The organism is Chloracidobacterium sp. (assembly GCA_016715795.1).
Lineage (GTDB): Bacteria > Acidobacteriota > Blastocatellia > Pyrinomonadales > Pyrinomonadaceae > OLB17.
Genome location: JADJXP010000001.1, coordinates 920,053 through 976,974 on the forward strand (window position 1 = coordinate 920,053; position 56,922 = coordinate 976,974).

Consider the following 56,922-nt stretch of genomic DNA (forward strand, 5'->3'; position numbering starts at 1 on the left):
GTATCTGGAGGTTTTATGAGGGTGCACATCACGCTGAAAGTCTTATTTCTATTCATCCTTCTGACCGTCCCCGCGACAGTCTCGCTCGCTCAGAAACAATTTGTCGTTCAGGTCGAGGATCAGCAAGGAAAGGCCGTCAAAGGGGCGACAGTTTCGGTTGATTGCGGGGACGGCATAGCCCGAAAGGGCGTCACCAACTTGAAAGGCGAGGCCAGCGTGGCGTTTTCGAGGGCTGACAAGTGCACTATTTCGATCAGCGGCCCTGACCTCGTGCCGCAATCGGATCGGGTAGCAATGGCCGATTATCCGACTGGGATCGTACTGCCGGCGCTGCGCCGAAGCGTTGCGGCAAAAACTACCGGTTGCCCTCCCGAGCGGACGCTAAGAAACGGTGCGTGTGCCACAGCAGTTCAAGCCCGCGCCGAGGCCGAAGTCTATTGCCGGTCTGTCGTGCGTGACGGCATAGCCGTAAACGACCCGTCGGTCGGCTATCGATGCGGATGCGCGGCCGGCAGAGCGGTCTTCAACGAAGGTGGTGATTCTCGTTGCGAAACCATACGCAACATTCGGCTCATGGCGGCGAACGAATGCCGAAATCGCGACCGAGATCTCATCGCTTCGCCAGTAGATTCCGAGGGGCGTTACGAATGCCGCTGTCCCGACGGTAAGCAGTGGCGCGATGCGACACGCGACGCCAATGGTGGGTGTGTGGCAACCGCTGCTCTGGATGAGAGAGCCAATTATTGTGAAAGTCAGCTGTCCGGAAGTATCTGGACGAAAGACCGAATGGGCAGGCTCGGGTGCTTTTGCCCGCCTGGGACTGAGTCCTCGGGCGGCAAGTGCCTCGCATCGGGCGAGCCCGGACAGAATTGCCCGCCCGGTCGAACCCGCCGAGACGGAACTTGCGCGACGGAGGCGGAATTTGAGGCCGAGTTTAACCGCTTGTGTTCGAGGTCCGTCCGCGGCGGCATCGCCGTTCCGGACGAGGATGGCAAGATCGTCGCCGAGTACGCACGCGGCTACAAGTTCGGCGAGCGATTACTGCGTCCCGCCCGCGTTCAGGTCGGCCGAGGCTAGGACGTATCGAGCGTTCGATTGACCTTTTGTCTTTTCGGCTGTATAGTTCGCCTGTCTACTAATACGATCTCAATTTCGACCATCGCTATCATAAAAGAAGGAGACGGCTGTATGAGAAACATCTTGGCTCTTGGCTTGATTTCGGCGCAATTCGCGTACGTGAGCGCCCGACCTCGCTTGCGCGCGGAACGAAGGATGATGCTGCTCGCGAAGAGAGCGCTCATCACATGCCTTCCTTTACTACTGTATCTCGTGCTGTTTGGTTTTTCTTCCGAGACCACCGCACAGACGACCATAGTAATTTATAAAGCGCCCAACGAGCTGGTAAAGAACGTCACAGTTGATCTCAAATGTGGTGGAGAAACGCGGCGAGGGACTGCCGATTCAAGCGGTCTGTTCAAGGTCGATCCGCCCACCGGGGGGCAGTGCGATATACGGATAACCGGGGGCACTCTAACGGATGAAGTCCGCTTCTTCGACTACCCGATCTCGGAAGGGGCTGAGAATCGGATTAATATTAGGCTCGCAAATAAGTTTGCCAAAGAAATGCGGTCGGGCGGCGGGACCGGTAAATCTCTTCTGATCATGGAGAAGGGGGGAAATAAACCGATTCGCGGAGCAGAAATAGTCGTGGATTGTGCTGGCGATTCTCCGTACGGATTTTCGGATGCCAGCGGCCGCTTCTATTTTGACAGTAAGGCGAGTGGTTTTTGCACTTACAACGTCCGACATCCCGATTTTGAAGCCGCGGACGGAGGGATCGATATAGCGAAAAATCCCCGCACCAGTATCTTTAACGTTTTCCTTGAAAAGAGGAGGCTGGCGGGGGCGTTTACAGTGACTGTATTGGACGCGGACAGCCGACAGCCTATCGCCGGAGTGGATGTTGAGATCTCGTCGGGCGCTGATAGTTGGGCTCGAACCACTGACGCGAGCGGCGTAGCGAGCGTCAGCAGACTGATCCTGCCCACGAACTACCGCGTCACCGCCCGGCACCGCAACTATGACGACGCGAGCACAGAGGTAAACGTCGCCGTCGGAGCGGGGCGCGCTGCCACAGCGAATCTGGTGATGCGCCGAAAAGCTCACATCAAGACGCTGACGGTCGTGGTCACCGAGGATGAGACCGGTAGACCGATCAACGAAGCAACGGTCCGCCTGGTCGGTTCGTGGTTTTCGGGTTATTCGGGCACTACCGGCCCGGATGGTGTCGCAAAAATAGTCGTTGACCGGGCCGGGCGTTTTTCGGCGGAAGTGACACGGGACAACTATCTTCCAGCCAAAACGGTGTTTAGCGTTGAACCGGGAGCTAACGAGGCCGATCTGCTTTTCAATGTGTCGATGTTGAAGAAGCGCGTGAATGCCGGCGGCTTTCCGATAAAGGTCAAGGTGGTCTCCGACGAAACAAACGAACCGCTTAGTGGGGCAAGTGTGAGGACCGAAAGCGGCGATGCTGTCCTTACCGGAGAAGATGGATGGGCTACGGCTCAACTACCGGGTTTTGTCGGTGATCGTACCCTTTTTTTCGTATCAAAACCCGGATACGAGGAAATTAGCCGGGAATTTACCGTGCCCAGGATTTCATCCGTGACCGTCGCGCCTGAGTTTACGGTCACCCTAAAGAAAAAGGCTGCGGATGCGATCAAACTCTTGGTCGAGGTATCGGATAGAGACACTGGAAAGACCCTTGCCGGCGCAACAGTGAGCCTTGATGGGTTCAGCTCGGCGACAACCGGAGCCAATGGTATCGCGGAGTTTAGCCTGCCGTTCGACCGGATCAAAGGGCTAACAGCGATTCAAGCCAAGGCTACGCTTAGCGGGTATAACGACGGTCCAAGCTCGGTTAGCACCGAACTGCTACAGCCAAGGTCAGATCCGCGTTACTATTCGATAGCTCTACGCAAAAAGCCCACAAATTCCAGAAACAGTCCTTATGGGCCGGGCGGGGTTTGGAAACTGCGCAAGGACTATCCGATGATGGGGGACGATCTGAAGGCGGTGAGTGGAAACCCGAATAATTCGGCATCGCCGGGGACTTTCAGCTTTGAGCACACGAGCGGCATCGTTACTAAGTTCTCATTTGATACTCCTCCCGAGGTTTTGTCCTGGGGCGCGACCTTAAGACTTTCGATAACCGGGACCAGCTTGACCCCCGCCGACGCCAGCGAGCAGACGATGGCAAAGATCGAGGTTGGCCCTTCGCCGAGGCTGCGGAGCAAGTGGGTTGGGCCGTCGGGGAAAAACATCAGACATGATAGTTCAGTGGCGACGTCCGATACGGTCACGTTTGTCTTTGATCCAAAGGAGGGGACAGTTTTCAACATATATTTTTGTGTTGTGCACAGACCGACCACTTGCTTTATATACAGCTACGAACCTTACCCGGACTGGGCGCCGTTTGCGTCGCCGCGATAGTCTTGCGATGAGTTTGGGGTAAGGTTCCCACCGCAGCGAGTCTAGATTGCCTCTCGCGCGAAATGATACAATGCATTTGCGGGCGGGCGCTGAGTGCGTCCGCCGACTGTCGGGTTTTATTTTATGGCAGACATAGACGCATATAAGGACAAATTCAGCGAAAGCGGGCAGCGCGTTTTAGAGACCGCTCTGAGCGAATCCAGAAAACGCGAACAGAACTATGTCTCCATCGAGCACATTTTACACGCGATTGCGTTTGAAGAGGACGACCTCTTTTCCGCGACGATGCGCGACCTGTCGGTCGACCCGCGTTCGGTCAAGATGCTGATCGAAAAGCGTATGGAGGACGGCCGCCAGCATTCGGGCAAAGGTTTTCGCATCGCACCAGAGACGACTGAACTGTTCAAACGGGCGATGGACCGGGCACGTTCGCAGGGGCGGCGTGTGATCGATTCGGGCGACATCTTTTACGTTCTTTCAAACGACGAGCGGAGCGTCCTAAATGATGTTCTGCAAAACCTCGGTGTCCCGTCCGAGGAGGTCGCCCAGATTGCCCGAACCCGCATCAAGAAACGCGAAAAGGAGGAGGAACGCGTCCGGCAGAAATACGAACTGCCGTCTTTCCTGCGGCACTTTGGCATATCGCTCAATAAGCTAGCCCGCCAGGACAGGATCCCGCCGACCATCGGCCGCGAGAAAGAGATCCATCAGATGATTGAGATCCTCTCGCACCGTGAGCGGTCAAACTCGCCCATGCTCGTCGGCGAGCCGGGCGTCGGCAAGACCGCCGTCGTCGAGGGGCTTGCACGGCTGATCGAGTTGGAGCCTGAAAAAGTTCCCGCCCGCCTCAGAAACACGCATATCGTCCAGCTTCAGATGGGCGGAATTGTCGCCGGCACGATGCTTCGTGGAATGTTTGAGGAACGCATCAAAGGCATCATCGACGAGGTCAAGGAAAAGGATCACATCGTCCTCTTTATCGACGAGGCGCACTCTATCATCGGTGCCGGTGCCGCGATGGGCACCACGTCAGACGCCGCAAACATGTTCAAGTCGTCGCTGGCCCGAGGCGAGCTTCGCATCATCGGAGCGACGACGATGACCGAGTATAAGGAATACATTGGCGAGGATGAGGCTTTGGCCCGCCGCTTCCGGCTCGTAAAGGTCGCCGAACCGTCGATCGACGAAACGCGAGAGATATTGATGGGCCTCAAGCCGCGTCTTGAGAAGAATTATTCGGTCAGCATCTCGGACGAGGCGATCGACACGGCGCTCGAAATGTCGCCGAAATACATCCGCAACCTCCACCTGCCGGACAAGGCCATCGGTTGGCTCGACACGGCATCGGTCAAGGTCGAGATCAACGAGCCCGAGGCGATGATCGTCCGGCCCGAGCACATCATCGACGTCATCAGCCAGGAATCGCGCATCCCGAAGGACATGATCTATCGCGACACGAGCGACAGGTTCGCGGCGATGGAAGCCGACCTCGGTAAACGCGTCATTGGCCAAAAAGAGGCCGTCACGGCCGTCGCCGAGCGGCTGCGTCTCAACAAAGGCCCGCTCAAGGAGAATCACTACGCGCCCGATGGCGTACTCCTTTTCCTCGGCCCGACGGGCGTCGGCAAGACCGAGCTTGCAAAGGCCGTAGCCGAATTTATGTTTGGCGACGAGTCAAAGATGATCCGCATCGACATGAGCGAATATGGTGACGGCACCGTCGGCATCGAAAAGCTCATCGGCATGCCCCGCGGCATCGTTGGCTCGGAGCGCGGCGGCATCCTGACCGAACAGTTGCGAGACAATCCATACACGGTCCTACTACTCGACGAGGTCGAAAAGGCGTCGCCGTATCTGATGAACATCTTCCTCCAGGCCTTTGACGAGGGCTGGATCACGGACGGACGCGGCAAGAAGGTTTACCTCTCGGACGCGATCGTCATTATGACCTCAAACCTCGGCAGCGAATCATTCAAACGATACGAAAAGCCACTCGGTTTTGGCCAAAAGACGCTCGGTGAGGTCAAGCAGATCAAGGGCGAGGTGATGAAGGCCGCCGAAACGCGCTTCACACCTGAGTTTCGCAACCGCATCGACGAGATCATCGTGTTTTCGCCGCTCACGCTCGATGAGGTCCGCGAGATCGCAAAGCTCTATCTCACCAAGCTGCAACGCAACATGGAACGCCAGGGTAAACTCGTCGAGATCACCGAATCAGCTCTCGACCTGCTCACCGAGAAAGGCTATTCGCCCGCATACGGTGCCCGCTTCCTAAAACGCCACATCGACCAAAAGGTTAAGCTGCCCATCACCAACGAATGGAAGGCCGCGATGAAATTCACCGTCGATGTGCAAGACGGCGAGCTCACGGTCACGCCGGGCGACGCATTCAGCCTCAACTGAGGCTTTCCGTGGCATTAGGAAGTTCCGCAAGGTGCTGTGAAACGCCCGCCTTGGCCCATATCGTCTTTTCCTCGAGGCAGCAGCTTAGGACCTGCCAGTTGCGGTCGAGGTCAGGATTCTCTTTTTGCGGATGGTGAATGTGGTAAGCGATCGCGTTAAATTTCAATCTTTTGCCGGACAGGCCTTGGTGATGAAACCGTGCCGCGAGGTCTGTATCCTCAAGGCCCCACCCGTTGAACTCCTCGTTATATCCGTTGATGCTTAAGAAGTCTTCTTTCCAAAAGGAGATATTGCAGCCCAGAACTTTCCATTTCAGGAAGGGCCGCGGCCGCCCGACGATGTCCGACAATAGGTCGCTGTGCAACGCCCGAAACGTCCTCGCGATGCCCGGAGAGAAAAGTGAGAAATCCGTCTGCCTCTTTGAAAAGAGGATCGGTAGGAATTTCTCAAGGATACGGACTCTCGTGCCGTATAGGTATGTGCCATGTCGAGCCGAGCGGAGATGGTCTCTAATAAAGCTACGATGAAGAATTATGTCACCATCGATCTGAATGATGTATGGGCCGCTTGCCCGAGCGATGGCCTTATTCCTAATGGTGGCCGCGCGGAACCCGTTATCTTCGTGCCATATGTGTGTGAGCGGTACGGGCGATCGTTCAGCGAAAGCCTGGACGACTGCTTTGGTCTCGGGTGTGGATCCGTCATCTGCGACGAGTATCTCATCAGGCAGCGTTCGTTGTCGGAAAACACTTTTGAGTACTAACTCCAAGGCTTGGGGCCAGTTATAGGTACTTATGACGAGTGAGCATTCCATCTCTGTTGCAAGAGATTATAACCCAAAGCCAACATGCTCTATCCGTGGACTACGTTCGTACAGATACCGATCCATTTCTTGCATCAAACGGCTTTGGTGATAAAATCATCAAAGCCTTTTTTGCGGAGGCGAAGCGAATGGAAATGCATCGCGCGAAAATTCACGGAAACACCATTGAGTGGAGCGGAGACGAACCTGAGAAGGTAAAGGTCAGTGATAGCGTTGACGTCTATGTCACGTTTGTTGAGGATGCCCCCGTTCAATCGGAACCAAACGGCAAACTGGCGGTTGAGATACTCAAGCGGATCGCCGATCGCGGCGGCATTCCGTCGATTCCCGATCCCGTCTCCTGGCAACGCGAGATCCGCAAAGATCGACCTCTTCCCGGCCGTGAATGATACTGCTCGACAGTAACATCATCATATACCTAACCGATCCTGAGAATTCGGCTCTGCAGGAATACGTTTCGGGTCAGACGGTCGGGGCGTCGATAATCAGCCTCGTCGAGGTGCTGGGATTTCACGGCATTACGGACGCGGACAAGAGTACGTTTGAGGAATTCTTCGAGATTTGCACAGTGCATTTCTTGTCCGCCGAGATAGCGGAGCGAGCCGTCCGTCTGCGACAGACCAGAAAGATCGGATTGGGAGATTCCATTGTTGCGGCGACCGCCCTCGAACAAGGTCTGCCGTTGGCGACGAACAATATAAAAGATTTCCAATGGATAGAATCGCTCGAATTGATCGATCCGCTTACCGCTTGATCGCGGCTGTTGGCGGTGTACTGCTTCTTGCTTTCGGCGTCATCGGACAAACAACGCCCAAGCCGCCGCAGACCGACAAGGCCGAGGCTATTATCCGCAAGGCGGTAGACTACCTCGGTGGCGATAAGTACCTACAGGTCAAGACAACTGTCGGCAAGGGGCAGTTTACGCAGATACTCGACGGGCGAGCTTCGTCGTTTCAGACGTTTCTTGACATCATCGTGTTTCCTGAGAAGGAACGCACCGAGTTCAAGGGCGGTGGGACGCATACGGTGCAGGTCAACACGGGCGACACGGACTGGATCTTTGATGACGAGAACGAGATCATAAAGGTGCAGACCGAGAAACAGGTTGCGAACTTCAAGACCGGCATGCGCGTAAGCCTCGACAACGTCTTGCGCGGCTACTGGCGGGGTCAGGCCGAACTCAGCTACGTCGGCCGCCGGGCCGCCAGCTTGGGCAAACGCAACGAGGTCATCAAGCTAACGTACAAGGACGGCTTCACCGTCGAGTTCGAATTCTCATCCGACGACGGCACCCCGCAAAAAGCCGTCTACAAACGCAAGTCCGCCGAGGGCGACGACATCCCCGAAGAAGACCGCTACGCCCAATTCATCGAATCCGCCGGCCTCCGCCACCCAAACATCATCGACCACTTCACCGACAACGTCCACACCTCACGCATCAACTACGAATCAATCGATTACAACCGCCAAATCCCCGACACCGCCTTTGCCAAACCCGCCACTCCGAAAGAGGCGAAGAAAGCTGTAAAGTATTGAGGTCATACGATTCGACTGAGGTTCATTTCGTCACTCCCCTAGCATGTGAATACAGTTGGAACGCGCAGGCCGGCGGCCTGGGATTCAACGGTGAGTTACAATGTAGGAAATGGAGATCTATTTTGAGCTGGTCACGGATGCGGCGGGGTTGAAGAAGGCTTGTGATGAGCTGAAGAGTGCTCCGGCGTTGGGGTTTGACGTTGAGACGACTGAGCTTGACCCGTATAGGGGCGAGCTGCGGCTGATCCAGCTTAGCGACGGGAAGAAGACGGTGGTCGTGGACCTCCGGGGCTTCGGTGGAAGTCAGAATTCAGAATTTAGAAGTCAGCTAAAAGACAAATCGGAACTTGGGCCGCTCAGGGAACTGCTTTCGTCGGAGAAGCAGGCGAAGATCGCTCATAATGCGAAATTCGATACGAAATGGGTGCGGCATCATTTAGGGGTCGAGGTCGGCGGGATCTATGACACTTACTTGGCGAGCATCCTGATCGCGGCGGGCGAGGGTGACCGGCGGCACGGGCTGGCGGATGTGGTGCAGTTCTTTCTAGGGCGGACTCTGGATAAGACCGAACAAGTTTCGGACTGGTCGGCGAATGAGCTTTCGCGGTCGCAATTGGAATACGCCGCCCGCGACGCCGCGATCATGCCCGAGGTCAAGGCCAAGCTCGACGAGCGGATCGAGTCGGACGGCCTCGCTGCAGTGATGGAGATCGAGAACCAGTGCGTCATGCCGATTGCCGAGATGGAGTTGAACGGCTTTTTTCTCGACCGCGAGCGGTGGCGTGAGCAGCTCGACAAGGTATCGGCGATACAGCAACGGACGGGTTCGGAATTGCAGCATATGTTGGCGGCGGGCGTCGCGCAGGCATCGCTGTTTGGTGCGCCGCAGATCAATCTTGATTCGATCGATCAGGTGACGGACGCGCTGGTGAACCTTGGGGTACCGATGCCCGCGACGACACGTGCCTGGCAATTGCAGCCGCTTGCTGAGCAGTATCCGCAGGTTGCAAAACTGCTCGAGTATCGCGCTGCAGCCAAGGCGACGTCGAGCTTTGGCGAGAACATTTTGGAATTCATCGAGCCGTCCACAGGTCGTGTTCACGCGGATTTTCGCCAGATCGGGGCACCGACGGGCCGCTTTGCGTGCTCAAAACCAAACCTGCAGCAGATACCGCACGAGGCTGAGTATCGCCGATGCTTTACGGCACCTGACGGGCGGCGGCTGGTGATCGCAGACTATTCGCAGATCGAGTTGCGGATACTGGCGGACTTTAGCGAGGACGAGAATTTTATCAACGCTTTTGTGTCGGGACAGGACTTTCACGCAGCGACGGCTGCACAGGTGTTTGGTATAAAGACCGAGGACGTGTCGACCGAGCAGCGTTCGTTTGCCAAGCGGCTGAACTTCGGTGTCGTTTACGGCATCGGCGCTCAGCGGTTCGCGATGATGACCGGCCTCACCGAACGTCAGGCCGAGGAGACACTGCGGCGATACTTTGCGACGTATCCGCGGATGGACGCGTGGCTGCGTGACGCCGCAAAGAAAGTGTTGACGGACAATGCTGCACGGACAGCCTCGGGCCGCCTGGCAAGGATCTCGTTTGACCCGACGCAGCGTTCGTCGGTTGGTGCGGCCCAGCGTTATGCCAAGAACATGCCGATCCAAGGAACGTCGGCGGACATTCTTAAACGCGCCTTGCGGCTATTACATGACGACATCCGCGATACATCGGCCCGGCTCGTTAACATCGTTCACGACGAGATCGTTGTCGAATGCGACGCAGCGGACGCCGATGAGACGGCGGCGACGTTGAGTTCCGCGATGACGCGAGCGGGTGAAGGATTCGTCAAACGCGTTCCCATCAAGGTCGACGCCCACGTTGCCGATGAGTGGTCGAAGTAGAATTGCCCACGAAAAGCACGAAAGGCGCGAAACAGGATATTCCTTAATTCGTGCCTTTCGTGTATCTCGTGGACTAGGTTCTCATGCCGTTGCTTCTGCTTTGGGCTGGATGTAGAGGATTCGCGTGCAGCTTTCGCAGGTGATGATCTCGTCGCCTTTCTTGACGTTGAGCTGGACCTGCGGCCTGAGCGACATAAAGCAGGCCGAGCACGAGCCGTTGACGACCTCGGCAACGGCAATACCGTCGCGGCTGCGCTGTGCGAGACGGTTATATACCGACGCCAGCCGGTCAGGCAGTTGGGCGAACGCCGTTACACGATGGCCCGTAAGGCTTTCAAATTCTGCCCGGTCAGCAGCCAGAGCAGTATCAAACTCGCCAAGCGCCGCATCGCGCTTGCCGTCAAGCGAATTGATCTCGTCGGCGCGCTCAGCGAGTTCCTTTTCGACACTCTCAAGCTCGTCCATGCCCTCGACGATCTGCGTCTCAAACGCCGCGATCTGCTTTTGCAGCGCGTCGGTCTCACGCATCGCGGTCTCGTATTCCTTTGAGTTCTGGGCGTGCTGCAGGTTGCGCCCGGCGCGCTCCAAATAGGTCTTGTTTTCGGCTATTTGCTTCTCAAGGTCGGCTCGCTTGGTATTTATCGAATCGCGTCGGTTCTGCACGTCGCGAATAGAAGAGGCGTGCTGTTCAAACTCTTGTTCGATCTCGGCACGCCTCGCTTCTGCGGTCTCAAGTAATTTTTTTAGTCGACGGAGGTTTGTGTCCGTCCGCTGCAGGTCTATCAGTTTATCGAGTTCGGCTATCACTGGTGTTACTCCCGTAAACTAATAGAATATCGCAGGTCCGACGCGCCGCAAAGCCTAATGGCCGAGGAAAATTTCAACATGTCGGCGAACCGTTTCAAGGTTGATCACAGTTTCGGCGTGGTCGAGCCATTGCGGCAGGTCGTCGCCGTGAACAAGTCGATATTCGGCGTCGGCCTTTGGCATTCCGAAGTGCGAAACCCGAGCAAAGGCGAGGGCCCCGCCGCGCATGATGCCGTCGGACGGCACACGTGCCCAACCGGCTGCGACCGACAGGCATCTCACCCCTTGGCGAAGTTCGACGTGAGAGCCGACCATGCGCGACGTTCCGCGTTGAAAGCCGTGCGGCTCTTCGCGAGTGATGGCGAGATTGGTGTGACGGGCCTGTTCGGCCGCTGCGAGCGAGACGAAGGCATCGATCAGCCATGCAACGCCTCGGCTGCGGATGGCGTCATTTGTCGCTCTCAGTCGCAGGTATGCGGCCACGGCGTGACGGCCGAGATCGCTGGCCTTCTCACCGGCTTCCGTCAGCATATGCGACCAGATCAGGTCGAGTTCGTGCATACCGCGAGAATAGCGGTAACGGCCAGGTGATAGCAATTTCGTGGTATGATTTTCAGGCCGCACGCATCATTTATGAGATCTCTGGCCCTCGCTTTGCTCATCTTCCTGTTTGTCTTCCCCACCGCCGCACAACCGGGCCGGAAGCCAAAGCCGACAGCCAAACCGTCAGCTACGCCGGTAAAGAAGCTCAACGAGAGCACTGAATGGGAAAAGGCGTCGGCGGTTGTCGGCGATGCCGATCGCGTGGCCGCACTGAAGAAGTTCGTAACGGCCTTTCCAAAATCGACACGTCTTGGAGAGGCAGCGGTCCTGATAGCGACCGCTGAGGCTTCGCTCGGGAACGAGCGGTTGGCTGCGGGTGACGTTGACGGGGCCGTGGGATATTTCAAGGCGGCGGCGAGCGACGCAGCCGCCCCGATGCCTGAACAATTGTTTAACGATACGCTGATCAAATTTCCGGCGAATCTCTATTTTCGCGGTGCGCGACAAGAGGCGATCGACATAGCAAAGACCCTCGAAACCAAAGCGAGTGATAATGCCGTTCAACTGCTGTCCCTGGCGGCATTTTATATCAGCATCGAGAACGGTTCTGAGGGAAAACGCCTTGCCGAGGCGGTGATCAAGATCGATCCCGGCTCGGCCGCCGCTTACCAGACGCTTGGACTCGCGAACCGGATTGATTTCCTCCTCGATGATTCGGCAGCAGCGTATGCAAAGGCCGTCGAGATCGAACCGGATTCTCTGGCCGCAAAGCGTGGCCTCGCCGAGATGAAACGCTCGCTTGGAATGTCAGATGAGGCGGCCGCTCTTTATCGCGAGATCCTCGAAAAGGACGCCACGAACGTGCCGGCTCAGACGGGCCTGATCCTGTCGCTGTTTGATGCCGGCAAGCGTACAGACGCTGAGGGCGAGCTCGCCAAGGCGCTCGAGGCGGTCCCGGATAATGTGATGCTGCTCGCCGGTGCGGCCTATTGGTATGCCGCGCACGACGCGGCCGACAAGGCGGTCGAGTATGCACGCCGCGCGGTCGATACAGATCCGCGCTTCATCTGGTCGCACATCGCTCTGGGCCGCGGCCTGATGGCGCAAGGAAAACTGCCCGAGGCCGAACGAACTCTCCTGGCGGCACGGCGATACGGCAATTTTCCGACGCTCGAATACGAGATCGCATCGGTACGCGTTGCGGCAGGCTATTATCGTGAGGCGGCTGAGGGGCTGGCGACGGTCTTTTCTGTCAAGGACGGTGTTGTGAAAACACATTTGGGCGGCCGTGTAACACGTGAGTCGGCGAACATCACAGAGTTGATCGGTTATGAACGCCGTGCGAGCATTTCCGCACCGACAGCTGCAGACAATCCTGCGAACGCTGCCCGGGTGACCGCCCTTCTTGGGCTTAAGCAGCTGATTGACGCGCCGGAGCCGAATTCGGAGCTGCTTGCCAAGGCCGCAGATGATTTTATCAAGGGTGACGACCGGATGAAGGTCCATCGCCAGATATTTGCGGCCACGCAATTGCTCGACAAGAAAACGGCCTTTCAAAAGGTTATAGAGATCGCGGCCGCCGCCGTGCCGAATGTCAGTGCCGGGCTCGATGACCCGAATGCGTCTCTGGCGGTGACCGCCGGGGAACTATATGAACCACGGGCGATCGCGGCGGCACGGGGCGACTATGTCAATGTACCCGTGATCCCACGGATGACGCTGTCTGCGATCATTCGCGGCCAGATCGAAGAGATCGCCGGCTGGGCCAGCTTTAACCTGGACGATATGGACCAAGCCGTCCTGCGGCTGCGAAGGTCGGTCGCGGTGCTGCCGGCAGACAGCGCCTGGTGGCGATCGAGCTCGTGGCGGCTTGCGACCGCGCTGGCAAAAACAGGCAGCGAGGGCGAGGCGCTGGACCTTTTCATTAAGAGCTATAAGAGCAGCGGGCCCAGCGCATTCAGGTACACGGCCATCGAAACGCTCTACAAGAAAGTAAAGGGTTCGGCTGACGGCCTCGACGCCCTGATCGGTCCAGATCCGGCGAGGCCCGCAAACGCGGTCGCACAAGTTTCGTCGTCGCCAACGCCCGAACCTACCATGACGCCGCTTGCCGCCGAGACGCCGGCAGTAGAACCGATGCCTACCGCGCGTGAGATACCATCCATCGTTCCTGTCGCAACGCCTGAGCCTTCGCCTGTGGTGGCCGAGCCCCTGCCGACGCCCTCAATAGAGCCGACACCGACAGTCGATGTCGAGCCGACGCCCGTTGCGACACCGGAGGCAACACCGGTCAGGTTGACGACCCCGGATTTGATCCCGAATGCAGTCCCGGTTGCGACGCCAACGCCCGAAGCTTCACCGATACCGGCGGCGCCGGCTGAGGTCTTCCCGTCGGTCGTCATATTGATCCCCCAGCCAGGTGCGTCGACGCCATTACCCACGCCACAACCGACAGCAGTTCCTGACGCTACACCGGAGGCGACTCCTGAGCCGTCGCCGACACTGACGCCGGAGGGTTCGCCGTCTCCAACACCTCAGGAATCAACATCAACGCCTGAAACTGCACCAGCAGAGCCAACTCCGGCCCCGAGTCCGTCAGTCGTCGCCGAACCTACGCCGACCCCGACGGCATCACCAACGCCGGATGGACAACCCAAAGCGAATCAGGAACCTGTCGTCCGCTCCCGATTTGCCGATGTTGGCGGCCCTGTCGCTACTCGCATTAAACCGTGCAAGATCACATTCAGCGAGGAGGCGATCAACCTGCAGACCGGAGGCGGTGATCTTGCCGTGATCGTCGGCCGTGAGGATGATGCCGAGGTTGGCGGTATCAGTGCTGTCTCGTCAAGTCCGGCTGACATCTCGGTCCGTCGACAACAGATCGCAGGTATGAAGACTCGGGCTCTCTTTGTGGTGCGGCCGTTGAGCGAGCGTGTGGGTTTGTATCAGATCACATTTGAGATGGCTTGCGCGAAAAGGGACCTGATCGTCAACCTTCGTTAGGCACGCCTTCGGCGATGATGCCCGGCGGCGACAAGGGTCGTAGCCACGGCACAGAGCGCGAGGAAGAAGAAGGCGTTGGATGGCGTTCGAAGCGGAAAATCGAAGAAGCTGTGCACCAGTACGCCGAAGCATCCCGCCAAGGCCCCGATAGCGGCTTCGCGCCGAAACCCTGACGATCCGCCAATGACTGACCAGCCTTTTGTGAGGAGCAGACAGATGAATACTGCGAGGCACGCGAAGCCCGCGATGCCCGCTTCAGCGAGCATCTGGAGATACTCGTTGTGGGCCTGCTCGACGCGAAACATGCCGTTCCATGTGTCGTATCGCGTGAATGCGACGCCGAATGCGTCCAGCCCGGCTCCGATCAGCGGGTTTGCGGCGAATATCTTTAGTGCGATCGCCCAGAAATGGAGCCGGCCGCTTGAGATATCACCGGTGAGTTCGCCGGCACCGACTCCTCTCAGCAGTGAATCGCCGCCTCCGACAAACACCACGACACCCAGCGTCAACAACACGAACGCGATAGCCGAGAGAGACAGAACGACACGTGTACCACGCCCCGTCTCGCGTGTCTTTCCTCTGGCCTTGTAGCTCGCAATGAACGCGAAGATCGTAACGGACAGTAGTCCCAGCAGTCCGCCCCGCGAGCCTGTCAGGACGACGGCGGAGCTCATCAAGACAAGAGCGAACGCAAGCAATGCCTTACGGTTTCGAGCCACATGCCGCCCAAACAGCATCCCCAGAGTGACTCCGGCGGTCATTTCCATAAACGCCGCGAAATGGTGCTGGTTGACAAACGGGCCGAATGGTATCGCCTGTGGCGTGGCCCTCATGCCGTAGATGGCGTCAGGATCCGACAGCCGCTGAATAATGCCGAAGAAGGCGAGCGCGGCGCCGAACACGATCACGAGCAATACGATCTTTCGCATTCTCGCTTCGGTATTGACAAAGACCAGGCATGCGGCGAAGAAGACGAGATAGACGATCAGCCTGGTCAGGAACATCCTAGTCGCAAAGGCATCCATTGACAGGGATCGAACGACGCTGACGCCGTCGAGATCGTAGTGGCCGAACGGCAGGATCTGAATGCTCCCGATAAGAGCGAGAGCGGCAAGCGGAAGCTGGAGAGCACTCCCATTGACGATAAGTCCGCCACTTCGCCACGACTCGGCAAGCCAGAGCAACGTGACTGAAAGAACGAAGAGCGTGACGAGAATCCACGTGGCATTATCAACGCCGCCGAACAGCAGTGTCGCAAAGATGGGAACAGCACAGATCAGGCCAAAGGCCACCTTGCTGAGCCGCGAGGCATCTTCGCCGATGACTATCGGCTCGGTTGAGATGAGTTTTCTCTCGTTGAGGTCTTCCATCTTGACTACAATTGTTTCAGCGAGAAGCCATCTACCGAGAGCTTTCCGCTGGCCGGGCAAGCGGGCCCGGTGCACCCGTCTCGATTGAGCCTGATCACGATGCCGTCGCAGTTTGGCGGCACGTCGACACGCATGTTCAGCGTTGCCCAATCTTCCGATGGCGTCATCGGTTCCGTCGATGCGACCACGGTCAGGTCGCAGGCACTCGCAGCCTCAAACTTGAGGTTTGCTGCTGATTTGACGTCGGAGCGATAATGCAGGACCAGCTCGTATGTGCGTCCGGGTTCGACCGCAACGGTCTGCGAAACAGGTCGAAATGCTGCCGTCTCGAACGAATTAAAGAGCAGGAACAGGTTCTTGTTCCCGGCGAATGCCTGTCCTTCAGCGATGCCGATGACGGGTTGTGCGCCATCTGCGATCTGCCACTCGAAGATGCCCGCGTCGCGGACCCTGACGTCAGATTCGAAGCCTGCGTTGGTGATATGACCGATCGCCGGCCGGTCGTCTACGGGCCACAGATCGGCGGCAACCCTCGCGGCTAGCCCGAACCGCTTGGCCGTTGCCAGTTGGTCGCGAAGAGTTGAGCCGAGCTTCGCAAATGTCGTCGAACGGCTCTCGGCCGGGATCGTCGTCCACAGATCGACGGCCTCATCAAAGCGTTTGAGTGACATTAGCGCATCGACGAGTGCTGCGTTCATCGTTTCGCTGTCGCCCAGTGACCGGCGGGCGGCGTAGATGTCGCCATCCAGCATCTGGATCGCCGTAATGGCAGTCGGCCGAGCATATTCTGTATTTCCGGCCGATGCCTTGGCCAGATATACAAGTCCGTCGCCGAGGCGTCCCTGGCGGATGAGAGCATTTCCGTATGCCCATTGCACCGCGGCATAGGACGGCGCTAACCGAAGCGCTCGGTCAAGGGCTGAGATCATCCCTCCTCGATCGCCACTCAGCCCGCGAACTCGGCCGACGTTGAGCCAGACAACGTAGTCGTTTGGTGAAAGCGATGCAGCGGCCTCGTATTCACTCAGAGCGCGGCCGACGTCGGCGAGGTCAAATGAGCGTTCAAAGGCCGCACCCGCCGCAGAATGTGTAAACGGGTCGTCCGGCGATGTTGTCGAAAGCCAATCGGCGATGATGCGCGCTTCCGGCCTGCCGGCCTCTAACTGCGAGGCGAGCATATTCGCAAAATTCCACTTTAGCGAGAGCCAGGCGGTACCGAGGCAGGCCAAACCGATCGCGATCACCGCGAGCCGTGTGCTTCGGGAGCCGAGTTTAAGAATCAATAGTGACAATTCGGTTTAGAGTACCTCAAGCGATTCGATCCTGATGGCGGCCCGCCGCAGCGTGATGCCTGTGCCACGAAACTCTTCACGGAGCCGCTTTAGCCGGTCGGGCGGCATATTGCGGATCGAGACGAATACTTCCTCGATGTCCTTCTCGCCGCACAGTTCGGCTAGCGGCCCATTGCCGTCAAATACGCGCAGGCCATGGAGCATCTTGTCGATCTTTTGTGGGTCGTCGTCGATAAAGCCGACCGCAAGAGCGTTCCATTCAGGATTGTTGTTCAGCTCGCGAAGTAGCATCTCACCACCATCGCCCGCTCCATAGATCAGTACCTTCCGGCCGCCGTCAGCCAGCGGTGCGGGCAGCATTTGCCTGATCACGCGAAATGCAAGCCGGCTGCCGACGATCGCCAACAGCAGCAGGACGCCGTCGAGAAAAAAGACCGTTCGCGAGAAACCGTCAAATCTATAAACCAGCAGCACCGCAAAGATGCTGAGCACCGAGCCCAGCATGACGCCTTTTGTTATCGTGATCAGGTCGCCGATGCTCGTGTATCGCCACAGGCCGCGATATACGCCAACGATCAGGAGCGCGGCCAACTTGACGAGTATCACAAGCGGAAGCGTTTTTAGAAAGAGCGGCCAATTGGTTGAGAACTCGAACATCCGCAGCATCGCGAATGATGTGTAATACGCCAGCGTGATCAGAAAGGCGTCGAGAAATACCTCGAATATACGGCGTTTGTGCGATACATTTACGAGGAACGAAAAGACCGCGTTATCGGCCGCCGCCCGTTGTTCATCATCGCCCTCATAAACCTTGACGCGAGAGAGGTATACACCGAGAATGACCAGCACCACGATGAAAAATCCGATGAGTGCAAAGCTCTTGACTGCCTCGATCCGGCCCACGAACACGGCCAGAGCACCCGACGCGATAGCGAATGCGTAGAGCATCAGCACGGCGTTGCGCTCGCTCAGGCCCAAGGCGACCAGGCGATGCGAGGTGTGGTCGCGGCCGCCCTGCGATGCCTTGCGGCCCCAGAGCTTTCTGAGGACCGTGACAAATGTCGTATCAAATATCGGCACGAACAGCACCAGCACCGGCACGGCAAGAATGGCCACGATCCCTCGTGAACGGCCGCCAACCTGATTGAGCAGAACCGACCCGGACAGCAAGAATCCGATAAACATAGACCCGCAATCACCCATAAAGACCGATGCGGGGTTGAAGTTAAAGACGAGGAAACCGAGCAATGCACCGATCAACGAGCTGACGAGCAATAATTCGCCGGTGAGGCCATTTGCGGCGAAACTAAGGGCCAGCGAGAATGCTGCTATAATCGCAATTCCGGTCGCAAGGCCATCCATGTTGTCGAGCAGATTGATCGCATTGGTGATGCCGACGACCCAAAAGACCGTCAGCCAAATATCGACGATCTCGTAGCCGGTAAGCGGCAGTTTGAGGCCCGCCAGAATAAGGATGCCGGCGCCGATTAGCTGGCCGATGAGCTTCTGGTAGGGCCGTATATTGATCACGTCGTCGAGGAGACCGACCAGAAAGAGAAAGGTGCTCCCGCCGACGACCGCCAGCGATTCGCTCGTCGGCGTTACTAATGCCAAATAGACTGTCGTAGTTGCGCCAAAAATACCGATGCCGCCGAGCATCGCCGTCGGCCGTTTATGCCAGCGATCGCTCTTTGGCCTCGCAACGTAACCGTATCGGCGCGCAAATGAGCGCACGCTGAAGGTCAACGCCGCCGACAGCAGCGCGGCAATTGCACCGGCAAATATCGGGTTTGTGGCAAGCCCGTTCATATCGCGAGACCGCTAGATGATGACCTTGCGATTATCGCAAAAATACACCGCTCTTGTCTGCGCGGCCGCGAAAATGCGCTTATGCTAATGCTAAACAGGGCGGGAACATCATATGAACATATGCGAGGCGATCGCTGAGGCGGGCAAGGTGTTAGACGCCGCGGGCGTAGCCGAAGGGCGGCGTGAGGCTGCCTCGCTCCTTGCTTTCGTGCTTGGTTGTGATAAGGCGCATCTGTTCGCTCATCCGGAACAAGCTCTCGCGGACGATGAAGCTGAGGCGTTTCGCCAAGCGGTCGGGCGTCGGGCAGTGCGCGAGCCGATGCAATACATTACGGGCCGGCAGGAATTTTGGCGGCTGGAGTTTCTGGTAAGGCCTGGCGTGCTGATACCCCGGCCGGAGACGGAAATCCTCGTTGAGGAAGCGGTGCGATTGCTGGCGACGGGCGAACATCCGCGATTTTGCGAGGTTGGTACGGGGTCGGGATGTATTGCGGTCTCGATCTTACATAGTGTGCCGGAGGCGACGGCGATCGTCACAGAGATATCGGCCGCTGCGCTCGATGTCGCATCAGAGAATGCCCGGAGACACGGTGTTGCCGGACGACTCGAACTTCGTGAGGCAGACACGCTGGACGGAGTCGAGGGCACGTTTGACCTCGTGGTATCAAATCCGCCATACGTCCCTGACGATCACATCGCAGGCTTGCAGGCTGAGGTTCGCGATTTTGAGCCGCTTATTGCGTTGTCGGGCGGCGAGGAAGGGCTCGACACGATTATTCAGGTGATCAGCACGTGCCCGCCGCTGCTCATTCCCGGCGGCCATCTGCTGATGGAGATCGGCTTTGACCAATCGGAGCCGGTTCGCGGCCTGTTGTCCGGCGAGATCTGGAGAGACGTCGAATTTTTGCCCGACCTTCAGGGCATCCCGCGCATCCTAAGAGCTAGGCTTGTGTAGATCGGGAATCGCTTGCTTTCTTGCACTGAGTAGGTTTACTATTAGGCGTATATTTGCAGCAGCATTTTTGATATCGTTCTTCCGGAGCAAGAATAGGGCCGAGACGGGACTCGGACTTGCATGACATTATCCGAGGCGGTCCCGCGGATGATTGGAGGTTAGAGTATGATAAACGGCTTGGTAGCGGTGGTTTCATTGATCGCCGCGGGCTTTTGTTTCTACAAGTTTCAGACGACGCCGGATGCGAGCACGATCTACATCATCGGCGGCGTTATCTTCGGTCTGCTGACGGTCGTATTCGGCGTAATGTTCCTTTCGGGCCGTGTCAACAAGTCCGAAGACATTCATATCACCGAATAGCGCCGCTCACCTCGGTTCACGATCGAGCATTCGGCTTTCGGGTCGTGATGCGCTCCCTTTTCTCTTCGTGGCAACGGTCGCGTCTTTGAACGCCGCGGCTGTTTCTTGTTATTCGCTACGGACTTCGGTAAGATAAATGTTGAAAAAAATGTAATGATTCGCGTTGCATTTTTTTGGATATGCCAAAGATCGCCGACATACAGGAAACGCCGAACCCGAACGCCGTCAAGTTCATTCTGAGAGAGCCGGTGTCGTGGGGAACATCACATTCCTTTAAGACGGCCGAGGATGGTGCGGCAGATAAGCTGGCGAAGTCGCTCTTTGACGTTGGCGATGTGGTCTCTGTCTTTTATATGGACAAGATGATCACGGTCGAGAAGACCGACGAGGCTGAGTGGGACGAGATTCTGCCTGAGATAGCCGTGCCGATCCGTGCGGCGGAAGCGGTCAAGCCGTCAAACGGCAATGGCCGCGGCGCCGCGTCCTCTATCGGCGGAGCTATCGCCGCCGCCGCGAGCGACGATCCCAAACTCCGCGAGATCGAAGCCCTGCTGGATGAGCGTATTCGCCCATACCTCGCCGGCGACGGCGGATGGCTTGAGATCGTTGAGTTGGCCGGTGACACGCTTCGTATCCGCTACGAAGGCGCCTGCGGCAGCTGCCCCAGCTCGCTGACGGGCACTCTGATGGCGATCGAGAACATGATCCGCGAAGAGATCGACCCAGAACTGACGGTCATCGCGGAGTAGATCGACCGAATCCAAGAAATTCTTGACTTTCCCACGTTGCATTAGGGATAATTCACAATGACGGCGGTTTGTGCCGACCGCGGTCAATTCCTGCTGGTTATTTCTGCCCAGTCCGACTACCCTGAAAACAATTCGGCATCTTTATCCGACGGAGGAGAACATTTGTGAATACCGAAGAACTCGAACAAAGTCTCAAGGCTGAATTCGAGAATTATATGAAGACAGCTCTTGCCGGAATGCGGCAGGAGGCGTCCGAATTCCAGTCGAGGCTGCAGGGGCAGTTTGATGAGACTTTTAGAGGGTTTGCCGAGCGTTTTGAAGCGTCGGCTGGGCTTGACGCGGCTTTCGCATCGTCAGTTTCCGAGCACCTTCGGCTGGCACGCGACGAAGGGGCACGTATCGCTGCGGACGCTATGGTCGAGGCGGAACAGTTGGCCGGTAACACGGCTGCGGCGGCGGAACCGGCTCGGTATGACGCGATCCTCAATGCGGTCAACGATATCAGCTCACAAGATTCTCAGTCGGCGATCCTAAGGTCACTGGTCAATCAGTCGGAACAATTTGCCGCTCGCGGAGCTTTTTTCATTATAAAGAACGATCATCTTGTCGGGTGGAAGGTCTTTGGGGCTGACGCTACGACTGAAGATGCCGTTCGCGAGGTCCATTTTCCAGCATCTGCTGACACTCTACTCGGCGACGCGGTCAACACCTCACAGACCGCGACAGGCGGACGTTCCGGCGACGGTGTTTTTTTGGATCCATTGAACTTCGGCCATCCTGACGGAATGCTTGCCGTTCCGCTGGTGGTTCGCGGACGAGCCGTCGCGGTCTTGTATGCGGACGGTGGTGGAACAAACCGTGAGGCCCTCGAAACATTGGTTCGCGTCGCCGGGTTGACGGTCGAACTCAGGGCCGCGGGACATTCGATGACCGAGAACGAGGCTTTGCCTACAACATTTGAGGCCTCGCCGGCGACCGAACCGGCGTTTGCTCCGGTAGCCGAATCCATTCCCGCGGTTGAGCCGCACTTTGCTGAAACGATCAGCGACATGCCGACGGTCTCGATCGAGACGGAGCCTGAACGACAGCCGTCTGCTGATTTCTCCTTTGCGAGTGAATCGATACCGTTCGAGGACGCTGGGACTCCGGCGGCGACGGTCGAGGCATTTGACCCGCCTCCGTTCAACACTGTTCCCGAGCATCAGCCTGAGCCGGAACCGGCAGCAGCTTCGACGGCTGGCTCAATGGTATTTGAATCGGGCGGCTCGATCGAACCGGCTGTTCCGGCAGCGTCACCTTTCGAGGCTCCGGTTGCTGAGGTCCAGGCAGCTCCGGTTGCGGTGCAGACAGCATACGAGACCGCGATCGAACCGGTCGCCGTTATTGGTGCGCCGCCGGCCGCGGGCTCGAGGTTAAGCGACCGTCCGGTCGATCTTCCGATCGATGTGCCCGAATCCGAGCGCCGGATCCACAATGATGCTCGCCGTTTTGCCCGCCTTCTGGTGTCTGAGATCAAGCTCTACAACGAGAAGAAGGTGCTTGAAGGCCGCCAGGCCCACGACCTCTACGATCGACTCCGCGAGGCGATCGACCGCTCGCGCGAGATGTATGACAAGCGCGTCCAACCGCCGGTTGCAGCAAAATTTGACTATTTTCACTACGAATTGGTCAACTCACTTGCCGAAGGCAATGTCGAGCGTCTGGGTGGCGGTTATCCCGGGGCGAGTGTCTAAGAGTATTTAGCCCACGAATCACACGAAAGACGCGAAAAGGATATCTTCTTTCTCGCGTCTTTCGTGTATTTCTTTGGCAAGTGTTCTTACGGTTGGCGTTCGGACGGGAAGACCGGCCGCGTGGCGTCGGGTTTGTCAGGCGACGTGTGGCGATGCGTGATCTTCCACTCCTTGCCGACAAGCTTGAAGATGAGCGTCATTCGGCCGGATGCACTCTCGCTGGTGCCGTCGTTATCCTGGGTTTGTTTCCATTTGCACGTGAGCACGGCGGCGGTCTTACCGAGCATCTCGACGCGCAAGCCCGTGATGTCGAGCGTTACATTCGAGATGTGCGCGTAGGCCGAGGTGACGTTTGAATTCACATTGTCCCAGCCGTTTGTTGCCGTGCCGTTGTTGTTGTAGATCAGCAGCCGCTCACTCTTTTGATAAACAGACATTACCTGTTCTGCGTCCACACGCTTGATACCGTCAACCAGCTGGTCAAAAGCATCACGAACACCGCGCGCGGGATCAGGCCTGCCGGCCGCGGCCTTTTGCGCCGAAATGTTGAATGTAAAGGCGAGAATGATGGCTGCGATGAAGGAAATCGGTCTCATATTTAATGCTCCTGTTCTATGGCTTAAATCTAGCAAATTGACGGTCAAAATTGCACTATTTCGTATCGGTAATAGGTATTAGATGCACTATTTAGTAAGCGCGGACGGCCGAAGAGCGAACTGTTGAGCCCTATTTTCCGAAGACGGGTAATCTCGGCAGTTAGGGAACGCAATTTGCTGTAAATATCGACAAATGGTAGGGATCGTACGTTCTCCGATGCTCATGAAAAAAGGCGAACGAGGCCCAAACGGAGGTTCAATGCGTTTTTCCTTTGGCATATTCAAGTTTTCTGTCGTGGTTGCCTTTGTTTCGGCTATCGCGATCTCGGCTTTTGGCGCGACTGCGGCGCAGACGATCAATTTGCCCGCGGACGGCAATGTCGTCGTGGACGATGATCAGGCACCTGATGTAACGGCCCGCGTGGCCCGGATCAGTTTGCTCGAAGGCTCGGCAAAGGTGCGGCATTCGGGGACGGAAGAATGGGAGACGGTAGTGCTCAATCTGCCTGTTGTCGAGGGCGATGAGATCGTCACCGATGCCGGGTCGCGGCTCGAGATACAGTTTGACCGGTTCAAGTATCTGCGGCTGGCGGACGAGTCGTATCTGAAGGTGGTAGGCCTTAAGGATGAGGGGATCGCTCTCAGTTTGCCGCTCGGCACGCTGAGCGTAAGGATCACGTCGTTCGACAAGGAGCGATCTTTCTTTGAAATCGACGCTCCAAAGACCACGATCGCCGTTCAGGATGAAGGGACCTATCGCATTGATTCCGGCAAGCTCGATGATGCCGAGGTCCGCGTTACGGCGACTAATGGCGGCATGGCCCGCGTGTATTCGGATAACGCCGGTTTTCTGGTAAAAAGCGGCCGCAGCGCGCGTATCTATACGGGCGGCGTCAATGCCGGCGAGTGGGAAATGGCGGATGCGTCCCGATCATTTGACGGTTTCGATTCGTGGGCGGACGAGCGAGATCGCGTTTTGGCAAAACGCCTCGACGACGCTTATTACGACAAGTATTACGACAGCGATATCTACGGAGCCGAGGACCTTGACGGCTATGGCGACTGGGTCTATGCGAGCAATTACGGCTATGTGTGGCGGCCGCATCAATCCTCGCTCAACAGATGGTCCGATTGGTCGCCGTATCGCTACGGCCACTGGCGCTGGATACCGCCGTATGGCTGGACGTGGATCAACGATGAATCATGGGGATGGGCAACGTATCATCACGGCCGCTGGTTCTTTGATAACGGCTTCTGGTACTGGTCGCCTTATGGCTATTACCGGCCGGCGCGAAGCTGGTGGTATCCCGCATTGGTTGTGATCAATGTCTTTAACAACAACGTGTGCTGGTATCCGCTGCCCTATTACTACACGTACTACAACTACAATTGCGGCTGGCGCCGACGCTGCGGTGGCGGCCATAACAACGTGCCGCACAACAATCCGCCGAATTACACGACCGGCGGCATCAAACAGATACATCCTGTTCAGGCAACAGGCGGCATCAAGCAGATCCCGCCAAAGTCGGTGCACATACCGCCGAGCAGCGTCGTCGCTATGTCGATGGATGACTTGGGCGGAACAAAGGGCATCAAGAGGGCACCGCTCTCGGTGGCAAACACATTCATCGACAGATCGCCCGACGACGTCCAGCCGCCGGCGCTTCCGGCGTACTCGCCTGTGAAAGCATCGCCGACGATCGCGGTCAAATCACCAAAACTGATCACTTCGATGCCGACCCTGATCAAGACGGGAGCCGGGCCGAGAAAGGCTGACGTGCCGATGGACAATGAGCTGCGAACAACCAAGATGTTCAACGGCCGACAGCCAACTATCGACGGCGGCGGCATGAGCGGCACGGGCGGGACGAAGCCGATCTTAGCGGGCCCACAGCCGCCACGCCAGACCGGTGCGATCATTCGACAGCCAAGTGTTAAGCAGAGCACCGCCGGCGATCCGCCCGTGAAGAACGCGCCGGTCTTCGCGCCGCCGGTCAAACAGGCGCCTATCAAACAATATCCGATCCGTCAGCCCAACGTGCAGGCCGATGAACCGGTAAGGCAGCCGACATATTCTCCGCCGGTTAGGCAGCCGATAATTCGCAGCAATCCGCCGCCCGTCAAGCAGCCACCGCGGAGCATGCCGACCGTGCGAGATGATCCGCCACCGGTAAAGCATTCACCGCCGCCGAAAAGCCCGCCGGTGAAGCAGCCGTCAGTGATCAACCGAAAGGCTGCGCAGGACGGCTGATCGTAGGAACCTATTTTTGCAGAAAAATTGATCTGTCGGCAGCGGACGGATCACCTACAAAGGCGAAGCGAATGTTGCCGATATATTTATTGGCAACGGCCGTGACGTCCTCGGCTGTGACGTTGCGGACGCCTTCGAGAAGGTCGAATGATCTGCGCCAGCCGCCGCCGATGAGCTCGTAGCGGGCAAGCGTTGCCGCCTGGGCGGCATTGGTCTCCTGCTCAAGGTAATGGCTCGTCAGATAGAAACCGGCGATGCCCTCGAGTTCGGTCTCGGATATCGGCTCGGCCTTTAGGCGTGCGATCTCGCCGAGCATCACACGGATGGCCTGATTAGCATCGACTGCGGTGACGTAGATGCCGCCGATGTTGACGCCCTGCTCGCGCAGAAATGCGTCGGGCGCGTATGACAGCGAGCGGCGATTGCGAACCTCTTCAAAAACGCGGCTCTTTAGGATCTCGGTAGCTACGGTCATCGCAAACATATCGGTCGATGACAGCGGCGGCGCCGAAAAGATGCCCTGGATATAATTCGTCGGAATGCTCCGCCTGACGGTATCGAGTGTCGGTTTTGAGAAATCGAGCGACGGCAGCTTGGCGGGGCGATAGTCGCCCTTGGGCAGCTTGCCGAATGACGCCGTAACGAGCGAGCGGACCTTTACAGCATCCAGGTCGCCGACGACCACCAACAGCAGCCGCGAGGTTTGCATCAGCTCGCGATGGCGACGCTTGAGATCGTCGATCGAGAATGAGGAGACATTGGCGACCGTCCCCGAAGGGTCGTTTGCGTAGGGATGCCCGGCATAGAGTGTTCGCTCGGTGAGATTCTGAAGAGCGGCATCAGGATCAAGTTCGGAGTTTTTGAGCGACGTAAGGATAAGCTGTCGGTTGCGTTCGACGTCGTCCGGGCCGAATGCCGGCGTGAGCATCACATCAGTAAAGATCGCCCAGACACGATCAAAACTCTGCCTCGTCGATGCCAAGGCGACTACGCTGAAATCCCTCGTGACACCGGCCGAGATAGAACTACCTGTCCGGGCGATCTCACGGCGGACCATCTGCCGCGGGAATTGCCGTCCGGCCTCGATCGCGGAATTGAGCATCAGGTTGTCGATGCCGGCAGTTTTTTCGTCGATGGTGGTCGAACCTCCTCGGATAAAGAGCCCGGCAGCAACGGTCGGCGCTGCCGCGCGACGCTTGACGATGACCTTTAGCCCATTGACCTCAAACGCGGTAACAAGGGCAGACTGTTTCGCGGCATAGTCGGACGTTTGCCCGAAACTGATCCCTGCGAACAGGAATAGAACAATAACGGCCCGGCGTATTTTTATCGTCGTGAGTACGTTCATTTTTTGAATTTATTTGGCTGTGCCGATCAGGTCTTGCTCGGTCAGGTTTGCCTGGGTCTTGACCGCGGGCGGCACCATGGCGATGCCAACGTGCGGCTTGTCGAGAATGTAATTTCGCACGTAACGGTCGATGTCGGCGCGGGTAACGGCGTTGAGGTTCTTTTGATAGCCGCGGAAATAATCGACGCCCGTCGTAGACCACCAGAAACCCAGCGTGTGTGCGTATTCACTAAGCTTTTCGCGGTCAAAGAGGTCGCTCGATGCGAGGATCGTCTTTGAAGCGTCGAGCTCAGCATTCGAGTAATACGTTGGCGATGAGAACTGCGCGATCTCGGAATAGACGGCCTTCAACGCGGCCTTCGCCTTGTCCGGCGTCGTTTGAATGACGACACTGATGGGGCCAACATTCCGCTGTGTGTAATAATTGACGCCCACGCCCAAGACTAGTCCCGAGTCGACGAGATCCCGCTGAAACCGCGAATCAGGTTGCCCTAAAATGTATGAGAAAACGTCCGCAGCATACGTCGCTGCATTGTCCTTGCCGATCGATGGTCCGTGCCAGCCGAGCATGATCAGGATCACATCATCGCCGCTCTCGGCATCAGTTCGTTGGTCGATGATCAGCCCCTCGCTCCGCGGCAGCGGTGGATGCTCGACGAGCGGGAACTCCTTGAAGGGATCGACCGCGCGGCGTTCCCACGAGCCAAAGACCTTTTCCGCCATCGCAAAGACCTGGTCCGGCTTAGCATCGCCCGTCACGATCAGCGCAGAATTATTAGGCACGTAATAGCGCGACTGGATGAGCCTCATCTTGGCCGTCGTTGCCGATGCTACGGTTTCGCGCGTGCCGCCCGGGCGCTTTCGCGAGGGATATTTGTAAAAAAGTTTGTCCTGAAATGCGCTGTTTAGGTCGAAGAATGGGTTTGCCTCGTTCCGGTCGATCTCGCCGAGGACGACGAGCTTTTCGCGTTCGAACTCGGCCTCGTCAAAGACCGGAAACCGCGCGGAATCATTGATGTAGCGAAACGCCTCTTCGAGATACGTGCTCGTCGTGCGGACAAAATAATTGACCACCTCCTCGCGCGTAGAGCCGTTATACGCAATGCCGAGTTCGTAAAAGCGGTTGAGATAATCGGTGTTGCCGATCTTTCGCTGCATCGATGCGATATCGCCGCACCGTGGGCCGGCCATACCGCGTTCGCACTGGGCCAAAATTACGGCCTCGTTCGTGCGAAAGAACATATGCTCGAAAAGATGTGAGAGTCCGTTGAACTCGGGCGGCTCGGTGAATGAGCCGTTGCGAACGTCCAATTCGACCGTGATCAGCGGGAGGCTCGGATCGGGCAGCACTATGACCTCGAGGCCGTTCGCGAGCGTCTTTGTCACGATCGGCACCTCGGCCGCAAGCTGCTGCGTGGCGTTGACCGCGGGCTTTACCGGTTTCGGCTTTCCCTTTTGAGCAAATACGGCATTCGCCGACACCGCAACGATCAGGAGCGCACTAAAGAAGGTTCTTCTCATAGACGAAATTTGTTAATCGCGGCCTCAATCCAATAATCTAGCATACGAGGAGCAACTACATTATGGAACGCGACAATATGATGCACGGCGCCCGCGCGGCGTTGAACACTATCCCCGAAGCACGAGCTTGGGCGGAACAGTATCTAAAGGAAAAGACCAGGTTAGAAAACGGATCGATGTCTCAGGAAGAGTTCGAGACGTATTGGAAATATCACAAACCCGAGATAATGCACACTGGTGCGGCAGAGGCAATGCAGGCCTATAGGGAGGCGGGCAAGTCAGAACCGCCTGCGTAAGCGGGCGGCCAGTTGCTCTCGCGACGGCCAAGGCAAGGAGATTAGTCAAACTCCGGCAACGGCCCGCCCTGACCATGCACAACGTAATTGACCGCGGCGACGACGTGCTCCTCGATCCATAGGTAACGTCTGCTCCCCTTGTCAACCCAAGGACTATGGTCATACCCCACTCACCGGCCGAACGAAGCGCTTTCGTTGAATACGCCTTAAAATCATTCAGCATCCGTTCGGATCGTCGTCCGGAAGTAACGACATGCGCGTGATTAGTTCGCACGGCGAGCGCATGCAGGGCCCATTCGCGATAACGGCAAACCTCACGGATGGTTGCCTCGACTAGTTGGCGGCTCGCCGCATTGAGAATGAACGGTGGCGACTTCAATCTCGCCTGATGCATCTGGTTGCGTTTATCGCTCACAACTGCTCGCGGTCCGCCGAAATCGTTGTGATATTTGTCTATGGAACCGCGTTCGTCACCGGCAAGCCACGTTCCGTAAGTTCGAAAAGTGATGAGATAGGCGATCGGTTCGTCGGTGTCATTCCATTTGGCCATGCAATCAAGAAGAAGAGCCGCTCGCATGCGCGGGCGGCTCGGTTCTATTCCCGGAACTGGCCGCCCGCTTACGCAGGCGGTTCTGACTGCGGCCTAAACCCCTGGCATGGCCTTCTTAAGCGGCTTGAGTATCAGGAACAACACCACCGCCATGAATAGAGCCATGCAGGCGAGGACGAGGAAGAAGCTCGACTGGAGCCAGATGTCCCAAAAGACGCCGATCTGCGTCAGCTTGTTGCCGATCGCAGTTGCGACGAACCAGCCGCCCATCAGCAGGCCACGTTTGCTGATCGGTGCTACCTTTGACACGAGCGAAAGGCCCATGGGCGACAGCATGAGCTCGCCGAGAGTCACGACCATGTAGGCGAATATCAGCCAGAAGGGCGAGACGCGAAAGAGGTAGGCGTTCTGCAAGATCGCCGACTTGTTAGCGTCACCGGCACCCGGTGAGGCAGCATTGACAGCGGCAATCAGTTGCTGTTCGCCGGACGTCGTGGCTTTCGTCGTCTCGTCGAGCTTAGTGGCGAACTTAACGCCGAATATCGAGTGCTTGCCGTCATCTGCCTTCGCATTCTGGATCTTGTCGAGAACTTCTTTTGCTACACCGGCATTGCTGAGGTTAGTGAGAACTCGCTCGTTGATACGAAACTCACCCTTCGAGAGCATGTCGGCGGTCTTTGTCATGTTCTCGCCGATCGTCGCGCCATACCAGAGCACGAGGAACGAGAGGCCGGTGAGCGTCATGCCGATTGCCATCTTTGTCGGGGTCGAAGGCTCTTTGCCGCGACGGTCGAGAAAGCCCCAGAATGCGACGAGCGGGAATGTAAGGATCAAAATCCAGATCGCGTTGATCGAGTTTGAGATCGTTCCCGTAACGTTCCACGCCGTGTTGTCGTCGGCAAAATACGTGAGCGTCGAGCCGTTTTGATGAAACACCATCCAGAAGACGATCACGATCGCGAATACGACACAAAGTGCGACAATGCGTTTCCACTCTGGAACTGCGGTTATCGTGCCGGTCTTGGCATCCAGGTGAACAGTTCCTGAATCCTGATGACTCACGCCGTGCGGAGGCGCGTCGGTGGCGGTGGCCGTTGCGTCTGCTGGCTGATCATCGACATGCTCGACAGCTTGAATAACATGCTCACCCACGCGAAGAGCCTTTTTATCTGCGCTCATGACCAGACTCTTCCACTTCCACAACACAAACACGGAGATAACCATTCCGAACGCGGCAACGGCGAACGCGGCGTGGAAGCCGAAATAGTGTTTGACGATCTCCATCACGATCGGCGCTAGCGCGGCGCCGACGTTGATGCCCATGTAAAAGATGTTGTAAGCGCGATCCTTGAGGTGACTGCCCTCGGGATAGAGGTTGCCGACCATCGTCGACACGTTCGGTTTGAAGAACCCGTTACCGATGACGAGGAAGGTGAGCGCGAGATACACCGCCCAGATCGCCGGAATGGAGAGCGTCGCGTGACCGGCCATGAAGAAGAACCCGCCGATCATCACCGCCTTGCGATAGCCCGTAAATCTGTCCGCGATAAATCCGCCGACGAGCGGGCTCAGGTAAACGAACATCAAGTATGTCGAATACAGCCACGTCGCTTCAGCCGCGGTCCAGCCAAAGCCCTCATTCGGGTCGCGTAGGTAAAGCGTGAACAACGCCAGCATCGAGTAGAACGAGAATCGTTCCCACATCTCGGTGGCAAAGAGGACTGCCAATCCCTTAGGGTGTCGTTCCTGCATATGTGGAACACCGCCGTTGATCGTTTCTGCGTTTGCGCTCATCGATTCGATTTCCTCTGGTTTGAATTTACGGAAGAGTTAGGCAAATATAACAAATAATGTGTCTTACGAAAAGAAGTCTTATGCGTAAAAGAGCGATCTGTGTCAGCCTTGCCCTGATGTGTTTGATGTTCATATCTGTCTCGGCGTCTGCTCAAACATCGAGAAAGAGTGTGTCGGCCGCTGAAGTCAATGGGACCTACCGGATGAACTTTCGCGGAAAATTCCGCAAAATGTCGAACGAACTCAAGATACTCGCGCTGGGCAACAACAAACTGCGCGTCGCGTTTGACCTGATCTATCCGTACACGCTCAGAAACGGAGAGATATCGGTAAATATGGGCGGCCTCGATACGACGGGAACGATAATCGGCGATGTCGCTAACATATATCCCGAAGGGCTCCAGCAATGCGATATCACGATCAAATTCGTGAGGCCGGGAACTATCAAGGTGACGCAGGATGGCACGGACGCCGACTGCGGTTTTGGGCATAACGTCACATCCGATGGAACATACCTGAAGGTCAGCAGCAGAAAGCCCAAATTCGAACCTATTGACTAAATATGCTTCTCGCCATCCTCGCAGTTTGGTTCGGTTATAAAAAGGCCCGCGATACTGGCCGGAACGGTGTTCTCTGGGGCGCGATCTGCGGAGGCACGTTTATCGGCGTGCAGTTTCTGGTCGCCGTGGTGATCGGCCTGACGATCGGCATCGGGACTGAGCTTTGGGGCTGGAGTGAAACGCTCTATGACGACCTTGAGTGGGTCATCACGATCGTGGCGATAGCCGCAAGCGTCATTGCACTCTGGCTGATTTTCAAATTCCTCGACCGACTCCCTGCTGACGAATCAGCTCAGACCCCACCTCCGCCACCGATATTTGAAAGCGGCGAAGAACGTCCCGACGACTGACCTAGTCAGGTGATACGCAGAGAAGCAATTTGCTTGTCAACATTTGCCGCGCTTCTCTATACTTGAGTTGGATGGTGATGTTGTTTTGAAAACTGAACTTGAGCGTGAGAGCGTGTCAGCCGAAGGGTTTCGGTTTGCGTTGGTCGTGAGCCGTTGGAACCGCGAGTTCACATCGCGGCTCGAGAGCGGTGCGAACGAGGCACTTGTGGGGGCCGATGCGGTCGAGACGTTTTACGTGCCCGGGGCTTTCGAACTGCCGGTGGCGTGTCTGAAGGCCGCACGGACCGGGCGATTTGACGCGATCATTGCCCTTGGCGTCGTCATTCGGGGCGACACGCCGCATTTCGACTATGTCGCGGGACAGGCAGCGGCGGGCATATTGCAGGCATCTTTGGATTCCGGAATTCCGGTGATGTTTGGCGTTATCACCGCAGACAGCGTCGAGCAAGTAGTCGAACGTACCGGTGAAAAGGTTGATAACAAGGGTTATGAAGCCGCCGTCTCAGCAGTCGAGATGGTGAACTTATTTCGCTCGATGGACGAGCAGGACGGCAGGCAGGCAAGGGGTTTTTCGCATGTCGGTTGAAAAGCAGGAGAAATCGGGCAGTAACCGGCACAAGGCCCGCGAATGTGCCCTCCAGATGCTTTTCTCGGTTGACATGGTCCGTGGCGATCGCTCGGTGCTCTCGAAAAACTATTGGTCCGAGCTGGGCGACGAGGCCATCGACGAACGGACACGTGAATTCGCAGATTCGCTCGTCTGCGGCACCCTCGACAACCTCACGACGATCGATGACCGCATCCGCACTCGTGCCGAGCACTGGCGAATCGAGCGAATGGCTATTGTCGACCGCAACGTGCTCCGGCTAGCCGTGTACGAGTTTCTCTACGCCGACACGCCGAATACAGTTGCGATCAATGAGGCGTTGGAGCTGGCGCGCAGGTTTTCCAATTTTGAAGCGACGCAGTTTATCAACGGCATCCTCGACGCCATCCGTCACGACATCGAGGCGGCCGACAACGAATCTAAGGCCGACGCCGCTGTTGGCGACCAGTAAAATTATTCGCGCATTCGTGGCCATTTTCTTCCGTGGGCTTGTTCTTCTTCTTGTACTGGCTGGTCTTGCCTCGTCACAGGAATTTCCCGACAAGATACGCGGCTACAAGGTCTATGTGGCGAGCGCTGCAGATCAGCCGCCGGTTGTTCGCCTGGCCACACCGGTCATAAGTATCGACGGCCTGCTCAGTGTAGCGGTCGAGGCGGGCGTCGAGTTTACCAGTCCAGAACACAGCGGGCGAGTTGAATTTCTAACTTTTCAAGATATTCGCGTTAACGGGATAAGGGTCGATGTAGGAGAATATCGCCACGGTTTCAAATTCAGAAAGGGCCGGGCTGTTCCGTTGCCGGCCCCGATCCGCGGTCGTATCGGCATCGGCGCCGCCGCTCGAACGGCCTATCGAGAACTCACCGATTCTCATCCCGATTGGCGAGTTACCGGCACCGTGTTTGTATTCGGCAGGTTCAAGCGGTTTGGTTTCTCGTTCAAACGCGTCGTGCCTGTCCGACTCGATCTCAAGATAGATAACCCTTTGCGATTAGGGTAGCGAGGTCCCTACACCAAGGCACAACCACCTGCTTACGCAGGCGGTTCTGCCCTGCCCTGCCCTGCTCTGTTATAGTATTTAGCTGATGGCCATTTACGACGAAATGACCGAATCTCAGCAGTTTGCTGCACGCGTGATCGCCGACCACGCCCGGGCGACGGCGTTTGCGATCGCGGACGGCATCCTGCCGGGCAACGAGGGCCGCAACTATGTGCTGCGCAAGATAATGCGCCGCGCGATCTATCACGGCCGCGAGCACCTTGGCCTGAACGAGCCTTTCTTTTACAAGGTCTGCGACCTCGTGGTCGATCAGATGCACGGCGCTTTTCCCGAACTCGAAACGCAGCGAGATTTTATCGGCAAGATGGTCCGCCTCGAAGAGGACCGCTTTGGCAACACCGTGACCGTCGGCCTCGGCAAACTTAACGAACTCGACATAACATCCTCAACGCCCGCTGACGACGATCTTTTTGTGTCTACGGCCAAGCTTTATGACACATTCGGCACGCCTCGCGATTTGATCCGGGTTTATCTCGAAGAAAAAGGGCTGGCGCTTGAGGAGGACGATTTTAACGAGCGTTTTGATAACGCACTTCAAGCACTGCAGCAGCAGTCGGGCATCGGTAAGACCGAGCGAAAGTCTGAGGTGTCACCTGTTTATGCAGAGGTGTTGCAAAAGGTCGGCTCGAACACCTTTCATGGTTACGAATCGACGCATCTTGACGCGGCGAAGGTCGTTGCCGTGCTCGACGGTGACAAGCAGATCGAGTCTCTGTCCGAAGGGCAACAGGGCAGTGTCATTCTCGATAACACTCCGTTCTATGCCGAGAGCGGCGGTCAGGTTGGGGATACCGGCAGGCTGACGGCGGGCGAGGCCGGGGCGACCGTTTCGGATACCTATTCGCCCGTCGCCGGGCTTATTATTCACAAGGTCACCGTAAACAGGGGCTCGCTAACGGTCGGCGACACGGTTGCGGCGGCGGTCGATGTCGACAAACGCGATGCGACGCGACGAAATCACACGGCGACGCATCTTGTGCATGCCGCATTGAAGGAGGTTTTGGGCACTCACGTAAAGCAGGCAGGTTCGGTCGTTGCTCCGTCGTATCTCCGATTCGATTTTACGCATTACCAACCGATGACCGGTGGCGAGATCGCCGAGGTCGAGGATCTTGTGAACCGGTATATTCTTCGGAATGAACCGGTTACGACGGATATGATGGCACTCGAGGATGCGATGCGTTCCGGTGCGGTCGCGATGTTTGGCGAGAAATACGGTGGCGAGGTTCGCGTGCTGTCGGTCGGTGACGGGCAATTCTCAAAAGAGCTTTGCGGCGGCACACATGTGCGTGCGACGGGCGATATAGGCTCGTTCAAGATCACTTCGGACGAGGCCATCGCGTCGGGCGTCAGGCGAATTCGCGCTATCACCGGCTTCGACGCATTCGAGCGATTCCGCGAGGACGAGGGTTTGATCGACCGTTCGCTCGCAGCGTTAAAAACGCAACGCGACAATCTGCCTGATGCGATTCAGAAATTGCAGGAAGAACTAAAACGCACCCGCCGCGAGATGGATGATCTCAAGCTAAAGATCGCCACCGGCTCACTCGGCAACAGCCCATCCGCGGAAGGCAACGAAGCCCGCGACATCAACGGTGTTAAGGTTATCGGAAAGGTTGTTGAAGGACTCGATGCCAATGGGACACGACAACTGTCCGACACGCTGCTTGCGAGACTAAAGTCCGGCGTCGTCGTCTTGGGACGCACCGACGGAGGCAAGGTAGGCATCACCGTCCGCGTATCTGACGACCTGACCGGCAAGGTGAAAGCCGGCGAGATTATTCGCGAGATCGCCCCGATCGTCGGAGGCCGCGGCGGCGGCAAGCCCGACATGGCCGAAGGTGGTGGCACTGAGCCGGATAAGATCTCGGAAGCCATCGATGCCGCATATGGTTTTGTTGAGAAGGCTTTGAGTTAGATCGAAACGGGATATACAGGATGAACAGGATAAATGGTCTAGCTCCTTATCTTGTGTATCCTGTATATGCTGGTTGAATTTCCCCTTGAACCCATGAGCGCTGTATTGCCAATACAATCTGACGAGATCGTCTCCTTCAATCCCGCGACGGGCGAGGAGATCGGACGTGTTTCCGTAACGTCGGCTGACGAGGTTAGATCGGCCGTTGAACGTTCGCGCACGGCGTACCAAAGCTGGGAGGCAACCTCGTTCGAGGAGCGAAAGCGTCTCGTAATGGCAGCGCGTGACGTTGTTCTCGCTGAGATCGACGACATCGCGAAGCTGATCTCCGACGAGTCTGGCAAGCCGGTCGCGGAAGCCCTGTCGATGGAGATCGCGCCCGTGCTCGATCTGATGCAGTGGGTCGCTCGTGGAGCTGAGCGGATGCTGCGTTCGAGAAAGATCGGTATTGGGCTTTACAGCATGCTCGGCCGTTCGTCGCAGATCGTCTATCACCCGCTCGGCGTCGTCGGCATCATTCCGGCGTGGAATTATCCATTCTCGATCCCGCTCGGCGAGGCGGCTATGGCTTTGATGGCCGGGAACACGGTCGTTATCAAACCGTCCGAATTGACACCGTTCATCGGGCTCAAGATCGGTGAGATATTCGCGAAAGCAGGTTTTCCTGCCGACACGGTGCAGATCGTCACCGGCGACGGCAAGACCGGAGCCGCACTGGTCGAATCGGCACCGGACAAGGTAATGTTCACCGGCTCGGTCGCGACGGGTAAGAAGATACTGGCGGCAGCGGCCCCGAACATGATCTCGGTCGTGCTCGAACTCGGCGGCAAGGACCCGATGATTGTATTCGAGGACGCCGACCTGGGCCTTGCCGCACAGGCTGCCGTGTGGGGAGCATTCTGCAACGCCGGCCAATCGTGTTCGTCGGTGGAGCGGCTGTATGTTCACGAATCGGTCGCCGAAGAGTTAACCCGCAAGATCGTTGGGCTGACGAAACAGCTAAAGGTCGGCAGCGGCTCCGACCCGGACGTTTCGGTTGCGGCAATGTCGTCCGAACGCCAGATCAAGATTGTCGAGGACCACGTCGAACAATTCCGTAAGGACGGAGCGAAGATAGAGCTAGGCGGGGAGCGTAATAGCGACACGCTTTTCTACAAGCCGACGGTCGTTACCGAAGTAACCAACGACATGCGGGCGATGCAGGAAGAGACATTTGGCCCGACGCTGCCGATAGCAACATTCAAGACTGAGGAGGAAGCTATTCGGTTGGCGAATGACAGCGAATTTGGCCTGACCGCAAGCGTTTGGACGAAGAACCTTGCAAGGGGTGAACGTGTCGCCAGACAGATCGAGGCCGGGTCGGTTTGTGTCAACGAGGTTCTTTATACTCATGGCATCGGCCAGACGCCTTGGGGCGGATTTAAGAACTCCGGCCGCGGCCGCACGCACGGCGAACTCGGCCTGATGGAACTCGTCCAGCCGCAGCACATTCACATCAACAAACTCGCCCTCTCGCCCGACGCCTGGTGGATGCCGTACTCAAAAACGGCCGTCGAAACGTTCCGCGGGTTTGCAACCGGCTTCGCGAGCGGTTCGCTCCTCAAGACGGCGCAGATGCTGCCGAGACTGCTAAAGAGAATTCGGGAACTGCGTTAACGGATGAACTTTCCACAATCGAACTTCATTCCCTTGAATTTTGTCGACCTTCCTGAATCGGCTCAGGCTGAGAGGGCGGCTGAATTCTTCGAGCTGCTAAAACGGCGCCGGACGGTGCGCGAATACTCGGCCCGCGATGTCCCCTTCAACCTCATCGAGACGGCAATTGCAACGGCCGGAACGGCACCATCGGGAGCAAACATGCAGCCTTGGCAATTTGTTGTAGTCGGTGACCCCGCAATCAAGAAGCAGATTCGCAAAGCCGCTGAAAAGGAAGAGTATGAAAGCTATCACGGCCGCATGAGCGAGAAATGGCTGCGGCGCCTTGCCGTCCTGGGTACCGACGAGCACAAGCCTTTTCTTGAGATCGCGCCGTACCTGATAGTCGTTTTCCGTATTACCTCGGTCGAGGAGAACGGCGAGACGGAGCCGACCTATTATTCACAGGAATCGGTGGGCATCGCGGTCGGGCTGCTGCTTGCCGCTCTGCATAACATGGGACTTGCCACACTCACTCACACGCCAAGTCCAATGAGATTTCTGCAGGAGATCCTAGGTCGTCCGCGAAACGAGGTGCCCTTTGTCATAATCCCGGTTGGTTATCCCGCCGAGGACGCGCAAGTTCCGGCCATCGAGCGCAAGCCGCAGGATGAAATAATGCTCTGCATCTAAGCATCTGGTGTTCCAACAGAACTCAGCAGGTTAGGTGGGCTACCAGCCTTTGGCGATCTCGTCAGCCGTCCGGATCTCAGTGGCGTCGGCTTCGGGGCTGTAGGTCTTGAGCCAGAGAATGTGTACGGACACGCCAACTGCAATTGCAGCAAGCAGCAACGCCACCCAAAGCTTGCCGTTCATCAGCCAGATGCTGAGGCCGATCGATGCCCACAGGACCGTGATCGTGCTGACCTTTTGCCGAAGCGAGATGCCCCGGCCTGAGCGATAATTTGAGATATACGTGCCGCAATAGCGATTCGTTAACAGCCAGATATAGAATCGTTCGGAGCTCTTTGAATAGCAATAGGCCGCCATCAGCAGAAAAACGGTTGTAGGCAGCAGCGGGAGAAACATCCCCAACAGGCCGAGACCCACACATAGCGTGCCGACAAAGATGAGAATAGCCTTTCGGACGTCCATGACTTGCGACCTACTTGCATTCTAATCCTCTAACCTGTTGGATGTCCAACTAATACCGGAGGAGCGCCATCTGGCTACGGATGAATGCCTGTTGCGTGTAATTCACCATACATTTGCGCTTTTGTTCGGTCGTTCGCGTGGCCCAGGCCGACGCTGATCTTGTTGCGTTTGCCCAGGATTATCCCGGTTGCCGAAGACGGATCGTACGTGCAAGCGGCTGTGCCTGATGGGCCTGCATCCGAGGCATTTACCCGTGTCCTAACCTTTAGGCCATCGGAACTTCGAGCAAGCCTCAACGCCTTGTTCGAGGTGTCAACTTCCACCGCGACACACCCTCGGTGAACGAAATCGTTTGCCTTTTTGTCCCAGGTGTCGGGGGTCATTATTGCCATCAGCCGTCCCTGCTTATCTTTGGCCAAGTCGATCTGGGTAAGCCGTTCGCCGCCAAGTTCCTTCGCGTCTTGAGCTCCCGCAAGTTTTCCGGCATACCGCCACTTCCAATTTGTCGGCACACCATCGGTGCGGGCAGCAAACACCACAAGGTCATTCTTTTCCATATCAGGTGACTTGCCGCGAAAGGCCATGCAGCTCAAGGCTAGAAACAGTTCTGAGCCGTCGTGGAAAAGGGCAGGTTCGTTCCAAAGCATGCAATGACTCGTCTCAGGCGAAAGTTTTGCGAGGTTGATGTTCATTCCCCATGCCGCATCCGTTTTCATACTGCCGAGTGCTACCGTGGGAGCATCGGTAAGTTCGCCCGGTGATGAAGCTCTCCCAACGAGGATGCGGAAGCTCTCCGGCGGCCGTTTGGCGAAACCGCCATCATCGGGCAGAAAGTAGTCTAACCGAGCCCCGTACCAGGCCACGCGTTCGCCCTCCCGCACGGGCAGCAAATTCGCTACCTCATGGCTCATGTGCCCGTGCTCGCCGCCGGGTCCGCGAGTGCTGGTCGGCGACCACAGGGTCTTCGCCAATTGCCAGCTCTTTCCCTGGTCGTCACTATATGCAAGATGTATATCTACTCTTGGCGAGGTCGCGGGCTTTCGCGATAACAGGCCGGCTTTCTTGTTGTCATCAACTTGAACATTAGGCCACGAGTAGGCCATCCAGAGTTTTTCGGAATCAGGATCGCGCCTGACAGTCGCGTCCGCGAATCCGCGAAAGGGGCTGGGATCGCCATTGGGCAGTGTCGCCTCCGTGTCACCGCCAATTCGAATGGCAGGACATTTCGCACCCGCACAATCGTTCGGTTCATTCTGCGCCACGTTGGTACACGCCGCCATCAAAATAACTACAAGTCCTATCAAACAACCTTGCATCTTTACCTCCACCGTAACCCCCGAGCCACAAACAAAACGGCCCTAGCCTGTTCCGCAAACTCGGCCTCGCGAACCGCGAGAGCCAATCGGCAACCTCCAATACGTCCAATGCACTGCGCATGTTCGACAAATTCCAAGTGACGTCCTGACGCGATACAATGCCGGAAGAAGACTGGTCGGGAGGACTTGAATAAAGATATGCCAGAAAAGGTCAGAGTACTTGGAATTTCAGGCAGCCTGCGGGCCGCGTCGTACAACACGGGTGCGTTGAAGGCGGCGATCGAGCTTTGCCCGGACGATGCTGAGGTCGAGATCTGTTCTATCGACGGTTTTTCGGGTTTTAATCAGGACGAGGATAACCCGCCGCCGAAGAACGTCCTTGAATTCAAGGCGAAGATACGCGCGGCTGACGCGATCCTCTTTGCGTCGCCAGAATACAATTATTCTATCCCGGGCGTGCTTAAGAACGCCATCGATTGGGCATCGCGGCCATACACTGACAATGCGTGGGATGGGAAACCGGCGGCGATAATGGGATGCTCGATCGGGGGTATAGCAACTGCTCGGATGCAGTATCACCTCAGGCAGGTGATGGTCTTTCTGGACATGCATCCGCTCAACAAGCCAGAGGTCATGATCGGACACGCAGCGGACAAATTCGATGCTGACGGTCGCCTGACGGACGAGAAGACACGCGAACACATTCGCAAGATGCTTGTCGCGCTCGTCGACTGGACGCGGCGGGTCAAAGGCTAAATTCGGCGATCACGGGCGCATGATCTGACGGCTTCGGCCAACCGCGCGGTGTGCGGTCGATCCAGCAATCGGCGCAGCGTTCGGCCAGCGCGGGCGAGGCCCAGATGTGGTCGATGCGGAGCCCGCGGTTCTTGATGAATGACGATTCGCGAAAGTTGTCCCACCACGTGTATTCGCCCGGCTCGTCGTTCATCTGACGAAAGACATCGACGAATCCCCACTTTTTCAGGTTTTGTATCGCCTCACGTTCCTGCTTGGTGAAGTGCATCCTGTGCTGCCAAAATCGCGGATCCCAGACGTCGGATTCGTGCGGCGCGACATTGAGGTCGCCGCAGAGCATCACCAGATCGCTCGTTGAATAGTGCTTATCAAAGTGCTTTCGCAGCCGTGCTAGCCAGGCGAGTTTGAACGCAAACTTCTCGCTGCCGAGCTTCGTGCCGTGCGGCACATAGACGTTGTAGATGCGAAGGCCACCCGCCGTTGCCGCGATCAGCCGCCTCGGTGCATCGGCCGCATCTCGCGGAAAGCCTTTTTGAACACTCGTGAGCGGCAGCCGCGACAGTATCGCAACGCCGTTATACGATCGCTCGCCAAACACCTCGACATGCTCATACCCTGCAAGGTGAAACCTCGCCGCCGGAAACCGCACATCAACGATCTTCGTCTCCTGCAGGCAAAGCACGTCGGGCCTCGCTACCTGCGACCACTTCAAGACATGCTCGAGCCGCGACGATATGCCGTTGATGTTCCAGGTGGCGATCTTCACCACGTCTTCCGATCGATCCAGTAATCGGGATGTCGATGCTGGTGGGCTGCCGCGATCACGAAAATGTGATCCGGTTCGATTGAATATAGGAGCTTGTATGGGGAGCGATGCAGTAGGTATCGTCGTACGTCACCGCGTTCAATGGACCATGCGAGAGGGTGTTTACGAACCCGCTCGGCGGCTTGTCTCACTTCGCCCTTGAAGGCATCTCCGAGCCCCTTAAATTCCAGCTCGAGATAGTTGGCTGCATCTTCGAGCTCTTCACGGGCGATCTCAGAAAATAGGACCTTCATTGGCGGGAACCGAAGACTTCTTCCATCGGGATCGCTTTAACCCGCCCTCACGATAAGCGGCTAGTCGATTCTCGGCCTCCACCGCCCAGATCTCGTCAATCGTCTCGTCTGGTGCATCGAGGCTTTTTAGCAGACCCTCAACGATGATCGACCGCTCGGCTGCCGGAAGGGTAAGAGCTTTTTCGAGTATCTCCAGATTGCTCATTTCACATTCTCCTGACTGCCTAATCTTACCTTATTTCTTGAATTCCGCGATCACCGGTGCATGATCGCTCGGCAGAGTCAGTTCGCGGGGCGATCGGTCGATGATGCACGAAGTGCAGCGAGCGGTTAGTGACGGCGAGGCCCAGATGTGGTCGATGCGAAGGCCCTGGTTCTTCTGCCATGCTCCGGCTCGATAGTCCCACCAGGAGAATTCTTTCGCTTGGCCGTTCTTTTCGCGATAGAGGTCGGTGAGCCCGAATTGTTTGATGTAATGGATCGCGGCACGTTCGGGCTTTGAGAAGTGAAGGTGGCCCTCGTATCGCGAGGCGTCCCAGACATCGACGGCTTCGGGGGCGACATTAAAATCACCGCACCAGATCACATCCGAGGCTGCGTCACAGGTCGCGTCGATGAATGCACGCAGCCGCATCAGCCAATCGAGCTTGAATTTGAACTTGTCCGAGCCAAGCTCGCTGCCATTTGGCACGTAAGTGTTAACGATCCGCACGCCGCCTACGGTCGCCGAGAGCAGACGCTTTGGCGCGTCCGGCGCGTCGTCGGGGAAGTTCAGCTGAACGTCGCTGATCGGCAGTTTTGACAGAATGGCGACGCCGTTGTAGGCCTTCTCGCCGGTAAATACGGCGTCGTAGCCCGCCGCTTTTAGCTCCAACACCGGAAAGCCATCGTCGATCGTTTTTGTTTCCTGCATGCACACGACGTCAGGCTGTGCCGCAGCCAGCCAATCGACAAGCTGCGGCATTCGGACGTTGATCGAATTGACGTTCCACGTGGCGATCTTCATAGCAGTTCTGAGTTCAAACTTTAGTTTGTATTTTACGCTGTCGGAAGAGCAAGCTAAAGGTCGAACTCAGAACAGGGCCCGTCCTTGACCCTAAAAATGGGCGCGTGATATCCTCATATCTTTTGAGAACCGGACGGTATTTTCGTCTGTTCTCGCCCTTAAATGTATATGCATCTGCTGGCGTTTGCCGAATCCTCGATCCAGTTGTTTCCCGACGGGACGATCTTTGTACACATCGCGATCCTGTTGGTGATGATCTGGGTATTGAACCGCACGCTCTACCGGCCGATCAACCGAATACTCGAAAGCCGCGAGAAGAGCAAGGGCAGCCACGCCGGAGCTGCCGGAGCGATCATTGCCGATGCTGAAGAGAAAGAGTCGCAATATACAAAAGAGCTGCAGGACGCTCGATCAAAAGGTTATTCAAACATCGCTAAGGAACAGAAAAAGGCCGTAGCGGCCCGCGAGCAGAAACTGGCTGAGGCAAAAGCCGAGACGGCCTCTGCGTTTGAGACTGAGAAGGCGGAGTTGGAAAAGCAGACAGAAGATGCCCGCAAGGCCATCGGGGCCGATGCAGAGAAATTTGCAGGGAGCATCGTTGCCGAAATTCTCAAATAGACGATATGTTCGCCACCCTTACAAGCTTTATGCTGCTCTCCGCCGGCTCGGGCGGTGGTGGCTTCACCGAATTCTACAATACTTGGTTCAACATTCCCGGATTCGAGGCTTGGAAGTTCCTGAACCTCGCGATCTTTATCGCGATCCTTGCCTACGTGCTCAAAAAGCCGCTGAGCGAAACATTTAGGGCCACGCGCGAAAAGGTGCGTGCTGACCTGATCAAAGCAGAAGAGGAACGTCAGGCGGCTCTCTCGCGGTTAAAAGCAGTCGAGACGAATCTCGCCGGACTCGAGGCCGAAAAGGAGACGATTCTCGGGAATGCGAAAGCCGAAGCTGCGGCTGAGAAGAAGCGCCTCGCGGAGCAGACCAAGGCCGATATCGAACGGATGCGTCAGCAGATGCAGAGCGAGGTCGCTCGTCTCACCGGTCAGTCGAAAGCGGCCCTAAGGCGTTTCTCAGCTGAGGAGAGCATTCGGCTGGCTGAGGAGAAATTACGATCACAGATCGACGATGCAGCGAGCGCAAAGCTCGTTCGCGGCAGCATTAGCGAGATCGGAGGTCTGAATTAGTATGAGTGTTGAAGCTATCGCCCGACGATATTCGACCGCACTCGCCGACGTTGTTCTATCGTCGGGCAGTTCTGAGGCGGTAAAGGCCGAGCTTGCTGCCTTCGGCGAGATGATCGACGGCAATGACGAATTAGCGAGCGTTTTTGCCAATCCGTCGATCTCGCACGTCAATAAAGAGAAAGTGCTCGGGCAACTCATCGCTCGGACAAAACCGTCCACAACGACAGCGAATTTTCTGCGCGTGCTGCTTCAAAACAGCCGTTTGACTGAGCTTGGCGGCATTAACGAGAGATTTGCAGCCGTGCTTGAAGAACGCGGCGGCGTCGTCTCGGCCGAGATCACATCGGTCCGTGAGCTACCGGACAGCGAGAGAGCGGAGTTTGAGCAGGCCTTGGCGAAATTGACCGGCAAGCAGGTCACGATAAATTACAGCGTCGATGCCGACCTTATCGGAGGCACAGTCACACGTATCGGCTCGACGGTTTACGATTCGTCCGTGCGGACAAAGCTCGATACGCTCAGAACCGAGCTGATCGGGACAAAGTAGATTAACGATAACTAATTACAAAATATTAATTATCAAATTAGCAACGAGATTCGATAACCAAACATGGAAGCAATAAAAGCAAACGAGATCAACGAGATAATTCGTGCACAGATCGAGAATTTTGACGCCTCGATGACCGTTGCCGAGGTCGGCACGGTCATCAAAATAGGCGACGGCATCGCCGAGATCTACGGCCTTGAAAAGGTCATGGCGGGCGAGCTGCTCGAATTTGACCACGGCGTTCGCGGCTTGGCACTCAACCTTGAGGAAGACAAGGTCGGCTGCGTGCTCTTTGGCGATTTTCAGAAGATCAAAGAGGGCGACGAGGCCAAGCGGACACGCCGTATCATGAGTGTGCCTGTCGGCGACGCGATGATCGGCCGAGTGGTAGATGCTCTCGGCAACCCGATCGACGGCGGCGGCGAGATCGTTACGGACACATACTTTCCGGTCGAGCGTATCGCTCCCGGGATCATCGAACGCCAGCCGGTTAAAGAGCCGCTGCAGACGGGCCTCAAGGCCATCGACTCGATGGTCCCGGTCGGCCGAGGCCAGCGTGAGCTGATCATCGGCGACCGCCAGACCGGCAAGACCGCCGTCGCGATCGACACTATCATCAACCAGAAGGGCAAAGACGTGATCTGCGTCTATGTCGCCATCGGGCAAAAGGCCTCGACCGTCGCTCAGGTCCGACAAAAGCTCGAAGAGTACGGTGCGATGGATTATACGATCATCGTCAACGCTTCGGCCTCGGATCCGGCCGCAATGCAGTTCTTGGCCCCGTATTCGGGGTGCGCCATGGGCGAATACTTCCGCGACAACGGCCGCCACGCTCTGACGATCTATGACGATCTCTCGAAGCAGGCCGCAGCTTATCGCGAGATCTCGCTGCTGCTCCGCCGTCCTCCGGGCCGCGAGGCGTATCCGGGCGATGTGTTCTATTTGCACTCACGCCTGCTTGAGCGTGCGGCAAAGATGTCGGATGCCAAGGGCGGCGGTTCGCTAACTTCGCTTCCTATCATCGAGACGCAGGCGGGCGACATCTCAGCATACATTCCGACGAACGTCATCTCGATCACCGACGGCCAGATCTTCCTTGAGTCTGACCTCTTCAACTCCGGCGTTCGTCCCGCTATCAACGTGGGTAACTCGGTTTCTCGCGTCGGAGGTTCGGCTCAGATCAAGGCCATGAAACAGGTCGCGGGAACGCTCCGTATCGACCTCGCGCAGTTTCGCGAACTGGCAGCATTCGCACAGTTCGGCTCGGACCTCGACAAATCGACGCAAGACCAGCTCGAGCGGGGCAAGCGGCTGACCGAGATACTCAAACAGCCACAATATTCGCCGATGGAGGTCGAGGACCAGGTCCTCATCATCTGGGCCGTGACCAATGGCCTTGCCGACGATGTCGCCGTCGACGATCTCAAGCGATTTGAGGACGAACTGAATACGTTCATCAAAGAATCACATCCTGCCGTGCTCAGCACGCTCCGGGATAAGAAGAGTATCGACGACGACCTCAAGGCCTCAATGAAGGAAGCCGTCGAGGATTTTAAGGCAACGCGTTGGGAGACGGCTAACGCCGCGGCGGCGTAAGTGATATGAATACCTACAACTTTACAGCGGTCGTTGAGAAGTGTCGTGAGACGGGTCTGTTCGTGGGGTATATTCCAGGATTTCCCGGCGCCCATTCACAAGGTGACACGCTCGACGAACTTAACGAGAACTTGCGTGAAGTTGTTGGAATGTTGCTGGAGGACGGCGAGCCGATGCTGGAGGCCGACTTTATTGGAACCCAGTTGATCGCGTTGAGCGAGTAATGGGAAACGTTCCGGTATTAAAGCCGCGTTAGGTTGTTCGTATTCTTGAAAACTTAGGCTTTGAGCAGATCCGGCAGCGTGGATCGCACCGACAGTTCAAACACCCGGACGGGCGGTTTACGACCGTACCGGATCATAAGGGAAGGGACATTTCACCTTTTCTGTTAAGAAAGATCGCGGACGATATCCGTTTGACGGTTGACGAGTTGATAGACAACAGATAGAGATGCCTAGTTTGTTAGACATGCGCCGACGCATTAAGTCGGTCAAGAACACACAGCAGATCACCAAGGCGATGAAGATGGTCGCTGCGGCAAAGCTCAAACGTGCGCAGGACCGCGTGACGGCGTCGCGTCCCTATGCAGGGAAGATGAGCGAGGTTTTGGGCTCATTGAGCGGCAAGGTCTCGGGCGAATTTTCGCACCCGCTGCTCGATGAGCGTGGCGACAATAAGTACCTGCTCGTGCTCATCAGTGCCGACAAGGGGCTTGCCGGGGCGTTTAACGCCAACGTGATCAAGGCAACGCAGGCGTTCATTCGAGAGAATTCCGATAAAAAGTCGTCAATGATGGCAGTCGGGCGCAAGGGCCGCGACTTTTTCAAACGCCGCGAGATCGAGTTGACCGATGAATACATCGGCCTCACCGGGACTGGCCAGGTCAATCACGCCGACGCCGTCGAGATCGCGAACAAGATCATCACGAAGTTCACCGAAGATGAATCGATCGACAAGGTCTTTGTCGTCTTTACCGAGTTCAAGACCGTCCTTTCGCAAAAGCCGGTCATCCAACAGCTTCTTCCGATTCCCAAGGCTGAAGCCGGCGACGGCGAACAAACCGCTGGGGAGGCCGAGTACATCTACGAGCAGCCCGCCGCCGAGATCTTCGGCAAATTACTGCCCAAACAGATTGAGACGCAGATCTATCGCGGCATGCTTGAATCCGTCGCCAGCGAGCAAGGCTCGCGAATGACGGCGATGGATTCCGCGTCAAAGAACGCCGGCGAGCTGATCGACACGCTCACCCTCAATATGAACCGCATCCGCCAGGCCGCGATCACAAAAGAAATCATCGAGGTCGTCAGCGGCGCCGCGGCAGCATAAAGCGTAGTTCAAAGTTCCATGTTCAAGGTTCAAGTTGCTAATGCGACCTTGAACCTTGAACTTTGAACTTTGAACTTTCCCGTTTGTGTTGTAGCATACCGTCGTTCACTTGAACATGGGCAAACGAGGTGTGTTTGCGGTTGGAACTTTAGCTTTACCAATAAATTCTTGGAGGAAACTATGGGTGGTATTCTGAGCATTTTGGGAGTTGTTCTGTTCTTCGTCGGCTGGATATGGCTGATGGTCGTGGCATTCAAGGCGAAGGGAGCCTTATGGGCCGTGCTGATCTTCTTCTTCTCGCTGCTTGCGGGGCTGATCTTCTGCATCATGGAGAAGACGGGCTGGATGCAGTGGGTGATAATGGTCGTCGGCTGGCTGATCATAGTCTTCGGGGGCGGTATGGCCGTCTTTAGCCAGATGTAGGCTGCCGCTAGGTGCAGTTTTCAGGTTCAAATGACCGGCACGTGTGGTTGACGGCCTATGTGCCGGTCTTTTTATGGCTGGGCGTCATCTTCTATCTCTCGAGCCCAGAGGGTGCGTTCTCGAATACGTCGCGCATCATCGGGCCGTTGCTCGATTTCTTTTTTCCCGAAATGCCTGAGGCGACCCGAATGGTCGTCCACGGCTATGTCCGCAAAACGGCACATTTCACCGAGTACGCCGTTCTCGCCTTTCTCGCCGCTCGTGCCTGCGTGATGTCGACGTCGGAGTTTTTGCGGAAATTTCGGTATCTGCTCCCGGTTTTGTTGGTTATCGTTATTGCCGTGGCCGACGAAACAAACCAAAGTTTTCTGGCGTCACGGACGGCATCGGTGTTTGACGTATTTATCGATGTTACGGGCGGCACGGTGATGACGATACTCCTGTGGCTGACGGGACGGCCGAGGTCAGAACCGCCTGCGTAAGCGGGCAGCCAGTTCCATGGCGAGTGCCCAGAATGATCAGTGGCGTTGCCGGCTCGTTTCTTCCGACGAGCTGACCGCCCGCTTACGCAGGCGGTTCTGACAAACCGGCAACTTTCTGTGTTATCTTATCGTTTAGAGTTACGCCTAAGGAGGCATTATAAATGAGCATTGTTGACAAGATTAAAGAAGCCGCCCTTAACCAGTTCATTGAGGTCATCGAGTGGCTCGATGACAGCCAGGACACACTGGTCTATCGCTTCCCCGTGGCGGGACAGGAGATCAAGAACGGTGCCCAATTGATCGTCCGCGAATCGCAGACGGCCGTTTTTGTGTTTGAGGGACAGGTCGCCGACGTTTTTACGCCCGGCAAGTATGAGATCGACGGCGGCAATACGCCGATCCTGAGTAAGCTCGGAGCTTGGAAATACGGCTTTAACTCGCCGTTCAAGTCCGAGGTCTATTTTGTTAACACCAAACAGTTTACGGACATGAAATGGGGCACGTCGAACCCCGTGATGATGCGCGATAACGACTTTGGCATCGTCCGCCTGCGTGCATTCGGGGCATACAGCCTGCGTGTCACCGATCCGAGCGGTTTTATCAAGGAGATCGCCGGAACGAACGCTCATTTCCAGACGGAGGACATCGACGGCCAGCTCAAACGAGCCATCGTCACTGAGTTTTCGGACGCTTTGGGTGAATTGAAAATTCCCGCCCTCGATCTCGCCGCGCAGTATAAGGAGATAGGCGAAAAGATCCGGGCCGTTATCAACGGAGATTTTAATAGTTGGGGCTTGGAGGTCACCAAGTTCTTTGTTGAGAACATTTCGCTGCCGCCTGAGGTCGAAGAGGCGATGGACAAGCGTGCGGCGATGGGAGCTCTCGGCAATGTCGATCAGTATATGAAGTTCCAGGCCGCAGATGCCCTTCGCGATGCCGCACAGAATGAAGGCGGCGGCGCTGGCCTCGGAGCGGGCCTTGGCGCCGGTTTTGCGGTGGGAAATCAGATGGCCGGGGCGTTTGGGGCAGGCCCACAGGGCAGTGCCGGCGGTGGTCAGGCGGCCACTACTCTGCCGTGTCCGGCTTGCGGCAAAGCAAATGCGGCGGGCGCTAAGTTCTGTGCCGACTGTGGCGGCAAGATGGAGGTCGTCCAGGTTCCATGCGTAAAATGTGGAGCTAAGCTCCGCGAAGGAGCAAAATTTTGCTCAGAATGTGGTTCAACGCAAGAGAAGGTCAAGTGTGCGAATTGCCAATTCGAACTTGCCGCCGGTGCTAAATTCTGTCCGGAGTGCGGAACGAAGACCGCCTAACGGCTATGGCCATCAGCCCTGAATTGCTAAATATCCTGCGGTGCCCGCGGTGCAAGTCCGAACTACAGGTCGACGAGGCCGAAACGCGTCTCAAATGCCTGAACGTCGAATGCTCGTTGGTCTATCCGATCCGCGATGAGATCCCGGTGATGCTTGTTGAGGAAGCTACACGGAAAATGGAAAAGTGACAACGGAAGATCGAGAATGGAAGGCGGCCCAAGGGCCGTCTTTTTGTTTGCCTCTATGACGCTTGATTGGACAAAGGTCAGACGTGTCCTCGTCGTCAAGCTGCGCTCGATCGGCGACACGGTGTTGTCGACGCCGTCGCTGATCGCTCTAAGGCGTTTCCTTCCGGATGCCCGGATCGACGTTCTGCTCGAGGATTGGGTCGCACCTGTCCTCGACGGTTTTGACGTCATCGATAGCGTGATCTCGGTTGGGCGAGATTTCGGTCAGCGGTTTCGGGTGGGCCTGGACCTTCGGCGCCGTTCATATGATGTCGCTTTCAATCTGCATGGCGGCACCACTGCGACGTGGTTCGTCCGCGTGAGCGGCGCTCCGCACCGCGTCGGGTACAAGAGCTTCAGATACGCGTTTCTTTACAACCATTTGCTGACATCGGCCGCTGATTTTTGGCAACGGACAGTAACACATTCTGCCGAGCAGCAGCTTGCACTCCTTGGGTTCGTCGGCGTCCCCGTGGATGACAGGCCCAGGAGCCGATTGATGGTTACCGATGCCGGCCGGACGGCGAAGATTCGTAACGTTTATGAGGGCGGCGATTACGCGTTGATCCATCCAACAACCGCCTTTTTCACAAAGCAGTGGCCTGTGGAGAATTTTGCTCGTGCTGCTGAGTTTCTGGCCGAGAAGGGACTGCGGACGGTTGCCATCTCATCTCGCAAGGAGGCCGCGACACTGAGAGAGCTTGTGAGTGCTGTGAATGTGCCGATCAGGACCTTTGATGACCTTAGCCTGCCCGAGATCACTGCGCTCGCGTCAAAAGCGCGCATTTTTGTCGGTAACGATTCGGGAATTGCCCACATTGCTGCGGCGGTTGCTACTCCGACCGTGGTGATCTTTGGCTCGTCAAACCGTGACCACTGGCGTCCGTGGACCGATGCTCCTAATGAGATCGTTTATGAGGAGTTTGCCTGTCAGCCTTGTCCCGGCTACCGGTGCGATGTTTACGGTGAGCCAAAGTGCATTTTGGGTGTCAATCCTGACACTGTCATATCGGCTATCGGCCGCCTACTTTCATAGGCGCGTTTATTGACACTAAATGCGCTAAATACTACTATTTATAGTTTCGACTATTGTCGCCGAAGTGCGTCTAATGGCCGGTAATTATGTTCGAATCGCTGTCTGACAAACTCAAGCAAACGCTGCGAAATCTGAGCGGCAAGGGCAAGCTCACGCCCGAGCACGTCGATGCCGCCTTGCGCGAGATTCGGATGGCGCTGCTCGGGGCGGATGTCAATTACAAGGTCGCCAAGGATTTTGTCGAATCCGTTCGCGTAAAAGCTGAGGGCGAAGAGGTTTGGAATGGCCTCAAGCCGCATGAACAAGTCGTAAAGATCGTCTATGACGAGCTTTCGGACTTGATGGGCGGCACGTCGTCGCGACTCGTCTTTACCAAGCAGACACCGAACGTGGTGATGATCGTCGGCCTGCAGGGCTCCGGCAAGACGACCTCGACCGGCAAGATATCTCGTTGGCTGGCTGACAATCAAGAGCGAACGCCGCTGCTCGTTTCGACGGACGTTTACAGGCCCGCGGCTCGCGAACAGTTGAAAGTCGTCGGCGATGCAGTCAACGTTCCGGTTTACGAGGCGAAAGAGACGAACGACCCGATGATGATCGTCCGTGGCGCAGTCAAATACGCTAACGAGACCGGCTTTGACACGCTGATGGTCGATACGGCGGGCCGGCTGCATATCGACGATGAGTTGATGGCCGAGCTCGAGGCGATCAAGGCCGAGACAAAGCCGATCGAGATCCTTTTCGTGGCCGATGCCATGACCGGCCAAGACGCGGTCAATTCCGCTCAGACATTTCATGAACGCGTCGGCTTGACGGGCGTTGTCCTGACAAAGATGGACGGCGATGCCCGCGGTGGTGCGGCGTTGTCTATCAAGCAGGTTATCGGACAGCCGGTGAAGTTCGTCGGCGTCGGCGAAAAGTACGACGCGATCGAGCCGTTTTATCCAGATCGCATTGCGCAGCGGATCCTCGGGATGGGCGACGTGCTCACGCTGATCGAGGAAGTTCAGGGCAAGATCGATGAGAAGGATGCTCAAGAGCAGCTTCTCAAGATGACGCGTAACCAGTTTACGCTTGAAGACTTTCAGAAGCAGTTGGGACAGTTCAAGCAACTAGGCTCGATGTCAAAGCTGATGAAAATGCTGCCCGAGCAGATGACCGGCGGCATGACGATCACGGACGAACAGTCGGCCCTGGTCGATCACCAGATGAAGCGAACCGAGGCGATCATCGGGTCGATGACGCGTCAGGAGAGGAACGACCATCGTGTGATCGATGCCAGCCGCAAGACTCGTATCGCGGGCGGTTCTGGCTCGACGATCGGCGAAGTGAATCAGCTTCTGCGTCAGTACGAGCAGATGAAAAAGATGATGGCCCAGATGAACCGCGGCGGTTTATTTGGCGGCATGGCCCGCAAGATGGCGGGCGGTCTGGCCGGCGGTTTGGGCAACATGCTTGGCGGCGGTTCCAATCCGCTCGGGATGCTTGGCGGCGGTTCGGCGATAGATCATTCGGATGACGGGCCGACGGGCTCAGCAAATAACGGTTTAAGGAAGAAAAAGAGACATAAGAAGCGACGTTGAATCCTGACGAGTGTCGGGACCAACCTCTCGGAAGTAGAAAACTATGCTAGCAATCAGTTTGATGAGAATGGGCGCGAAGAAGAGACCCTTTTACCGCGTCGTAGTTAAGGAAAAACGCTCAAAGCGAGACGGCAAGTACCTCGAAAACCTCGGGACCTACGATCCGCTCGCGGACCCGGCGGATGTGAGGCTGAACCACGACCGCATCCAGTACTGGATCGGCGTCGGTGCTCAGCCGACCGACACGGTCGCGAGCCTGATCAAGAACAACCCCGTGATGACCGACGAGGAGCGTGAGACCATGCTCGCCGCACGTGCCGACAAGAAGGCTGCGGCCGACGCAGCTCGCGCCGAGGCTCGCAAGGCCGAGGAAGAACGCCTCGCCGCGGAAGCCGCTGAGAAGGAGGCCGCCGCTAAGGCCGCCGCCGAAGCAGCAGCCGCTGAGGCTCCGGCCGAGGAATCGCCGGCGTCGGAAGAACCCACCGAGGCCGCAGCCGAAGACGCACCTGCAGTCGAAGAGCCAGTCGAGGCTCCCGTCGAAGACGCATCTGCGGCTGAGGAGCCGGTCGAAGTGGCTACTGAAGAAGCTCCTATAGCCGAAGCTGAGGCCGCGCCGGCCGAGGCTGAAGCTGCACCGGCCGAAGAAGCCAAAGCCGAGGCGGAGGAGACGCCGGCCGAGGAGGGCCAGGCGGCTTAGTTCCAGAGGATGAAGGAAGCAGTCGAGAAGATAATCACTTCGCTCGTGAGCGAGCCCGGCGCTGTCGAGGTGGACGAGATCGCGGATGGTAAAACTGTCCGCATCGAGGTTCGCGTGGCTGATAGCGACATGGGCCGCATTATCGGCCGCGAAGGGCGGACCGTAAAGGCGATCAGGAGTCTCCTCTTCGCGGCTGGGCAGAAACACGGGAAGCGGTTTCATCTCGACCTGATCGAGGACTGAATTGGAACTCGTTGCCGTCGCCAGGATCGCCAAGCCTCGCGGTATTAAGGGTGAGGCCATAGCCGACCTGCTGACGGATTTTCCTGAGCGGTTCGACGGACTGGAAACGGTGACAGCCGTAATGCCGGACGAGAGTCGGCGGGAATTGACAATTGAAAGGCATTGGTTCCAGTCGGGCCGCATCGTGCTGAAGTTCGTCGGCGTCGATTCGATCGATGAAGCCGAAACCCTAAGGAACGCTGAGATATGTGTTTCAGAGGACGAGGCGGTCGATCTGGAGGAAGGCGAGTTCTACGATTGGGAGCTTGCCGGATGCAGCGTTGAGACTGTCGCTGGCGACCAGATCGGCACAGTCCGAGAGTTGATGCGGACAGGCGGCACAGAATTGCTCGTCGTCGATGGAACTAAAGAGTTCCTGATCCCGTTCGCCGAAGCGATCTGCATCGAGGTCGATGTTGAGAAGAAGAAGATCGTGATCGATCCGCCCGACGGGCTGTTGGAATTTTAGATTTCAGATCTGAAATTACAGGAATGAAGATCGACGTTCTTACAATCTTTCCCGAGTTTTTTGAACAAGTGTTCGACTTCGGGATAATCCGCCGGGCAAAGCTAGCGGGAATTGTTGAAATAGACGTCCACGACATACGCGAATACGCGGTGGACAAGCACAAAATGGTCGATGATCGGCCGTTTGGCGGCGGCGACGGGATGGTATTGAAGCCCGAACCGATATTTGCCGCGATTGAAAGTTTGACAGGGACGAGCGATCGAGACGCCTATCCGCAGGGAACGCGCGTCGTTATGCTCACGCCGCAGGGCAGGCCGTTCAGCCAGCCGATGGCACAGGGCCTGGCGGATGACGCTGAGCATCTCGCCCTGATCTGCGGCCGTTACGAGGGCGTGGACGAACGCGTCAACGAGGCACTCATCACCGACGAGATATCGATCGGCGACTACGTGCTCTCGGGTGGCGAACCGGCGGCCGTCGTGGTCGTTGACAGTTTGGTGAGGCTGCTGCCCGATGCGTTGGGCAGCGACACGTCGGCCGAGAACGATTCGTTCTCCGACGGGCTGCTCGATTGCCCGCATTACACGCGGCCGGCGGAGTTTCACGGGATGAGAGTTCCCGAGGTTTTGTTAAGCGGCGATCACGCCGAAATTGAAAAATGGCGCTACCAGATGGCGCTTGAAAAGACGCGGGCCGTACGCCCCGATCTAATAAAAGACGAAAATGGTGAATGTGAGCGGTAAGCCGTTGACCTCTGGCCGAGGATAAAAATGAACAGACTAGACATTGTCGAAAAGACACAGTTAAAAGAGAACATTCCTGCTTTTCAGCCGGGCGATACCGTTCGCGTGCATGTCCGCATCAAGGAAGGCAACAAGGAACGCCTGCAGGCTTTCGAGGGCGTTTGCATTGCCCGCAAGCATGGCGGCGTTCGCGAATCGATAACGGTGCGAAAGGTCAGCTTTGGCGTCGGCGTCGAACGTATCTTTCCGCTCCACGCAACGGTCGTCGATCACATCGACGTGATCCGACGCGGTAAGGTCCGCCGAGCAAAGCTGTATTACCTTCGCGATCTTCGCGGCAAGGCTGCCCGCATCAAGGAACGCGATACCCGTAACAAGGCACAGTCGGCGAAATAGCTGCCGCACACTCTCAATTTAGCTTTCTAGAACACGAGGCGGTATAATCCGCCTCGTGAACGATTTCTTGCTTACAGCCGATCGCACCGTTTGGTCGATCGGCTGTGACTTTGAGGAACAGGCACGCAGCGAAGGCTACCGACTTGTCGCCGGTGTCGATGAGGTCGGCCGTGGCTGCATTGCGGGGCCCGTGGTGGCCGCAGCGTGTATCCTTGACCTCACAAAACCCCTTCCCGACGGTCTCGACGATTCAAAAAAACTCACTCCGGAGAAACGCGACGAAATTGCCTCCGAATTGCGTGAACACTCTGTTGCGTTCGCGATCGGCCAGATCGAGGCCGACGAGATCGACCGCATCAACATCCTCGAGGCCACCAAAAAAGCGATGTACGCGGCGATCAATTCGCTCACGCCCCAAGCCGATTACCTACTCATCGATGCCCTCAGGCTCAAGCTTACGCCCCTGCCGCAAAAGGCGATCATCAAGGGCGACGCGATCTCTGTCTCTATAGCCGCCGCCTCGATCCTCGCTAAGACCTATCGCGACGAATTGATGGCGAGCTACGCCGCCAAATTCCCGCAATACGGTTTTGCCGAGCACAAGGGCTATGGCTGCCGCTCGCATTACGACGCGATCCGCGATCACGGCCCGTGTCAGATCCACAGGATGAGCTTTAAGGGTGTAAGTGACGAGAAATCTGCTACTGCTTCCCTTTTTTGAGTTGATCAGAAAGCTATCCAGTCAGTCGGCTGTCTGGGCTGCGAGACCGATACCTTGGCGTCTGCTTTGAATAGCGGCCCGCGCATTTGCAGGGCGGCCTCGGCGTTGATCCGGGCGAGGTTCGGTTCGTTCGCTCGCTGCGAGAGATGGGCGAGAACGATGTGCCGGGCCGAGCCATCAAAATCGCCCGTGAGCCAGTCAGAGAGGGCTTCGTTCGAGAGATGGCCGGTGCGCGACATTATTCGCTGCTTCAGGTCCCACGTGTATAGCGAGCAGGCACGGAGCATGTCGCGGCTGTGATTTGACTCGATAACGACGGCGTCGCTGCCCCGCAGGTTCTGTTTGATCGTGTCGTCGATGTGGCCAAAGTCCATCAAGGTAGCGACCTTTACACCGCCTTGCTTTGCCACAAATCCAAAATTATCGACGGCGTCGTGTGGCACGCTGAACGGATGGAAATCGATGTCACCAATGCGAAACTCACGATCAGATTCGATCTCTACCGTGCGTCGGTCGAGGGCCGTCCGCCGTTTCGATGATTCGCTGCTGCCGTTGCGCCCGCCCGCCCGCGTGTCATAGTATGCATCCTCGGTAATTCCCGAGATATAGACGGGACAGCGAAGTGATCGCATCAGCACCCGAAGCCCGCCGATGTGGTCGCCGTGTTCGTGCGTGACGACGACTCCGTCGAGACGATCGTGCGGCACGCCGACCTCCGCCAAGCGGCGCATGATCTCGCGGGCGCTAAGGCCGGCATCGATCAGGACGTTTGTCGTCTCGCTCGAAATCAGCACGCAGTTGCCGGTCGAGCCGCTGCCGAGGACGGTAAATCTCATTTTTCTTCCTGGTAGCGAGGACGCAAAGCCTTTGCCATCAGACGCCTTGAGATAGCAGTTGGCAAATGTGCTCCGAGGGCGGCGCCAACGCGGTTGACAACTCCCGGAACAAACCGGGCCCGTCCCGCTCCGACGCTTCTCAAAAATGCACTGACGGCTTCGTCCGCGGTATGCTGCCCCTTGACCGTCACGGGCCGCTCGATACTTGATGCGGCGAAGAAATTGGTTTTCGTAGAGCCCGGGCAGAATGCCATGATCCGTATTCCAAACGGCTTGTTCTCCTCTACTAGACTCTCTGTAAATGAAGTAACAAAGGCTTTTGTCGCCGCATAGGTAGCCATGAACGGTATCGGCTGAAACGACGCGGTTGATGAAACATTGACGATCGTTCCGCGGCCCAGTTCACGCATTCTCTTTAGATAGCGGTGAGTGATCGCGACGAGAGCTCGGACGTTCAGATCTATCATCTCCAACTCGCGGTCCAGCGGCAGCGTTGAGAAATCACCC

At 56.9% G+C, this 56,922-nt stretch carries 58 protein-coding genes and 2 pseudogenes (1 of these 60 only partly in view); 42 read left to right on the forward strand and 18 right to left on the reverse strand.

What is annotated here, in order from left to right:
* Window positions 1-15: 15 nt before the first annotated feature.
* The 3 genes from IPM59_04240 to IPM59_04250 all read left to right on the forward strand — a co-directional run bounded on the left by IPM59_04240 (window position 16) and on the right by IPM59_04250 (window position 5,895).
* Entirely contained in the window at window positions 16-1,077 is a 1,062-nt protein-coding gene (locus tag IPM59_04240; protein MBK9214797.1) for a hypothetical protein, read from the forward strand.
* 195 nt (window positions 1,078-1,272) lie between these two features.
* The gene (locus IPM59_04245; GenBank protein ID MBK9214798.1) at window positions 1,273-3,492 is read left to right on the forward strand and encodes a carboxypeptidase regulatory-like domain-containing protein; all 2,220 of its coding nucleotides are present in this window, start codon (window positions 1,273-1,275) and stop codon (window positions 3,490-3,492) included.
* A gap of 123 nt (window positions 3,493-3,615) precedes the next feature.
* Window positions 3,616-5,895, forward strand: coding sequence for an ATP-dependent Clp protease ATP-binding subunit (locus IPM59_04250; protein ID MBK9214799.1), 2,280 nt, complete (start codon window positions 3,616-3,618; stop codon window positions 5,893-5,895).
* On the opposite strand, the gene IPM59_04255 is transcribed toward IPM59_04250, so the two are convergent.
* Entirely contained in the window at window positions 5,888-6,664 is a 777-nt protein-coding gene (locus IPM59_04255) for a glycosyltransferase family 2 protein (protein MBK9214800.1), read from the reverse strand. The two genes, IPM59_04250 and IPM59_04255, sit on opposite strands and share 8 nt — an antisense overlap.
* 32 nt (window positions 6,665-6,696) lie before the next feature.
* Here IPM59_04255 and IPM59_04260 point away from each other — a divergent pair, with 32 nt between their 5' ends.
* The 4 genes from IPM59_04260 (at window position 6,697) to IPM59_04275 (ending at window position 10,157) form a co-directional block, all read left to right on the forward strand.
* Entirely contained in the window at window positions 6,697-7,107 is a 411-nt protein-coding gene (locus IPM59_04260; protein MBK9214801.1) for a hypothetical protein, read from the forward strand.
* Window positions 7,107-7,472, forward strand: coding sequence for a type II toxin-antitoxin system VapC family toxin (locus IPM59_04265; GenBank protein ID MBK9214802.1), 366 nt, complete (start codon window positions 7,107-7,109; stop codon window positions 7,470-7,472). The genes IPM59_04260 and IPM59_04265 overlap by 1 nt, the downstream gene beginning before the upstream one ends.
* Window positions 7,430-8,254, forward strand: a complete 825-nt coding sequence (locus tag IPM59_04270; GenBank protein MBK9214803.1) for a hypothetical protein — start codon at window positions 7,430-7,432, stop codon at window positions 8,252-8,254. The genes IPM59_04265 and IPM59_04270 overlap by 43 nt, the downstream gene beginning before the upstream one ends.
* A gap of 109 nt (window positions 8,255-8,363) precedes the next feature.
* Window positions 8,364-10,157 carry a hypothetical protein gene (locus tag IPM59_04275; protein ID MBK9214804.1) on the forward strand — a complete coding sequence of 598 codons (1,794 nt, stop codon included), beginning with the start codon at window positions 8,364-8,366 and terminating at the stop codon, window positions 10,155-10,157.
* A gap of 81 nt (window positions 10,158-10,238) precedes the next feature.
* Here IPM59_04275 and IPM59_04280 read toward each other — a convergent pair whose 3' ends face one another.
* Both IPM59_04280 and IPM59_04285 read right to left on the reverse strand, forming a co-directional pair.
* Window positions 10,239-10,964 (reverse strand): hypothetical protein, encoded by a 726-nt coding sequence (locus tag IPM59_04280; protein ID MBK9214805.1) that lies wholly within the window; start codon window positions 10,962-10,964, stop codon window positions 10,239-10,241.
* A gap of 54 nt (window positions 10,965-11,018) precedes the next feature.
* Window positions 11,019-11,525 (reverse strand): hypothetical protein, encoded by a 507-nt coding sequence (locus tag IPM59_04285; GenBank protein MBK9214806.1) that lies wholly within the window; start codon window positions 11,523-11,525, stop codon window positions 11,019-11,021.
* Window positions 11,526-11,597: 72 nt separating this feature from the next.
* Between IPM59_04285 and IPM59_04290 the strand changes: the two genes are divergently transcribed.
* On the forward strand, window positions 11,598-14,510 hold the full coding sequence (locus IPM59_04290) for a hypothetical protein (GenBank protein MBK9214807.1): 2,913 nt from the start codon (window positions 11,598-11,600) through the stop codon (window positions 14,508-14,510).
* Here the strand turns inward: IPM59_04290 and IPM59_04295 are convergent.
* The 3 genes from IPM59_04295 to IPM59_04305 are packed head-to-tail and all read right to left on the reverse strand — an operon-like array spanning window position 14,507 to window position 18,981.
* Window positions 14,507-15,880 carry an O-antigen ligase family protein gene (locus IPM59_04295; GenBank protein MBK9214808.1) on the reverse strand — a complete coding sequence of 458 codons (1,374 nt, stop codon included), beginning with the start codon at window positions 15,878-15,880 and terminating at the stop codon, window positions 14,507-14,509. The genes IPM59_04290 and IPM59_04295 overlap by 4 nt on opposite strands.
* A gap of 5 nt (window positions 15,881-15,885) precedes the next feature.
* Window positions 15,886-17,172, reverse strand: a complete 1,287-nt coding sequence (locus tag IPM59_04300) for a hypothetical protein (GenBank protein ID MBK9214809.1) — start codon at window positions 17,170-17,172, stop codon at window positions 15,886-15,888.
* Window positions 17,173-17,178: 6 nt separating this feature from the next.
* Window positions 17,179-18,981 (reverse strand): hypothetical protein, encoded by a 1,803-nt coding sequence (locus IPM59_04305; GenBank protein MBK9214810.1) that lies wholly within the window; start codon window positions 18,979-18,981, stop codon window positions 17,179-17,181.
* Window positions 18,982-19,093: 112 nt separating this feature from the next.
* Here IPM59_04305 and prmC point away from each other — a divergent pair, with 112 nt between their 5' ends.
* The 4 genes from prmC (at window position 19,094) to IPM59_04325 (ending at window position 22,778) form a co-directional block, all read left to right on the forward strand.
* Window positions 19,094-19,936, forward strand: coding sequence for a peptide chain release factor N(5)-glutamine methyltransferase (prmC, locus tag IPM59_04310; protein ID MBK9214811.1), 843 nt, complete (start codon window positions 19,094-19,096; stop codon window positions 19,934-19,936).
* Window positions 19,937-20,101: 165 nt separating this feature from the next.
* Window positions 20,102-20,296 carry a hypothetical protein gene (locus IPM59_04315; GenBank protein ID MBK9214812.1) on the forward strand — a complete coding sequence of 65 codons (195 nt, stop codon included), beginning with the start codon at window positions 20,102-20,104 and terminating at the stop codon, window positions 20,294-20,296.
* A 179-nt stretch (window positions 20,297-20,475) separates the two neighbouring features.
* Window positions 20,476-21,045, forward strand: coding sequence for a NifU family protein (locus IPM59_04320; protein ID MBK9214813.1), 570 nt, complete (start codon window positions 20,476-20,478; stop codon window positions 21,043-21,045).
* Window positions 21,046-21,209: 164 nt separating this feature from the next.
* The gene (locus IPM59_04325) at window positions 21,210-22,778 is read left to right on the forward strand and encodes a hypothetical protein (GenBank protein ID MBK9214814.1); all 1,569 of its coding nucleotides are present in this window, start codon (window positions 21,210-21,212) and stop codon (window positions 22,776-22,778) included.
* Between the two features lie 86 nt (window positions 22,779-22,864).
* On the opposite strand, the gene IPM59_04330 is transcribed toward IPM59_04325, so the two are convergent.
* Window positions 22,865-23,374, reverse strand: coding sequence for a nuclear transport factor 2 family protein (locus IPM59_04330; GenBank protein MBK9214815.1), 510 nt, complete (start codon window positions 23,372-23,374; stop codon window positions 22,865-22,867).
* Between the two features lie 259 nt (window positions 23,375-23,633).
* On the opposite strand from IPM59_04330, the gene IPM59_04335 reads away from it, so the two are divergent.
* Window positions 23,634-25,625 (forward strand): FecR domain-containing protein, encoded by a 1,992-nt coding sequence (locus IPM59_04335; protein MBK9214816.1) that lies wholly within the window; start codon window positions 23,634-23,636, stop codon window positions 25,623-25,625.
* 10 nt (window positions 25,626-25,635) lie between these two features.
* On the opposite strand, the gene IPM59_04340 is transcribed toward IPM59_04335, so the two are convergent.
* Together IPM59_04340 and IPM59_04345 are read right to left on the reverse strand one after the other, a co-directional pair.
* Window positions 25,636-26,973, reverse strand: a complete 1,338-nt coding sequence (locus IPM59_04340; GenBank protein MBK9214817.1) for an insulinase family protein — start codon at window positions 26,971-26,973, stop codon at window positions 25,636-25,638.
* Between the two features lie 9 nt (window positions 26,974-26,982).
* The gene (locus IPM59_04345) at window positions 26,983-28,494 is read right to left on the reverse strand and encodes an insulinase family protein (GenBank protein MBK9214818.1); all 1,512 of its coding nucleotides are present in this window, start codon (window positions 28,492-28,494) and stop codon (window positions 26,983-26,985) included.
* A gap of 62 nt (window positions 28,495-28,556) precedes the next feature.
* On the opposite strand from IPM59_04345, the gene IPM59_04350 reads away from it, so the two are divergent.
* Complete coding sequence (locus IPM59_04350; protein MBK9214819.1) at window positions 28,557-28,790, forward strand: hypothetical protein; 234 nt, start codon at window positions 28,557-28,559, stop codon at window positions 28,788-28,790.
* A 643-nt stretch (window positions 28,791-29,433) separates the two neighbouring features.
* Here the strand turns inward: IPM59_04350 and IPM59_04355 are convergent.
* Complete coding sequence (locus IPM59_04355; protein MBK9214820.1) at window positions 29,434-31,134, reverse strand: peptide MFS transporter; 1,701 nt, start codon at window positions 31,132-31,134, stop codon at window positions 29,434-29,436.
* Window positions 31,135-31,214: 80 nt separating this feature from the next.
* Between IPM59_04355 and IPM59_04360 the strand changes: the two genes are divergently transcribed.
* From IPM59_04360 to IPM59_04395, 8 genes are all read left to right on the forward strand, one after another.
* The gene (locus IPM59_04360; GenBank protein ID MBK9214821.1) at window positions 31,215-31,694 is read left to right on the forward strand and encodes a hypothetical protein; all 480 of its coding nucleotides are present in this window, start codon (window positions 31,215-31,217) and stop codon (window positions 31,692-31,694) included.
* 2 nt (window positions 31,695-31,696) lie between these two features.
* Complete coding sequence (locus IPM59_04365) at window positions 31,697-32,044, forward strand: hypothetical protein (protein ID MBK9214822.1); 348 nt, start codon at window positions 31,697-31,699, stop codon at window positions 32,042-32,044.
* Window positions 32,045-32,129: 85 nt separating this feature from the next.
* A complete protein-coding gene (locus tag IPM59_04370; protein ID MBK9214823.1) occupies window positions 32,130-32,630 on the forward strand; it encodes a 6,7-dimethyl-8-ribityllumazine synthase in 501 nt (166 codons plus the stop codon).
* Window positions 32,620-33,102, forward strand: a complete 483-nt coding sequence (gene nusB, locus IPM59_04375) for a transcription antitermination factor NusB (protein MBK9214824.1) — start codon at window positions 32,620-32,622, stop codon at window positions 33,100-33,102. Before IPM59_04370 ends, nusB begins: the two co-directional genes overlap by 11 nt.
* Window positions 33,103-33,118: 16 nt before the next feature.
* Window positions 33,119-33,649, forward strand: coding sequence for a hypothetical protein (locus tag IPM59_04380; GenBank protein ID MBK9214825.1), 531 nt, complete (start codon window positions 33,119-33,121; stop codon window positions 33,647-33,649).
* Window positions 33,650-33,734: 85 nt separating this feature from the next.
* Window positions 33,735-35,627 carry an alanine--tRNA ligase gene (gene alaS, locus IPM59_04385; protein MBK9214826.1) on the forward strand — a complete coding sequence of 631 codons (1,893 nt, stop codon included), beginning with the start codon at window positions 33,735-33,737 and terminating at the stop codon, window positions 35,625-35,627.
* A gap of 93 nt (window positions 35,628-35,720) precedes the next feature.
* Window positions 35,721-37,283: an aldehyde dehydrogenase family protein gene (locus tag IPM59_04390; protein MBK9214827.1), complete on the forward strand. Its 1,563-nt coding sequence runs from the start codon at window positions 35,721-35,723 to the stop codon at window positions 37,281-37,283.
* A 3-nt stretch (window positions 37,284-37,286) separates the two neighbouring features.
* A complete protein-coding gene (locus tag IPM59_04395) occupies window positions 37,287-37,955 on the forward strand; it encodes a nitroreductase family protein (GenBank protein ID MBK9214828.1) in 669 nt (222 codons plus the stop codon).
* A gap of 39 nt (window positions 37,956-37,994) precedes the next feature.
* Here IPM59_04395 and IPM59_04400 read toward each other — a convergent pair whose 3' ends face one another.
* Window positions 37,995-38,417, reverse strand: a complete 423-nt coding sequence (locus tag IPM59_04400) for a YbaN family protein (GenBank protein MBK9214829.1) — start codon at window positions 38,415-38,417, stop codon at window positions 37,995-37,997.
* A gap of 74 nt (window positions 38,418-38,491) precedes the next feature.
* Window positions 38,492-39,679, reverse strand: a complete 1,188-nt coding sequence (locus IPM59_04405; GenBank protein ID MBK9214830.1) for an exo-alpha-sialidase — start codon at window positions 39,677-39,679, stop codon at window positions 38,492-38,494.
* Window positions 39,680-39,931: 252 nt separating this feature from the next.
* On the opposite strand from IPM59_04405, the gene IPM59_04410 reads away from it, so the two are divergent.
* Window positions 39,932-40,489: an NAD(P)H-dependent oxidoreductase gene (locus tag IPM59_04410; GenBank protein MBK9214831.1), complete on the forward strand. Its 558-nt coding sequence runs from the start codon at window positions 39,932-39,934 to the stop codon at window positions 40,487-40,489.
* Here the strand turns inward: IPM59_04410 and xth (IPM59_04415) are convergent.
* From xth (IPM59_04415) to xth (IPM59_04430), 4 genes and pseudogenes are all read right to left on the reverse strand, one after another.
* Entirely contained in the window at window positions 40,479-41,258 is a 780-nt protein-coding gene (gene xth / locus IPM59_04415; GenBank protein MBK9214832.1) for an exodeoxyribonuclease III, read from the reverse strand. The two genes, IPM59_04410 and xth (IPM59_04415), sit on opposite strands and share 11 nt — an antisense overlap.
* Complete coding sequence (locus tag IPM59_04420) at window positions 41,252-41,548, reverse strand: type II toxin-antitoxin system RelE/ParE family toxin (GenBank protein ID MBK9214833.1); 297 nt, start codon at window positions 41,546-41,548, stop codon at window positions 41,252-41,254. The genes xth (IPM59_04415) and IPM59_04420 overlap by 7 nt, the downstream gene beginning before the upstream one ends.
* Window positions 41,545-41,753 (reverse strand): annotated as a pseudogene (locus IPM59_04425) (addiction module protein). Before IPM59_04425 ends, IPM59_04420 begins: the two are co-directional and overlap by 4 nt.
* A gap of 30 nt (window positions 41,754-41,783) precedes the next feature.
* Entirely contained in the window at window positions 41,784-42,554 is a 771-nt protein-coding gene (gene xth, locus IPM59_04430; GenBank protein MBK9214834.1) for an exodeoxyribonuclease III, read from the reverse strand.
* 162 nt (window positions 42,555-42,716) lie between these two features.
* Between xth (IPM59_04430) and IPM59_04435 the strand changes: the two genes are divergently transcribed.
* The 19 genes and pseudogenes from IPM59_04435 to IPM59_04525 all read left to right on the forward strand — a co-directional run bounded on the left by IPM59_04435 (window position 42,717) and on the right by IPM59_04525 (window position 55,579).
* The gene (locus IPM59_04435) at window positions 42,717-43,172 is read left to right on the forward strand and encodes a hypothetical protein (GenBank protein ID MBK9214835.1); all 456 of its coding nucleotides are present in this window, start codon (window positions 42,717-42,719) and stop codon (window positions 43,170-43,172) included.
* 5 nt (window positions 43,173-43,177) lie between these two features.
* On the forward strand, window positions 43,178-43,741 hold the full coding sequence (locus IPM59_04440) for a hypothetical protein (GenBank protein MBK9214836.1): 564 nt from the start codon (window positions 43,178-43,180) through the stop codon (window positions 43,739-43,741).
* Between the two features lies 1 nt (window position 43,742).
* Window positions 43,743-44,288 carry an ATP synthase F1 subunit delta gene (gene atpH / locus IPM59_04445; GenBank protein ID MBK9214837.1) on the forward strand — a complete coding sequence of 182 codons (546 nt, stop codon included), beginning with the start codon at window positions 43,743-43,745 and terminating at the stop codon, window positions 44,286-44,288.
* 63 nt (window positions 44,289-44,351) lie between these two features.
* Window positions 44,352-45,884, forward strand: a complete 1,533-nt coding sequence (locus IPM59_04450; protein ID MBK9214838.1) for a F0F1 ATP synthase subunit alpha — start codon at window positions 44,352-44,354, stop codon at window positions 45,882-45,884.
* Between the two features lie 5 nt (window positions 45,885-45,889).
* The gene (locus IPM59_04455) at window positions 45,890-46,108 is read left to right on the forward strand and encodes a type II toxin-antitoxin system HicB family antitoxin (protein ID MBK9214839.1); all 219 of its coding nucleotides are present in this window, start codon (window positions 45,890-45,892) and stop codon (window positions 46,106-46,108) included.
* A pseudogene (locus tag IPM59_04460) lies at window positions 46,108-46,332 on the forward strand (type II toxin-antitoxin system HicA family toxin). Before IPM59_04455 ends, IPM59_04460 begins: the two are co-directional and overlap by 1 nt.
* A 2-nt stretch (window positions 46,333-46,334) precedes the next feature.
* Window positions 46,335-47,210, forward strand: a complete 876-nt coding sequence (gene atpG / locus IPM59_04465; protein ID MBK9214840.1) for an ATP synthase F1 subunit gamma — start codon at window positions 46,335-46,337, stop codon at window positions 47,208-47,210.
* 180 nt (window positions 47,211-47,390) lie between these two features.
* Window positions 47,391-47,633 (forward strand): hypothetical protein, encoded by a 243-nt coding sequence (locus tag IPM59_04470; GenBank protein MBK9214841.1) that lies wholly within the window; start codon window positions 47,391-47,393, stop codon window positions 47,631-47,633.
* A gap of 11 nt (window positions 47,634-47,644) precedes the next feature.
* The gene (locus IPM59_04475) at window positions 47,645-48,115 is read left to right on the forward strand and encodes a VanZ family protein (GenBank protein MBK9214842.1); all 471 of its coding nucleotides are present in this window, start codon (window positions 47,645-47,647) and stop codon (window positions 48,113-48,115) included.
* A gap of 161 nt (window positions 48,116-48,276) precedes the next feature.
* Window positions 48,277-49,425 carry an SPFH domain-containing protein gene (locus IPM59_04480; GenBank protein ID MBK9214843.1) on the forward strand — a complete coding sequence of 383 codons (1,149 nt, stop codon included), beginning with the start codon at window positions 48,277-48,279 and terminating at the stop codon, window positions 49,423-49,425.
* Between the two features lie 5 nt (window positions 49,426-49,430).
* The gene (locus IPM59_04485) at window positions 49,431-49,613 is read left to right on the forward strand and encodes a Trm112 family protein (protein MBK9214844.1); all 183 of its coding nucleotides are present in this window, start codon (window positions 49,431-49,433) and stop codon (window positions 49,611-49,613) included.
* 16 nt (window positions 49,614-49,629) lie between these two features.
* Window positions 49,630-50,688 (forward strand): glycosyltransferase family 9 protein, encoded by a 1,059-nt coding sequence (locus tag IPM59_04490; GenBank protein ID MBK9214845.1) that lies wholly within the window; start codon window positions 49,630-49,632, stop codon window positions 50,686-50,688.
* Between the two features lie 86 nt (window positions 50,689-50,774).
* Window positions 50,775-52,271 (forward strand): signal recognition particle protein, encoded by a 1,497-nt coding sequence (gene ffh, locus IPM59_04495; GenBank protein ID MBK9214846.1) that lies wholly within the window; start codon window positions 50,775-50,777, stop codon window positions 52,269-52,271.
* Between the two features lie 43 nt (window positions 52,272-52,314).
* Window positions 52,315-52,968: a 30S ribosomal protein S16 gene (gene rpsP, locus IPM59_04500; protein MBK9214847.1), complete on the forward strand. Its 654-nt coding sequence runs from the start codon at window positions 52,315-52,317 to the stop codon at window positions 52,966-52,968.
* A 9-nt stretch (window positions 52,969-52,977) separates the two neighbouring features.
* A complete protein-coding gene (locus tag IPM59_04505; GenBank protein MBK9214848.1) occupies window positions 52,978-53,211 on the forward strand; it encodes a KH domain-containing protein in 234 nt (77 codons plus the stop codon).
* A 1-nt stretch (window position 53,212) separates the two neighbouring features.
* Complete coding sequence (rimM, locus tag IPM59_04510) at window positions 53,213-53,719, forward strand: 16S rRNA processing protein RimM (protein ID MBK9214849.1); 507 nt, start codon at window positions 53,213-53,215, stop codon at window positions 53,717-53,719.
* 23 nt (window positions 53,720-53,742) lie between these two features.
* Entirely contained in the window at window positions 53,743-54,462 is a 720-nt protein-coding gene (gene trmD / locus IPM59_04515; protein ID MBK9214850.1) for a tRNA (guanosine(37)-N1)-methyltransferase TrmD, read from the forward strand.
* Between the two features lie 27 nt (window positions 54,463-54,489).
* Window positions 54,490-54,858 carry a 50S ribosomal protein L19 gene (gene rplS, locus IPM59_04520; GenBank protein MBK9214851.1) on the forward strand — a complete coding sequence of 123 codons (369 nt, stop codon included), beginning with the start codon at window positions 54,490-54,492 and terminating at the stop codon, window positions 54,856-54,858.
* A gap of 97 nt (window positions 54,859-54,955) precedes the next feature.
* Window positions 54,956-55,579 (forward strand): ribonuclease HII, encoded by a 624-nt coding sequence (locus IPM59_04525; GenBank protein ID MBK9214852.1) that lies wholly within the window; start codon window positions 54,956-54,958, stop codon window positions 55,577-55,579.
* A 5-nt stretch (window positions 55,580-55,584) separates the two neighbouring features.
* On the opposite strand, the gene IPM59_04530 is transcribed toward IPM59_04525, so the two are convergent.
* A complete protein-coding gene (locus tag IPM59_04530; protein MBK9214853.1) occupies window positions 55,585-56,415 on the reverse strand; it encodes an MBL fold metallo-hydrolase in 831 nt (276 codons plus the stop codon).
* Window positions 56,412-56,922, reverse strand: partial view of an SDR family oxidoreductase gene (locus IPM59_04535; GenBank protein MBK9214854.1) — the 3' portion only. It continues 275 nt past the right edge of the window; only the last 511 of its 786 coding nucleotides appear in the window; its start codon lies beyond the right edge, outside the window — the gene reads right to left on this strand; the stop codon is at window positions 56,412-56,414. Before IPM59_04535 ends, IPM59_04530 begins: the two co-directional genes overlap by 4 nt.

Bases quoted from the DNA above. Each gene is read 5' to 3' on its own strand.
- trmD (MBK9214850.1), top strand. From the start codon at position 53,743: ATGAAGATCGACGTTCTTACAATCTTTCCCGAGTTTTTTGAACAAGTG.
- IPM59_04470 (MBK9214841.1), top strand. From the start codon at position 47,391: ATGGGTGGTATTCTGAGCATTTTGGGAGTTGTTCTGTTCTTCGTCGGC.
- IPM59_04490 (MBK9214845.1), top strand. From the start codon at position 49,630: ATGGAAGGCGGCCCAAGGGCCGTCTTTTTGTTTGCCTCTATGACGCTT.
- nusB (MBK9214824.1), top strand. From the start codon at position 32,620: ATGTCGGTTGAAAAGCAGGAGAAATCGGGCAGTAACCGGCACAAGGCC.
- IPM59_04250 (MBK9214799.1), top strand. From the start codon at position 3,616: ATGGCAGACATAGACGCATATAAGGACAAATTCAGCGAAAGCGGGCAG.
- IPM59_04435 (MBK9214835.1), top strand. From the start codon at position 42,717: ATGTATATGCATCTGCTGGCGTTTGCCGAATCCTCGATCCAGTTGTTT.
- xth (MBK9214834.1), bottom strand. From the start codon at position 42,554: ATGAAGATCGCCACGTGGAACGTCAATTCGATCAACGTCCGAATGCCG.
- alaS (MBK9214826.1), top strand. From the start codon at position 33,735: ATGGCCATTTACGACGAAATGACCGAATCTCAGCAGTTTGCTGCACGC.
- rpsP (MBK9214847.1), top strand. From the start codon at position 52,315: ATGCTAGCAATCAGTTTGATGAGAATGGGCGCGAAGAAGAGACCCTTT.
- atpG (MBK9214840.1), top strand. From the start codon at position 46,335: ATGCCTAGTTTGTTAGACATGCGCCGACGCATTAAGTCGGTCAAGAAC.
- IPM59_04450 (MBK9214838.1), top strand. From the start codon at position 44,352: ATGGAAGCAATAAAAGCAAACGAGATCAACGAGATAATTCGTGCACAG.
- IPM59_04285 (MBK9214806.1), bottom strand. From the start codon at position 11,525: ATGCACGAACTCGACCTGATCTGGTCGCATATGCTGACGGAAGCCGGT.
- IPM59_04290 (MBK9214807.1), top strand. From the start codon at position 11,598: ATGAGATCTCTGGCCCTCGCTTTGCTCATCTTCCTGTTTGTCTTCCCC.
- IPM59_04275 (MBK9214804.1), top strand. From the start codon at position 8,364: ATGGAGATCTATTTTGAGCTGGTCACGGATGCGGCGGGGTTGAAGAAG.
- IPM59_04345 (MBK9214818.1), bottom strand. From the start codon at position 28,494: ATGAGAAGAACCTTCTTTAGTGCGCTCCTGATCGTTGCGGTGTCGGCG.
- prmC (MBK9214811.1), top strand. From the start codon at position 19,094: ATGAACATATGCGAGGCGATCGCTGAGGCGGGCAAGGTGTTAGACGCC.
- IPM59_04360 (MBK9214821.1), top strand. From the start codon at position 31,215: ATGCGTAAAAGAGCGATCTGTGTCAGCCTTGCCCTGATGTGTTTGATG.
- IPM59_04485 (MBK9214844.1), top strand. From the start codon at position 49,431: ATGGCCATCAGCCCTGAATTGCTAAATATCCTGCGGTGCCCGCGGTGC.
- IPM59_04530 (MBK9214853.1), bottom strand. From the start codon at position 56,415: ATGAGATTTACCGTCCTCGGCAGCGGCTCGACCGGCAACTGCGTGCTG.
- IPM59_04245 (MBK9214798.1), top strand. From the start codon at position 1,273: ATGATGCTGCTCGCGAAGAGAGCGCTCATCACATGCCTTCCTTTACTA.
- ffh (MBK9214846.1), top strand. From the start codon at position 50,775: ATGTTCGAATCGCTGTCTGACAAACTCAAGCAAACGCTGCGAAATCTG.
- rplS (MBK9214851.1), top strand. From the start codon at position 54,490: ATGAACAGACTAGACATTGTCGAAAAGACACAGTTAAAAGAGAACATT.
- IPM59_04400 (MBK9214829.1), bottom strand. From the start codon at position 38,417: ATGGACGTCCGAAAGGCTATTCTCATCTTTGTCGGCACGCTATGTGTG.
- IPM59_04305 (MBK9214810.1), bottom strand. From the start codon at position 18,981: ATGAACGGGCTTGCCACAAACCCGATATTTGCCGGTGCAATTGCCGCG.
- IPM59_04410 (MBK9214831.1), top strand. From the start codon at position 39,932: ATGCCAGAAAAGGTCAGAGTACTTGGAATTTCAGGCAGCCTGCGGGCC.
- IPM59_04480 (MBK9214843.1), top strand. From the start codon at position 48,277: ATGAGCATTGTTGACAAGATTAAAGAAGCCGCCCTTAACCAGTTCATT.
- IPM59_04505 (MBK9214848.1), top strand. From the start codon at position 52,978: ATGAAGGAAGCAGTCGAGAAGATAATCACTTCGCTCGTGAGCGAGCCC.
- IPM59_04320 (MBK9214813.1), top strand. From the start codon at position 20,476: ATGCCAAAGATCGCCGACATACAGGAAACGCCGAACCCGAACGCCGTC.
- IPM59_04395 (MBK9214828.1), top strand. From the start codon at position 37,287: ATGAACTTTCCACAATCGAACTTCATTCCCTTGAATTTTGTCGACCTT.
- IPM59_04440 (MBK9214836.1), top strand. From the start codon at position 43,178: ATGTTCGCCACCCTTACAAGCTTTATGCTGCTCTCCGCCGGCTCGGGC.
- IPM59_04420 (MBK9214833.1), bottom strand. From the start codon at position 41,548: ATGAAGGTCCTATTTTCTGAGATCGCCCGTGAAGAGCTCGAAGATGCA.
- IPM59_04355 (MBK9214820.1), bottom strand. From the start codon at position 31,134: ATGAGCGCAAACGCAGAAACGATCAACGGCGGTGTTCCACATATGCAG.
- IPM59_04240 (MBK9214797.1), top strand. From the start codon at position 16: ATGAGGGTGCACATCACGCTGAAAGTCTTATTTCTATTCATCCTTCTG.
- IPM59_04330 (MBK9214815.1), bottom strand. From the start codon at position 23,374: ATGAGACCGATTTCCTTCATCGCAGCCATCATTCTCGCCTTTACATTC.
- IPM59_04270 (MBK9214803.1), top strand. From the start codon at position 7,430: ATGGATAGAATCGCTCGAATTGATCGATCCGCTTACCGCTTGATCGCG.
- IPM59_04315 (MBK9214812.1), top strand. From the start codon at position 20,102: ATGATAAACGGCTTGGTAGCGGTGGTTTCATTGATCGCCGCGGGCTTT.
- IPM59_04350 (MBK9214819.1), top strand. From the start codon at position 28,557: ATGGAACGCGACAATATGATGCACGGCGCCCGCGCGGCGTTGAACACT.
- IPM59_04390 (MBK9214827.1), top strand. From the start codon at position 35,721: ATGAGCGCTGTATTGCCAATACAATCTGACGAGATCGTCTCCTTCAAT.
- IPM59_04340 (MBK9214817.1), bottom strand. From the start codon at position 26,973: ATGAACGTACTCACGACGATAAAAATACGCCGGGCCGTTATTGTTCTA.
- IPM59_04365 (MBK9214822.1), top strand. From the start codon at position 31,697: ATGCTTCTCGCCATCCTCGCAGTTTGGTTCGGTTATAAAAAGGCCCGC.
- IPM59_04295 (MBK9214808.1), bottom strand. From the start codon at position 15,880: ATGGAAGACCTCAACGAGAGAAAACTCATCTCAACCGAGCCGATAGTC.
- atpH (MBK9214837.1), top strand. From the start codon at position 43,743: ATGAGTGTTGAAGCTATCGCCCGACGATATTCGACCGCACTCGCCGAC.
- IPM59_04455 (MBK9214839.1), top strand. From the start codon at position 45,890: ATGAATACCTACAACTTTACAGCGGTCGTTGAGAAGTGTCGTGAGACG.
- IPM59_04335 (MBK9214816.1), top strand. From the start codon at position 23,634: ATGCGTTTTTCCTTTGGCATATTCAAGTTTTCTGTCGTGGTTGCCTTT.